The organism is Micromonospora sp. NPDC023814 (assembly GCF_040639595.1).
In the GTDB taxonomy this organism is placed as follows: Bacteria; Actinomycetota; Actinomycetes; order Mycobacteriales; family Micromonosporaceae; genus Micromonospora.
In genome coordinates this window covers 1-55,784 of the sequence record NZ_JBFAAF010000047.1, presented here as the reverse complement: position 1 = coordinate 55,784, position 55,784 = coordinate 1, and the positions used below count along the sequence as shown (strand labels likewise).

Genomic DNA, 55,784 nt, shown 5'->3' with positions numbered 1-55,784 from the left:
GGCCGGCACGGCGCGATTGACAGCATCCGATGGCTCGGCGTCGGGGAGGGTGGGAGCGTCGGTGGGGTAGAGGCCGGCGACGAAGCCGTACACCTGGTCGCCGGACCGGGGGATCTGGGCGAACCGGCGGGCGAGTTCCTGGACCTGCGCCCAGAAGTTGCGTACCTCCTCGACGGGAATGCGGGCGTGCACGAGAGTGCACCGCAGGTCGTCGGCCGCGTGGGCGGCAGCCGACTCGGCGGTCGCCTCCGCGAGCCCGTTGATGGCGGCCACGACCTGCTTGTCCTCGCTGCGGCTGAGCACGCCGACGTAGAACGTACGGGCGACCCGGCCGTAGTACCGCTCCTCGATCGCCCGAACGCGGCGGGTGCGGACCACGCGCAGGAGACCGACGTCGACGAGAAGGTTCACGTGGTAGGCGACGCTGCTCTTGGGGCGGTCGACCGCCTGGGCCATCTCGGTGACCGTGGCGGCCCGCTCGAGGAGCAGTTCCAGGAGAGTGGCGCGCAGCGGGTCGGCCAGCGCCCGCAGCTGCTCAGGCGCGGTGACCACGAGCATCTCGTCGAGGTCGTAGTCCGGGATCCGCTCATTGACCGACATTTCTCGACCGTTCTAAGATTATGGATCGTTTGATCCTCGCCGTCCGATGTCAGGAGTGTAGAGATGGCCGAAGTCGTGCTGTTCCACCACGTGCAGGGGCTCACCGACGGGATGCGCGCGTTCGCCGAGCAGTTGCGCGCCGGCGGACACACGGTGCACACGCCGGACCTGTTCGACGGCGAACGACCGGCGACCCTCGAGGACGGGCTCGCGCTGACCCGGCGTATCGGAGGTGAGGTGCTCGACGAGCGCGCCGACCGAGCCGTGGCCGACCTCCCCGGGGAGCTGGTCTATGCCGGCTTCTCCCTCGGTGCCGGCACGGCCCAGCGGATGGCCCAGACCCGGCCCGGCGCGCGCGGCGCGCTGCTCTACGAAGCCTGCCTTCCGATCACCGGCGAGTGGGCCGTCGGGCCGTGGCCCACCGGGGTCCCGGTGCAGATCCACGGCATGGACAAGGACCCGTTCTTCGCGCTGGAGGGCGACATCGACGCCGCACGGGAGCTGGTCGCGACGGTCGGAGCCGACCTGGGCGAGCTGTGCGTCTACCCGGGCGACCAGCACCTGTTCGCCGACAGCTCGCTGCCGTCGTACGACGCGGAGGCGACGGCGCTGGTGGTGCGGCGATCGCGGCAGTTCCTCGACCGGGTGGGCTGACCCGCGACGGGCTCAGCCCTGCCCGCCCCGGCACAGGGTCGACGGACCGTCGGGCGCGCTGTCCCGGTACGCCTCCGAGCCCAGGACCGGCGCGTAACCCAGGTCGCGCCGGGCCGCGTCGAGGTCGAAGACAGCCCGGGTGTTCGCCGAGGTGATGGTGTACGCCCCGAAGCGGACGTCGGCCCACAGCGCGCGGCGTACCGCCTGGCCCAGGTCCGCCGGGCCGAGCCAGGTGTCGAACCAGCCGCGCGTCGGCGGCACGGGACGGCAGCCGCCGAGGCGCAGACAGACCACGGAGAGGGCACCCGAGTCCGCGTACACCCGGGCGGCGGCCTCGCCGAAGACCTTGGTGGCGCCGTAGCGGCAGCACGGGTGGGGTGGCCACGAGTCGCGTATCGGACCGGACGCGGGCCGGGCGGCCGGTGGGCGGTAGCCGCCGAGGACGTGGACGGAGCTGGCGAGCACCACCCGGCGTACGCCCGCCTGCGCCGCCGCCGCCAGGACCCGGGTCGGCACCTCGACGTTGGGGCCGAGCAGCCGGTCCCAGCCCTCGTTCGGCCGCGGGTTCCCGGCCAGGTGCACGACCGCGTCCACCCCGGCGCAGAGCCGCTCGGCGAACCCCCGGTCGGCGAGGTCGCCGGGCACCACCTCCGCCGGCCCGACCGGCTGCGGGGCGCGCAGGTCGGTCAGCCGCAGCTCGTGTTCTCCGGCGAGTTGCGGCAGGAGCAGCCCGGCCACCCCGCCGGCCGCGCCGGTCACCAGTACCCGCATCCCGGTCACCAGTTCGTGAAGGAGCCGTCGCGGCGGTGGTAGACCGGCAGCGGGGCCGGACCGCCGGGGTCGAGCCGGCGGGCGGCGGCGAGGTCGAGCTCGATGCCGAGGCCGGGCCGCTCCGCCGGCCTGATCCGGCCGGGAGTCAGCACGGGACCGGCGGTCAGCACCGGCGAGGGCGGGAACTCGGGCCACGGCTGCTCCTGGACGGAGACGTTGGGCAGGACCAGGTTCAGGTGTGCGGAGGCGGCGGCGGTGACCGGGCCGAGCGGGTTGTGGGTGGCCAGGTTGATGTGGTGGACCTCGGCCATCGCCGCGATCTTGCGGGCCTCGGTGAGCCCCGTGTTGGCCACGTCGACGCGGGCGTGGTCGATCAGCTCACCCTCGATCAGCGGCCGGAACTCCCACTTCGTGCCGAGCTGTTCACCCGCCGCGAGCGGGACCGCGGTGCGCCGGCGCAGCATCCGGTAGCCGTCGAGGTGTTCGCTGCGCAGCGGGTCCTCGACGAAGTACGGCCGCAACGGCTCCAACTCCCGGCACAGCGTCACGGCCTGCGGGGGCTCCAACCGGGTGTGTACGTCGAGCAGCAGCTCGACGTCGTCGCCCAGCGCGGCGCGGAGCCGTTCCACGGTGGCGACGGTGTGCCGCAGGGCGCTCCGCTGGTCGTACTCGCCGTCGGCGTCCGGGCTGTTCGCCGGCACCCGCAGGTACCGCCATCCGGCCGCCACGAGCCGCTCGGCCTCGGCCACCGTCGCGGCCGGGTCCCTGGCGTCGCCGACGCGGACGTGCACATAGCATTCGACGTGGTCCCGGGAGGCGCCGCCGAGCAGTTGGTGCAGCGGCACGCCGAGCGTCTTGCCCCGCAGGTCCCACAGCGCCACGTCGATCGCGGCGAGCACGGCGGCGAGCACCCCGGTCGCCGGGAAGAACCCCGACCGGGAGAGAAACTGCCAGAGGTGTTCGATCCGGCTCGGGTCGGCGCCCTCCAGTTGCTCGGCGAAGTCCTCGACCGCGCCGCGGACGGCCCGCCAGCGGGAGCGCATGCCGACCTCGCCGACGCCGTACCCGCCGGAGTCGGTGTGCACGACCACCAGCAGCATGGCGCTCGTGTCCTGCGGCACGGTCAGCAGCTCCAGGTGAGTGATCTTCACGCCGCCCCCCAGGTGTGCGCCGGCGCCGCGTCGATCCCGACCTCGACGGCGAAGATCCGGCCGCTGTCCGGCGCCGCGCGCCGGGTCGCCTCGTCCAGCCCGATCCAGGCCGTCGTCACCACGAGGGTGCCGGCGACCAGGCAGACGGCGGTCGGCCGGGGCACCGGCAGCCGCACCCGGGCCAGCGGGGTGCCGTCCGGGGCGAAGCGGCGGACGCACCAGCCGTCCCACATCGCGACCCAGAGGCATCCCTCGGCGTCGACGCAGAGCCCGTCGGGGGTGGCGTCGTCGCAGTCGACGAGGACCCGCGGGTCGCCGGCCTCGCCGGCCGCCGGGTCGTAGCGGTAGCCGGTGAGTCGCCGGCGCCGGCTGTCCACGTGGTACATCGTCTCCCCCGCCGGATCGAACCCGAGCCCGTTCGCGCAGCCGATGCCGTCCAGCACCGTCGCCACCGAGCCGTCCGGCTCCAGCCGGTAGAGCGCGCCGGACCAGGGTTCCGCGCCGCCCAGGATCTGGCTTCCGGCGAGGAACCGGCCGTACGGGTCGCAGCCGCCGTCGTTCATCTGGGTACGCGGCGCGGCGACGTCACCACCGAGCGGACGTACCGTGCCGTCGGCCGAGACGTGCCGGAATCCCCGCCCGGCCGCCACGACCCAGCCCGCGCCGGCGGCGGCGAGCGGCGCCACGGCCCCGGCCGCAGCCCCGACGTCGTGCCCGGCCAGCACCTCGATCCGGTCGCCGCCGAACCACCCCCGCCACAGCCGACCGGCGCGGATGTCCACCCAGAGCAGTTCACCGGTACGCGGATCCAGCCGCGGCCCCTCGCCGAGTTCGTAGCGCTCGGCGGACACGGGGCGCGCGAGCAGGGTGTCAGGACTTGACGGCACCGGCGATCCCCTCCACGAACGTACGCTGCAGGAACAGGAAGATCGCGATGATCGGCAGCAGGCTGATCGTCGCCGCGGCGGCCAGTCCGCCCCAGTCGGTGGCCTCCTGGCCGAAGAAGCTGTACATGCCGACGCCGAGCGTGCGCAGCTCCGGCCGACCCAGGGTGAACACCAGCGGGATGAAGAAGGCGTTCCAGGCCGCCATGAAGTTGAACAGCGCCACGGTGCCGATCACCGGCTTGGCCAGCGGCAGCATGATCCGGAAGAAGATGCGCGGGTAGCCGGCGCCGTCGATCCGGGCCGCGTCCTCCAGTTCCTGCGGCATGCCGGCGAAGTACCCCATGAACAGCAGGATGGGTACGACGTGCGCCGGCCCGGCGGTGGCCAGCACCGCACCGAGCAGCCCGTTGCTCAGCCCGAGCCCGTCGACCAGCTTGAAGATCGGAATGATCGTGTAGCCGTGCGGGATGAACATGGTGGCGACGAGCAGCCCGACGATCACCTTCTTGCCGGGCAGGTCGCCCCGGCCGAGGGCGTACCCGGAGGTGGCGGAGACCAGCAGGACGATGGCCACGGTGGTGACGGAGAAGACGACCGTGTTGGACAGGTAGGTACCGAAGTGCGCCGTGTCCCAGGCCCGGGTGAAGTTGTCGAAACTCCACTCCTTCGGCAGCACCGAGAGCCCGCCGAGGAAGACCTCCCGCTCCGACTTGAAGGCCGTGGAGACCATCCAGACGAAGGGGTAGATCCAGACCAGGCAGAGCGGGACCAGCAGCAGGTGCCAGAGGTGCATCCGACGCATCAGCGGCTCCCCTTCAGGTACTGCCGGCGCAGCAGCGGTGCCTGCAGTGCCGTCATCACCAGCGTGATCACCCCGAAGACGACGCCGGCGGCGCAGGCGAAGCCGTAGCGGGGCGCGTTGAGGTCGGGGTTGAAGGCGTACCGGTAGATGTAGGTGGCGACCACGTCGGTGGCGTAGTTGGGGCCGGCCTGTGTCATCGCCTGCACCAGGTCGAACGGGTTCATGCTCTTCTGGAAGGTGAGCAGCAGGATCACCACGCCGATCGGGGCGATCACCGGGAGGGTGACATGCCGCAGCGTCTGGCGCCCGTTCGCGCCGTCGACCTTCGCCGCCTCGTACAGGTCCTCGGGGACGGTCTGCAGCGCGGCGAGCCAGTAGACGAGGGTGATGCCGAAGCCCTTCCACACGTCGACCGCCATGACCGTCGGCAGGGCCGACGACTCGGACAGGAAGCTCACCGGCGAGTCGACGATCCCGGCGGAGCGCAGCACCTCGTTGACGAACCCGCCGGCCGGGTCCAGCAGGACCGCGAAGACGATGCCGACCACCGCCGTGGTGGTCACCACCGGCAGGAACAGGAACAGCCGGTAGAGGTTGCGCCCGCGCAGCCGGCGGCTGTTGAGCAGGATCGCCACGAGCAGCGCCAGCGGCATCTCGACGCAGATCGCGGCCAGGGAGAAGAGGAACGAGTTGCGGAAGGCGTGCCAGAACCGCTCGTTGCCGAGCACCTCGGTGAAGTTGGCGAAGCCGACCCACTCGGTGGCCGGGCCCACCCCGTCCCAGTCGAAGAACGAGTACCACCAGCTCGCCACCATCGGCCAGAGCGTGAAGGCCACGAAGAGCAGCAGCATCGGGGCGAGGAAGACGTACTGCCAGGCGTGCCGGCGCAGCTTGCCGGGGCGGCGCCGCCGGGCGGTGGCGGGAGTGGGCCGGGGTGGCGCCGCCGCCGGTCCGGCGGCGCCCCCCGGGGCGACGGTGGGGGTGCTGGTCACTTCTGGCTCGGGGTGAACGGCTGCAGCGGGTCCCAACCCGGGAAGGTGAGGTCGGCGCGCGAGGCCTGCACCCCCTTGCCCGTCAGGCTCTTGATCTGCTCGTCGATGAAGGCGTCGAGCTTGCCGTTGAGGTTCGCGGCGGCCGGGGCGAAGGCCTGGTTGCGCAGGATGGCCGGCAGGGCGATCTCGGACCACTGGAGATCCTGCTTGCCGCGGATGGCCGCCATCAGCTGCGCGCCGCCCTTGGTGGCGAGGATCGGGTTGGGGATGAGCCGCACGGTCTGCGCGGCGACGTCCATGATCGCCTTTTGGTCCGCGTTGTTCGCCGCCTTGTCCTGCCAGGCGCTCTCCAGGGCGGTCAGGGTGCCGAACTTCTCGTAGTACGCCCGGTGGAACTCCTTGGAGGCGAGGAAGTCCATCACCTTCCACGCCTGCTCCGGGTGCTTGGACTGGGCCGACATGGACCACAGCGGGCTGAAGCTCGCCGTCTGTCCCGAGTAGCCGCCGCGCCCGGCCGCCGGCACGGGCACGGCCGCGATGGTCATGTCGAGCTGCGGGTTCAGCTTGCGGACCTCGTTGATCTGGAACGGAGCGGCGAGGAACATCGCCAGCTCGCCCTTGGCGAACGCGGTGTGCACCTTGCCCGCGTCCGTCCAGGTCTCCCAGCCCGGGGTCATGGTCTTCGCGGCGTGCATCCGCCTGAGCAGGTCGACCGCCGCGGCGAGCGACGGGTGGGTGATGGCCGCCCGGCCGGTGCGCAGGTCGATGCCGTTGTCGATCGAGGCCGGTCCGGCGGTGTGCTGGAGCATGCGGGCCAGGACGCTCTTGCTCCACGGGCCGGCGAAGCCGAACGTCCTGCCCCCGCCGGTGCGGGTGATCGCGGCGGCGGCCTGCTCCAACTCCTCCCACGTCTTCGGGGCGGCGGTGACCCCGCCCGTCTTCGCGGCGGTGTTGTTCACCAGGAGGAACCGCACCACGGACCACTTTCCCCAGACCAGCGGCAGCGTGTAGAGCTTGCCGTCGCGGTGCAGACCGGACGTGGCGGGGTCGAGGCTGCCCTCGGGGAACCGGGCCTTGAACTCGTCGGTGACGTACTGGTCGAGCGGCGCGATCCAGCCGCGCTCGAAGATGCGGTCGAAGCCCTGGTCCTGGGCGCGGAAGACGTCCGGCGCGTTGCCCTGCTGGAAGCTGAGCTCGATGGCGTTGATCTGCTGGTCGCTCGGGTTCTCGATGACCTGGACCTTGATGCCGGGGTTCTTCTCCTCGAACAGGTCGAACTGTTCGCGGTAGAACTGGGAGGCGCCGGAGGGGTCGGGCACCAGCATGACCTTGATCGTCACCGTGTCCCCACTGGACCCGTCGCCGCTGCCGACCAGGTTGCACGCGGTGGTCAGCCCGCCCGCCGCGGTCGCGGCCGCACCCACGCCCAGGATCCGCAGCAAGGACCGGCGGGTGAGCTCTGGTTGCTTCATGTCCTACTCCTGTTCGATCACCGGTTGGCGGAGCCGCTCGGCCAACGAGGGCGAGGCTTCGGTCTGTTTCGTCGCGGTGAAGAGCGTGTTGAGGACAGTAGCTTCACCTACCACCTCGTGCAATAGGCATCCGCTATGTGGGTCAGCTACGCACGGAGGCGGTGAGCTGCCCCGAGACCGCCGCCGCCGCGTCGCGCGGCTCGCAGGGCGCCAGGAACGCCGCCGCCAGGCATGCATGCCCCTTCCAGTACGCACCCTTGACACCGACATTGATTGCATTAACTATCCATTTCATGGATGTGAAGCCCACAGTATCGAGGCGGCATCGTTCTGTACTCACCCTCTTCCTCGCCCTCGCGGCGCTGGTGCTGCCCTCCGGGGCGGCCGTCGCGGCACCGACCACCCAGGACCAGGCTCCCTTCGCCACCCCGTTGCGCGAGACGGACAAGCCCGACCTGCGGATCCGGCAGGTGGCCACCATCGAGGGCGACCACCACCGGATGATCTTCCACCACGCCACCTGGCGCGGCGGGCAGACGTACCTGCGGGACATCCTGGTCCGCACCCCCGGCGGCTGGCTGCCCGTCACCGACGCCGAGCGACGCTTCGACGAGCAGTGGCTCGTGCTCAGCGGCGCGAACGGCACACCGACCGACTACTACAGCTCCATGAACCCCGGCTGGGTCGGCTTCACCGGACTCCGCGCCGTCGACAGTCGCACCGTCGAGCTGCGCACCGGGGCGCCCGGGGCGTACGAACTGACCGTCCGCTGGTCGGTCGCGGGCGACAACCCCGAGGCGTCGTGGACCCTGACCGCCCGCCGCGCCGACAACTTCGTCGTGGGCTACCAGTCCCTGGACGTCACCGCCTTCGGCGACGTCGACGAAGTGCTCTGCGGCAGCCGCCAGCACGCCCGCGTCGTCTACGGCGCGGAGGCGCTCAGCGCCTGGGAGCTGATGGCGCCGGTCTGCCTGATGGAACGGACCGTCGCGGGACAGCAGGTGACCAGCGGGGGTCTACGCACCCGCCGAGGTGATCCCGTTCGAACACCAGCGCGAGGTCGGCGCGGACGGGCAACCGTTCGGGATGAGCCTGCGCAACGAGAACGGCGGCATCCAGCCGATCGCCTTCGCGCCGCAGGTCGGCCGGCACTCGCCACTCGAGGCCGGACAGCAGCACCGGTTCACGTTCGGCGTCTACGCCCGGCCCGCGACCATGTACCAGGCGTACACGCAGTTGACGCGCGACGAGTACGACTACAGCGCATACCGGCAGAACATCTACGACACCTCGCTGACCGGGACGGTGCACAACCTGGTCGACCTGACCATGCGGGACACCGAGGCCGACGACAGCGAGACCTACCAGCGCTCCCTGTCGGGCTGGTGGGACCGGGCGAAGGGCTTCGTCGACACCGAGAACGACCGGGCGGTGCGCACCGCCACCAGCGGCGTCCTGCTGGGCGCCTACTACCTGACGGGGGACCGGGAGCTCTACGACAAGCGGGCGCGGCCGTCCCTGGAGTACCAGGTGTCCCGCAACAACATCGGTTGGACCCCGATCAAGCAGAACCCGGTCTACGGCGACACCAACGCCTGGCGCGTCGGCAGCGTGGCCGGGGACGCCTCCACCCTCGTGCCGCTCTACCAGCAGACCCGGGGCCAGGTGGCCGGCCTGCACGAACTGGCCCTGAAGTCGATCGAGGAGCGGGTCCGCAAGGACAGCCGGACACCGGTCAGCACCCCGCTCGCGGCGTGGCGGCTCACCGGCAACCCGGCGTACCTGGCGGAGGCGAAGGCCGAGGCCGACCGCTACGTCACCGCCCAGATCGACCCGCCGTACACGACGAACATCGCCGAGAACGGCTTCCAGTTCAACTACTCGAAGGGCTGGGTGGAGCTGCTGGAGCTGTACGAGGAGACCGGCGAGAAGCGTTACCTGGACGCCGCCTACACCGAGGCGAAGCGGTTCGTCACGCAGACGATGGTGCGCCCGGTGCCCGAGGGCGACATCACCGTCAACGCCGACGGCTGGATCGACGCGCAGGTGGACCGCTGGAACCCTCCCGTGACCTACGACTATCCGAAGAAGGACGTGCCGGCCGAGGAGGTACCGGCCTGGATGGTCTCCACCAACGGCATGACGTTCGAACAGCTCAGCACCTACAAGATCGCCGCAGGTCGGGAGAACCCCGGCGGCGGCCTCGTGATGAACCCGATCTGGGCGCCGTTCCTGCTGCGGCTCGCCGGCCACACCGGTGACGGGCTGCTCGCCGACGTGGCGCACAACCTCGTCGTCGGCCGGTTCACCAACTACCCCGGCTACTACTACCGCGAGTTCACCGCGGCCCAGATGCGCCCGGACTTCCCGCTGACCGGCCCGGCCGGACTCACCTCCATCTACTACCACCACATCCCGGCGCAGCTCGGGCTGGCCATGGACTACCTGATCTCCGAGCAGAGCTACCGCTCGCGCGGCAGGATCAGCTTCCCGGCCGTGTTCGAGACCAACTACGTCTACTTCAAGTACCACGTCTACGGCCATCAGCCCGGCACGTTCTACGGTGAGGACGGCGTCTGGCCGTACCTGCCGAAGGGCATCGTCGACGTCGCCGACCCGCAGCTCAACTGGGTCACCGGGCACGGCAACAAGAGCCTCTACCTCAGCCTGACCAACGAGGCGACGGGCACCTCCCGCAGCGTCGTGCGCTTCGACCCGAAGGTCAGCGGGGTACGGCCCGACCGGGCGTACCAGGTCGAGGTCATCCGCGACAACGGTTCCCGCAGCGTCACCACGATGCGCGGGGCGACCCTGCCGGTCACCGTCTCCGGCCGGGGAATCACCGCGCTGGTCGTCCGCGATGTGTCGGTGCCGAACGTCGGGCACCAGGTCGGCGGCGACCAGGCCGACGCCGGGCCGGACAGCTACCACTTCGACGACGCGAGCCCGATCGGGACCGCCCGGGGCATGCTGCTGACCCGGCCGGACCGCGGCGGCTACGACGCCTACGTGCAGGCGGCGACCGAGGCGCCCGCGACGCTGCACTGGTCGGCCGACGGCGGCACCACCTGGCACGAGCAGGCGGACCGGATCTACCCGAACGAGTGGACGATCCCCGTCGAGGGCCTCGACACGTCGTTCCGGTACCGGATCAGCACCGAGGCCGCCCGGACCGGCGACGCGACCCTGCGCCTGCCGCCGGCCGTCACCGGCCGCTGCCCACCCGGAACGACGGTCTGCGGTGCGGCCACCCCCGCCTCGCCCGACACCACGCCCGGCGACACCGTGGGACTCGCCGTGACCGTCCGCAACGACGGCTCCGCCACCCTCACCGACCCGGCGGTCACGCTGGACCTCCCGGCGGGCTGGTCGGCCCGGCCGGAGGGCACGCAGCCGTCCACCGTGCCGGCCGGGACCGCGGCCACCTGGCGCTACGAGCTGACCGTCGCGCCCGACACCGCCGCCGGCCGGGTGGCGCTCAACGGCACCGTGAGCTGGCGCGGTGGCGAGGCGGCGCTCGCGGCCGGACGGCTCACCGTCCGGCCCCCGACCCGGCTGAGCGCCCTCGTCGCGGCGCCGGCGGAACTCGCGGAGCCGGGCGACGCGACCACGGTCACCGCCAGCGTGCTCAACGTCGGCCCGGCCACCGCCCGGGGCACGCTGCGCCTGACGCCACCGGCCGGATGGACGATCACGCCGGCGAGCGTGCCGTACGAGGTCGGCGCCCGCGGGGAACACGCGTACACCTTCACCCTCACCTCCCCGTCCAGCGCGGAACGCGACCGGGCGTACCAGGTGACGGCGGCGCTCGACGGCGGCGCCGCGACCACGGCGCAGGTACGGATCGCCAGCGAGGATGTCGTCGTCACCACGCAGGACATCCGTCCCCGGTACACGGAGACCGGTGAGTGGCTCGCCAGCGGCCTCGCCGGGTACAACGGCACCCAGTCGCGCTTCAGCGCGGAGGGCAAGCTCGGCGGCACCGCCACCTGGCGGCCGGCCCTGACCGAGGCCGGGTGGTACGAGGTCGCCGTCTGGTACCCGTCCAACGCCGACACCACCAGGAAGGCCGACTACCTGGTGCGGCACCGCGACGGGGAGACGCCGGTCCGGGTCGACCAGCAGCAGGACGCGCGCAGCTGGCGGGTCCTCGGGACCTTCCCGTTCGCCGCCGGCGAGGACGGCTTCGTCCGGATCACCGTCGACGACCCGGCCTTCCACCGGGTCAGCGCCGTCCGGTTCCGACCGGTGGATCCGGCCATGGTGCAGCCCCGGATCACCGGGCTCTCCGCCGACGCGGTGGCGGCGCCGGGGGGCAGCACCACGGTCACGGCCACCATCACCGCGACCGCCCTGGCGGGCGCGAGCGGCTGCGCCGCTATCGGCCTGCCGGAGGGATGGAGCAGCACCCCTGCGTCCGTCCCGGTCGCGCTGGCACCGAACGCCGCACAGCAGGTGAGCTTCACGATCACGGCTCCGCCCGGCGCGAGCGTCGGCGCGCTGCACGAGGTGGCCCTGCACGTGGCCGGGGCGGTCGGGCGGACGGCGGTACCCGTCGGGACGCCGGACCCGGCGGCGGCGGTCGTCGTCGACGACGGCCAGGACGGCTACACCGAGACGGGCGGCTGGACCGCCAGCACGCTCAAGGGGTACGCCGACAGCACCACCCGCGTCGCCGGCGGCGGCACGGGCGCCGTCGCCACCTGGCGGCCCCCGCTGCCGGCCGGCGCCTACCGGGTCAGCGTGTGGTATCCGACGAACTCCACCACCACCAGCGCGGCCACCTACCGGGTGGCGCACACCGCCGGCACCGACACCCGGACGGTCGACCAGACCAAGGACGCCGGGCAGTGGCGGGTGCTGGGCGCGTGGCACCTCGACCCGGCGACCGCCACGGTGAGCCTGTCGGCGCAGCAGGTCGGCCATCACCGGGCCGACGCCGTCCGGTTCGAACCGGTCGTCCCGGCGCGGACGCCGGGCTGCTGACCAGGGTGCGGGCCGCCGGTCGTGACGGTCGGCGGCCCGCACCGCCACGCGATGTATGATCCGTAATCTGGATTACACTCCTACGCTTTGAGGGATGGGCAGAATGCCACGCTCCACCACCCGCGAGGTCGGCGGCGGCACGCAGAGTGTCGAGCGCGCGCTGTCGCTGCTGCGTGCGTTCACCGAGGAGCACCCGGAGCGGCGTGTCTCCGAGCTGGTCCAGCTCACCGGGCTGGGCCAGTCGACGGTCTCCCGTCTGGTCGGGACGCTGGAGGCGCTCGGCTTCGTCACCCACGACCAGCGCAGCGGCCTCTACCGGATCGGGCCGACGGTGGTGGGGCTGGCGGGCGTCGCGCTCAACCAGTCGGCGGTGCACCGCCAGTCCCGGCAGATCGCCCAGGACCTCGCCGGCGAGTTGGGCCTCGGCGCCAACATCGCCGAGCGCCACGGCACCGAGCTGTTCTACCTCTGCAACTTCGAAGGCCGGCTCGCCCCCCGCTCGTTCACCCTGGTCGGCCGCCGGGGCCCGCTGCACGCGACCGCCCTGGGCAAGGCGCTCCTGTCGGACCTGACCGCCGAGGAGATCGAGTCCCTGATCGGGACGCGCTATCCGGCGTACACCCCGAAGACCGTCGCCGACCTCGACGGGCTGCTCGCCGCGATCGGCGAGGGACGACGGCGCGGCTACGCCACCGAACTGGAGGAACTGGCCTTCGGCCGGGCCTGCCTGGCCGCGCCGATCCGGGACCGCTCGGGCAAGGCCGTGGCTGCCCTGTCGGTCTCCGGCCCGCTCTCGGCGATGGACCTACCGAGCCGCCAGGACGAACTGGCCATGAAGGTCATCGAACAGGCCGACCAGATCTCCACCGGACTCGGCTACCACGCCAGCGCCGCCCCGCTCTCCGCCGTCGTCTGACGGCGGGAGCCCGTCCACCCGTCGACGGCGGAACCGTCTCACCCGGGTTCGGCGCCGCCGACGGCCCGAGGCGGCAGCGAGGCGAAGCCTCGCGCGGCGACCAGGGCGACCAGCGCCGCCGGGGCGCTGGGCAGGAAGAAGGGGACGGCGACGGGTACGGCGACGAGCATCGCCAGGACCAGCAACGTCACCGTCGCACCCAGGCCGAGCGTCCACAGCGGAGTGCGCGCGGCCGTGAGCGCGGCGATCCGCCAGGCGGTGGTGGTCGGCACGTCGAAGTGGGCCAGCACCGGGGGCAGGTACGCCAGCACCGTCAGATACCCCAGCCCGAGCACGGCCACCGCGCCGGCGAGCGGAGTGCCCCGCGCGGCGAGCAGGTAGAACGCGAACACCCACACGGTCAGCAGCGGCAGGCCCAGCCGGACCTGCGAGCGCCCGAACTCCGCCCGCCAGTGCCGCCAGAAGTCGCGCCACGGCTGCGGATGCCCGCCCCGCTGGTAGTCCCGCAACAGCGCGAAGAGCGCCACGGTGGCCGGTGACACGCCGGCGACCACGCCGCCGGCGAGCACCCCGGCCAGCCACAGCAGGTTCAGCCCGGCCAGTCGCGGCGGCCAGTCGAGCAGCCGGTAGAGGCGGGCGTACCGGCCGCCGGTCGGCACCTGCGGGTTGGTCACGGGGCCAACTCGGCCAGACGCTGCCGCAGGTCGGCCCGGGCGTAGGCGGCGGGCGACGCGATCGACAGTCCGCCGTCGACCGGCAGCACCACCCCGGTGATGCCGCTGGCGGCGTCGGAGGCGAGGAAGTGCACCGCCGCGGCGACCTCCTCGGGGCGCAGCGTCCGCCCGATCGGGTAACCCCCGGCGGCGTCGGGCAGCCGCTCGGCACCGACGATGCCCGGGGCCACCGCGTTGACCCGGATCCCACGCGCGCCGTAGTCCAGCGCGACCTGGCGCACGAGGGCCTCCACCGCGCCCTTGGCCGCGGCGTAGGCGGCCACCCAGGGTGCGGCCAGGAACGCGTTCACCGAGGAGACGGCGACCACCGCCCCGCCGGCCGGCAGCAGCGGCAACGCCGCGCGCAGCGGGAAGAAGAGCGTGTCCAGGCAGCCCGTCAGGGCGGCCCGCCACTGCTCGTCGCTGGTGCGGTGGGCCGGCGCGATGGGCATCGCCCCGGCGGCGGCGACCAGCACGTCCAGCCCGCCCAACCGCTCCCGCGCCGCCTCGACGGCGGCGGCGGCCCCGGCGGCGGTGGAACAGTCGCCGGTGAGGTCGGCGACCAGGCTCGGTTCGCCCGCCGGTTCGAGGCCGTAGCCGACGACCCGGTCACCGGCGGCGGCGAAGCGGGCCGCGATGGCCCGGCCGATCGGGGTCGAGGCGCCGACCAGCAGTACGCGCCTCACTCCGCACCCCAAGTGCTGAACCGGGCGATTGCCTCGACATCCACCGAGACCCCCAGCCCGGGGCCGGTGGGCAACGGGATCGCGGTCGGCGTCGGCTCGATCGGCACGGTGAGGATGTCGTTGACCCGGTCGAAGAGGGTCGGGTGCCACTCGAAGGCGACCAGGTTCACGCAGGCGGCCGCGACGTGCAGACCCGCGGCGAGGGCCAGCCCGAGCCCGGCCGAGTGGTGCGGGGCCACCGGCAGGTGGTGGGTCTCGGCGTACTGGGCGATCGCCAGCCCCTCGGTGATCCCGGTCCGTCCGATGTCCGGTTGCAGCAGGCCCGCGGCCCGGGCCGTCACGAACGGCTGGAACTCCCAGCGGTGCCGCAGGCTCTCCCCCAGCGCCACCGGCACGTCGACGCGCGCGGCCAGGTCGGCGTGGCCGGCGACGTCCTCGAAGGCCAGTGGCATCTCCAGGAACCAGCCGTCCCGGTCGGCCAGGCCACGGCCGAGCCGGACCGCGTCGGCCAGGCCGTAGACGCCGTGCACGTCCACGGCTACCTGAAGGTCGGGGTGGACCTGGCGCAGCGCCGCCACGGTCGCCAGGTCGGCGTCCACGCCGTACCCGAGACCGAGCTTGACCCGCCGGACCCCCTGCCCGACCCAGTCCCGGGCCTGCGCGACCCGGTCGGCGTCGGTGCGGCCGGGCAGCCCGGAGACGTACGTCGGGACCGCGTCGTGGAACGCGCCGCCGAGCAGTTCGACGACCGGGCGGTCGGCCAGCTTGCCGGCGAGGTCCCACAACGCGATGTCCACGGCCGCGATCGCGTCGGCCTGGTGGCCGCCGAGGTGCCCCCGCTCGCGCATCAGCTCGCCGAGCCGGTGGCGCAGCGGGCGCACCCGGCGCGGATCCGCGCCGAGCAGCACCGGTGCCAGAAGCCTGCGGACGATTTCGCCGGGCACCTCGGGGGCGACCGGGGCGAGTGCCTCCCCCCAGCCGGTCGTGCCGTCGTCGGCGGTCAGCCGGACCACGAGGGTCTCCCGCTGGTTGCCGTAGACGCTGGGCCAGGGCGGCCGGGTGGCGTAGGCGCGGGGCGCGCCGTCCGGGCGGCCCAGCGCCAGGGGATAGACGTCCACCGAGACGATCTTCGTCATGGCGATCAGCCTCTCACGGCCGCCAGGCCGGCAGCCGGGCGTGGCGCAGTATCGCGTCGAGCGCGGCGCGGCTACCGGCGTCGAGCGGCACGGCGGGGTCGCGCACGAACGCGGACCCGATGATGCCCCGGTGCACCAGCACCTCCTTGTGCACCGCCCAGGCCAGGCGGGGTTGCAGGCCGAACCGGACCAGCGGGAGCAGCCGGTTGAACGCGACGTGGGCCGCCTCCTGCCGGCCGGCCCGCCAGTCCGCCAGGATCGGCGCGAGCAGGTCGGTGAACTCGCAGGCCGGCATCGTGCCGACGGCGCCGCGGGCGTACTCCTCGAGCACGAAGAAGGCGTTCTGGCCGCCGAGCACGTCGAACTCGCCGTCGGTCGCGGTCACCACCTCCCCCACCTTCGGCGCGGTGGGCTGGGTCTCCACCTTCACCGACTCGACGCCGGGCAGCTTGCTCAGCTCCACGATCAGGGCGACGGGCATCGTCACCCCGGTCGCCGCCGGCGCGTCCTGCACCATCACGTGCGACCCGCTCGCCTCGGCGACGCCGGCGTAGAACTCGACGAGTTGCCCGCCGGCGGGCTTGGCCAGGTACGGGGGCAGGACCATCAGGGCGTCCGCACCCCCGTCCCGCGCCGCCAGGGCCAGTTCGACGGCGGTGGCCGTGCTGGTGCCGTTGATCCCGGCGACCAGCGGCACGTCCGGGCCGGCGACCGCCCGGGTCTCGGTCAGGATCGTGGCCCGCTCGGCAGCGGTGAGCGCGAACCCCTCGCTGGCCATGCCGAAGACGGCGAGCCCGTCCGCGCCGGCCGCGAGTTGGAACTCCACCAGCCGGCGCAGGCTCGGCACGTCCAGTGCGCCGGCGTCGTCGAACGGGGTGGCGAGGATGGGGACCAGCCCGCGTACGCGGGCCCGGGGCTCGAGGGTGCTCAACTTTCCTCCGCGAGGGCGCTGACAGTGGGCAGGTCCACCTCGACGCCGAGGCCGGGTCCGGCCGGTACGGCGAACCCGTCCGGCCCGCCCGGCAGCGGTGCGGTGAGGATCCGCTGCCCGACGTCGGTGGTGGTGGGTTGGTACTCGAAACAGCTCAGGTTCTCCACGGCGGCGCTGACGTGCAGGCCGGCGGCGAGCGCGACACCGAGCCCCACCGAGTGGTGCGGCGCGGTCGACAAGTGGTGCGCTGCGGCCAGCTCGGCGATTGCCATCGCCTCGGTGATGCCGGTGCGGGCGACGTCCGGCTGGACCAGGCCGACGGCCCGCTCCCGCAGCCAGGGCAGGAACTCGTACCGGTGACGCATCGCCTCGCCGACGGCGACCGGCAGGTCCGTGCGGCGGGCGAGTTCGGCGTGGCCGGCCAGGTCCTCCGGCGCCAGCGGCGCCTCAAGGAAGTCGACCCCGCCGATGGCGGCCAGTCCGCGAGCCAACCGGATCGCGGCAGCCAGGTCGTACGTCCAGTGCGCGTCCACGGCGAACCGCACCTGCGGCGCGGCGGCCCGCACCGCCTTCACGGTGGCCAGATCGGCCGCCACCCCCTTCCCGAGGTGCAGCTTGATCCGCTCGACGCCCTTCGCCGCCCACTCAACAGCCAGCGCCGCTCGCCCCGGGTCGTCCCGCTTGGGCAGCCCGGAGACGTACGTCGGGACGTGCTCGCGGAACGCGCCGCCGAGCAGCTCGTGCACGGGCAGCCCGGCCAGCCGTCCCGTCAGGTCCCAGAGCGCGATGTCGACGGCGGCGAGCGCGTCGCCCTGGTGCCCGCCGAGGTGTCCCCGCTCCCGCATCAGGTCGCGCAACCGGGTGCTGAGCAACCGCACCCGGCGCGGGTCGGCCCCGATCAGCGTGGGCGTCAGGAGCCGGCGCACCACCTCCGCGGGGACCTCCGGCGCCACCGGTGCGAGGGCCTCGCCCCAGCCGCTGACGCCCGACTCGGTGGTGAGCCGGACCAGCAGCGTCTCGAAGCGGGGCGAGTAGATGCTGCGCCACGGGGGTCGCACCGCGTAGCCGGACGGGGCCGGGCCGGAGGACTTGTCGGGCGGTCCGAGGTACTGCTCGGGGTTCGGGAGTTTGAGGACGAAACAGTCCACCGCTGCGATCCGTGGCCGGGTCATCGCCACTCCATCCCTCACCAATGTCTGCCACATTACGGAAGTAGATTCCACACTACGGGTTGCATGTTCGTCAAACCCTCGTCCGCGCGCTCGGAATGGTCGGCGAGGTCCGACCCAGCGGCATCAGCCGCGAGCGCCCGGCGCAACAGTTCGGCAGCGGTCGCGCGGTCCGGGAGGCCGGCGGTGTCGCCGGCCCGGGCCACCACACCGGCGGCGAGGGCGCTGCCCAACCCGGCCGCGGCGGCCGGCGAGGCGCCGCGCAGCCGGCCGGCCAGATAGCCGCCGGCGAAGGCGTCGCCGGCCCCGACCGGATCCACCACCGTGGTCGCCGCACTCCGCAGGTGCACCGGGGCCCCGGTCGGACCGGCGTGGTGGCAGCCGTCCGCGCCGGCCTTGAGCACCGTCTCGCCGACGCCCGCGGCGGCCGCGGCGGCGAAGACCTCCGCCGCGTCGTCCGGGTCCCGTACGCCCAGGACGGGCCCGGCCTCGTCGGTGCCGAGCAGCAGGACATCCACGTACCGCAGCAGCGCCCGCACCGCACCGGCCTGCCGGCCGACGTCGCCGAGAGCGGGGCGCAGGTTGGGGTCGAGCGCCACCGCGACGCCCTGACCCCGGGCGGCGTGCAGCACGGCCTCGACCGCCGCCCGGGGGGCCGCGCCGAGGGCGAGGGTGATCCCCGAGACGGCGACGAGCCGCGGCCGGGCGGCGAGCAGCCTCGCCGCGTCGGACGCGTCGAGGTGCGCCGCCGCAGATCCGCCCCGGTAGTAGTAGACCCGTCGACGCCCGTCCGGCCGGGCGTCCTTGAGGAACAGGCCGGTCGGGTGCCCCGGGTCGACGGCCACCAGCGAGGTGTCCACGCCGGCGGCCGCTGCCACCGTGAGCACCCGGGTGCCGAGCGGGTCCGCGCCGACCCGGCTGCAGAAGGCCGCACGGACGCCGAGCCGTGCGGCGGCCGTGCAGAGGTTCAGTTCGGCCCCCGCGACGTGCACCTCGAGGGTCGCGGTGTCGGCGAGCAGTTGGCCGAGCGGCGGTTGGAGCAGGGCCATCGCCTCGCCCAACCCGACGATCTCCAGCCCGGACGTCGAGGCCGAAGGCCGGCCCCCGTCGGCCACCGGACCGCTGCTTTCCCAGGCCGCCCCAGCGGCACTATGGCTAGTGTCATGCATAATGCGGGATAGGTTGCCACATCCCGGGAGAGGCTTCCAGAGAGAAGAGGATCGGCATGGCATCAGGGCACGGGACTCGGGACGCCGTCCCTCTCGGCCGGGTGATCGCCATCATCCGGCTGTCCGAGCCGGACGCAGCGGTCCGCGCCGGCCGGGAACTGGCCGAGGCGGGACTGGACAGCGTCGAGGTCACGCTCACCACGCCCCGGGCGCTCGACGCCGTCGCGACGCTCCGGGGCGAGCTGGCCGGCTCGTGCCGAATCGGCGTCGGCAGCGTGCGCACCCCCGCCGAGGTGACCGCGGCCCGGGACGCCGGCGCGGAGTTCCTCGTCACGCCCACCACCCGGGTCGAGGTGCTCGCGCAGGCGAAGGCGGCCGGGCTGCCGGTGGTCTGCGGCGCGTTCACCCCCACCGAGGTCGACGTCGCCTGGTCGTCCGGCGCCGCCCTGGTCAAGCTCTTCCCGGCCGGCGTCGCCGGCCCGCCGTACCTCCGGGAACTGCTCGCCCCGCTGCCCGACGTGCCGCTTGCGCCGACTGGCGGCGTGCGGCCGGAGTCGGTGGCCGAGTGGGCGGCGGCCGGAGCGGTCGCCGTCGGTGCGGGCGGCGCCCTGGTCGACGCCGCGGAGGTCGCCGTCGGCGACTGGGCGGCGTTGCGGCGCCGTGCCCGGGCGTTCCTCGCCGCCGCCGCAGCCGCTCACTGGCCCGACAGGTAGGGCGTCGGCCCTCGAAGGTGATCAGGCGGCGGGCGGGGCGACCGCGGGATAGCCGTACAGGTCGAGCAGCCGGCACCGGGCCGCGTGCAGCCGGTCCACCACCACGCTCATGAAGCGGGTGGTGAGCTGCCGGCCGAGCGCGTCGTCGGACTCCATCAGCCGGCGCACCCCCGGGGCGGTGAACTCCACCGCCGTGCTGCGCTGCGCCGCCACCGCCCCGAACTGCCAGCGGTACGGCGGGAACAGCCACGACCACCCGAGCACCCCGCCCGGACCGATCGTCTCGATCTCCACGTCGCCCCGGCCGGGCACCGGGAAGTCGAGCGCCACCTGGCCGGCGCGGACCAGCCAGAAACGCTCCGCCGGTTGGTCGGCCCGGAACAGTCGGTGCCCGGGGTGCCACACCACCGGCCGGGCGTATCCGGCCAGCCGGGGCAGCCACGGCTCGGGCAGGCCGGCGAGGAACGGGTGCGCGCGGAGCACGTCGAGCGTCGTCATGCGGTGCCCCTTTCGTCGGGAGGACGCGGCGGTGGCGCCGGCCTGCGACGGTCGGTCGTCCTGCCTCCCAGTACACCGCGCCGTTTCCCTTGGCGACAGGGCCGTTGGTCCCGGGCCGCGCGGGCGAACTGCTCTGGTCGGCCCATCCGCGGCGGAGCGAGGGTGGGACCGGGACGATGCGCCGGGACGGCGCCGCGGCAGGGCGGAGAGTGATGTGGGAACGTCCGGGGAACGGCGAGGACGGGGGCCCAGCGGTGCCCGTTGACACCTCGACCAGGCCGGCGACCGGGCTCAGTTCGGCGGAGGCCGCCGCCCGCCTGCGGGCCGAGGGCCCGAACGCGGCGGTCGCCCCGCCCCGCCGGCACCTGGCCGCCCGGGTCCTGCACCAGCTCACCGACCCGCTGGTGGCGCTGCTGCTGGCCGCCGCCGTGGTCACCGCCGTGCTGCGGGACTACCCGGACACCGCCGTGATCGTGCTGGTCGTGCTGGTGAACACCGCCATCGGCGTGGTGCAGGAGGTCCGCGCCGACCGGGCGATCGCCGCGCTGGACCAGCTCGCGGCGCCCACCGCCCGGGTCGTCCGCGACGGGCGGGACCTGGTCCTGCCCGCCGCCGACCTGGTCCGGGACGACCTGGTGCGGGTCGAGGCCGGCGACGTGGTCCCCGCCGACCTGCTCCTGGCCGAGGCCGCCCGGCTGACCCTCGACGAGTCGGCGCTGACCGGCGAGTCGGTGCCGGTGGGCCGGACCGCCGGCGAGGAGGCCAGCGCGGGCACGGTGGTCACCACCGGGCGGGCCACCGGAACGGTGGTCCGCACCGGTGCGGCGAGCGCGCTCGGCCGGATCACGGCCCTGGTGGCGTCCACCCGGCCCGCCGCCACCCCGTTGCAGCGCCGTCTCGCCGGGCTCGGCCGGATCCTCGGCTTCGCCGCGGTGGTGCTCTCCGGGCTGGTGTTCGTCGTGGGCGTGGTCGGCGGGCGGCCGGTGGTCGACATGGCGGTCACCGCGGTGAGTCTCGTGGTGGCGGCCGTGCCCGAGTCGCTGCCGGCGGTCGTCACCCTCGCCCTGGCCCTCGGCGCCCGCCGGATGGCCGGGGCGCGGGCGATCCCCCGACGGCTGCACGCGGTGGAGACGCTCGGCTCCGTCACCGTGATCGCCTCCGACAAGACCGGCACCCTCACCGAGGGCAGGATGGCGGTGCAGCACGCCGTCACGGCCGACGGCTCCCGCTACGGCGTCACCGGCACCGGCTACGCGCCGCAGGGGGCCGTGCACCACGGGGGCGAGCCGGTGGCCGTACCGGACGAGCTGCGCCGCCTGGCACGGGCCGGGCTGCTCTGCAACGACGCCACGCTGGCGCCGCCCACCGACGAGCGGCCGGAGTGGGCCGCGGTGGGCGACCCGCTGGAGGCGGCGCTGGTCGCGTTCGCCGCCCGCTGCGGGCTGGAGCCGGAGACCACCCGCGCCGCCTGGCCCCGGGTCGCCGAGCACCCCTTCGACCAGGAGCTGCGCCGGATGACCACGGTGCACCGCTCCTGCGACCGCCGGTACCTGGTGGTGTGCAAGGGCGCGCCGGAGAACGTGCTGGTCGCGCCGCTGGTCGACGCCTCCGCCGAGGAGATCGCCGAGCTGTCGGCCGCCGCGCACCGGCTGGCCGCCGAGGGGCTGCGGGTGCTCGCGGTCGCGTCCGCCGTGGCCGACGCGCCGCCGGCCGACCCCGCCCGGCCGACCGGGCTGCGGCCGGTGGGCCTGGTCGCCGTCGGCGACCCGCTGCGCGCCGGGGCGGCCGACATCGCGGGCAGCTTCGACGACGCCGGGGTCCGGCTGGTGCTGATCACCGGCGACCACCCCGCGACCGCCGCGGCCATCGGCGGCCAGCTCGGGCTGTGGCGCGAGGGCGACCCGCTGGTACGCGGGGACGACGGCAACCCGGCGCGGGCGCACCCGCAGGCGCGGGTGTTCGCGCGTACGCAGCCGGACCAGAAGCTCGACATCATCGCCGGCTTGCAGTCCCGGGGCCACGTGGTGGCGATGACCGGCGACGGGGTGAACGACGCTCCGGCACTGCGCCGCGCCGACATCGGCGTGGCGATGGGCGGCGGCACGGAGGTCGCCCGGCAGGCCGCCGACCTGGTGCTCGTCGACGACGACCTGTCCACCGTGGCCGCGGCGATCGGCGAGGGACGCCGCATCTACGACAACATCCGGCGGTTCCTGCGCTACGCCCTCTCCGGGGGCGTCGCCGAGATCGCGGTGATGCTGCTCGGGCCGCTGTTCGGGCTGGCCGTGCCGCTGCTGCCGGCCCAGATTCTCTGGGTGAACCTGCTCACCCACGGCGTGCCGGGCGTGGCACTGGGCGCGGAGCCGGCGGAGCCGGGCACGCTGCGCCGGGCGCCCCGCTCCCCCTCGGAGTCGGTGCTCGGGGCCGGCCTGGGCCGGGACGTGCTGGTCACCGGCGCCCTGATCGCCGCCGTGGTGCTCGGCGCCGGCGTGGCCGCCGCGCACGCGGACCGGCCGTGGCAGTCGGTGGTCTTCGTGGTCCTCGGCCTGGCCCAGCTCGGGGTGGCGCTCGCGGTCCGGGCACCCCGGGCGGGCGGCGCCCGGCGCGGCAACCGCGCGCTGCCGGTCGCGGTGGCGGTCTCGGCGCTGCTCCAGATCGCCGGGGTGCTGCTGCCCCCGCTGCGGGAGCTGCTCGGCACGGAGCCGCTCGGCGCGGTGGAGCTGCTGGCCTGCGCCGCTGTCAGCGTGCTGCCCGGGCTGGTGCTGCGGCTGGCCCGCCGACCGGTCGACCCCGCCACCGGGTCGTCGGGCACCGAGCCGCACGACGCGGTCACACCAACCGTGGTCGGCGGGCCCGGCCAGGACACGCGGGCGGCGGGCGACCCGGCTGTGACCGTCGGAGCGGCGGATCGGGACCAAGGTCCCGACGGCCGGGACGGGCGCCTCTGACCGGTAGCGTTCGGGCAGAGCAGGATGAAGGTGAACAAGGAGGAACCATGACCAGCAACACCCGTGCCCCCGTCGTGGTGGGTGTGGACGGTTCGGCCGCCGCACTGGACGCGGTCCGGGTGGCGGCGCGGGAGGCGGCGCAGCGGCAGTGCCCGCTGCGGGTGGTGCACGCCTTCATCTGGCCGTTGACCCGCGTCCCGGTCGACCCGGTGCCGGGCGCGCCGGCCGGCGCCGGCCTGCGCAACCAGGCCGAGCGGTACGTCGCCGAGGCGGTCGCCGAGGCCGGCAAGGCCGCCCCCGAGGTGGCGGTCACCGGCGCGGTGGTCGACGGCGCGGCGACCCCCGTCCTGCTCGACGAGTCCCGGGACGCCGCGCTGGTGGTGCTCGGGCACCGCGGTCTGGGTGGCTTCGCCGGGCTGCTGATCGGCTCGGTGACCGTGCAGGTCTCCGCCCACGCGCTGTGCCCGGTCCTCGTGGTGCGCGGCGAGCCGCGCGCCGACGGTCCGGTGGTGGTGGGCGTCGACGGCTCCGCGAACTCCACCGAGGCCGTCGCGTTCGCCTTCGAGGAGGCGTCCCACCGGGGCGCCCCGCTGCTCGCGGTGCAGGCCTGGCTCTTCCCCTCGCCGGTCGGTCCGGGCGACATCCTGCCCCTGGTGTACGACCTGGACGCCTACGCCGCGGAGGAGGAGCGCGCGCTCGCCGAGTCCGTCGCCGGCTTCGCCGAGCGCTACCCGGACGTGCCGGTGCGGCACCGGCTGGTCCGGGGCTCCCCGGCCCGGGTGCTGGTCGACGAGTCGAAGGCGGCCCAGCTGGTGGTCGTCGGGGCGCGCGGGCGGGGCCCACTGAGCGGGCTGCTCCTCGGCTCCGTCAGCCACGCCGTGCTGCACCACGCGCACTCCCCGCTGGCGATCGTGCGGCACCCGAAGCGGGCCGACGCGTCCTGACCTTCCCGGCCACCACCCTTCCCGGCGCGTCGGCCGCTCCCCGAGCCGGCGCGACGGGACCCGTGGAAGGCCGGTGCGCCGGCGCAGCGGGGACAGCCGACGCGCCGGGCCGCGCCGGGTGGCCGGCGGGCGCGGTGACAGGTCCGGTTCGGCGGGTGGCGCGTCGGGGAAATCCGGGTGCGCCGGTGGAGCCGCGTCGACAATGACCTGATCGACCTCTGGGAGAGCTGATGAATCGACCCGTCGTGGTGGGTGTGGACGGATCGCCGTCGAGCCTGGTGGCGGCGGAGCACGCCGCCCGGGCCGCCGTGCTGCGGTCCCGTCCCCTGCACCTGGTGCACGGCTACCTGCATCCGCTCGGCTACGGCGTGCCGGTCAACCCGTACGACCTGGGGTTGCCGGCGCCGACCGAGCAGGGGCAGAAGATGCTGGAGCAGACGGCCGCCGACCTCGTGGAACGCTGGCCGGGGCTGACCGTGGAGGTGCGCCAGGTCGCCGGCGGGCCGGGCGCGACGCTCGTCGAGGAGTCCCGGCGGGCGGAGCTGGTGGTGGTGGGCAGCCGCGGCCTGGGCGGTTTCGCGGGGCTGCTGCTCGGCTCGGTCGGCACGCAGGTGGCCGCGCACGCGCACTGCCCGGTGCTGGTGGTCCGCCCGGCCGAGGAACCGATCCCGGTCGACGGGCCGGTGCTGGTCGGGGTGGACGGCTCGGAGCCCGCCGAACTGGCCGTCGGGTACGCCGCCGACGAGGCGACCCGGCGCGGGGTCGGGCTGGTGCTGGCGCACGTCCGGCCGCCGGACGGGGAGCACCGGGTGCCGGACGAGGTGGCCGAGACGCAGGCCGCCACGCACGCGGATTCCGCCGAGCTGCTGGCCACCGCCGGGGCGGCGGTGCGCGGCAGCCACCCCGGGCTGGCCGTCGAGGAGCGGGTGCTCCGGGCGGAGAAGCCGGAGCAGGCGCTGATCGAGGCGAGCGGCGGGGCGGCGCTGGTGGTGGTCGGCTCCCGGGGCCGGGGCGGGTTCGCCGGGATGCTGCTCGGCTCGGTCAGCCAGGCCCTGGTGCAGCACGCGCGCTGCCCGGTGCTGGTCGCCCACCCGTACGGCCACGCCCGCTGAGCCGGCGCGGACCCGCCGGCCCACGACGGGCCGGCGGGTCGGCGGCGGTCAGTGGTCCCGGCCCCCGAGCAGCTCCTCGAAGCTGGTGGTGAGGGCGAACGGGTCGGCGGGGCCGGCGGCCGGCGGGCGCCGGTGGATCTGGTCGGCCAGCTCGCCCCCGGCGCGGGCGATCCGCGCGCGCAGCGCACCGTCGGCGCCGCCGTCGGACCAGTCCTCGGGCGCGGCGAAGACCGCCGTGGGCACCACGACCGACCGCAGGTAGGCGAACATCGGCCGCAGGGCGTGCTCCAGGGCGAGCGAGTGCCGGGCGGTGCCGCCGGTGGCGCCGACCAGCACCGGCCGGTCCGCCAGCGCGCCCGAGTCGACCAGGTCGAAGAAGGACTTGAACAGCCCGTTGTACGACGCGTTGAAGATCGGCGTGACGGCGATCAGACCGTCCGCGCCGGTGACCGTGTCGAGCACCTCCCGCAGGGCGGGCGGCGGGAAGCCGGTGAGCAGGTGGTTGACGATGTCGTGGGCGTGCTCGCGCAGCTCGACGGGGCGCACGTCCACGTCGTCGCCCCGCCGGGCCAGCTCGTCGCGGGTGGCCGCGGCGAGCTGGTCGGCGAGCAGTCGCGTCGACGAGGGCTGACCGAGCCCGGCCGACACCACGGCGAGGGTGCGGCGGGTCATCGGCCGGCCTCCGCGCCCGCCCCGGCCTGCTCGGCGGCGGCCCGCAGCGACGCGTGCGTCGGCGCCTCGGGCACGTGCGCCGGGCGCAGCGAGTCGAACTCCTTGCGCAGCACCGGGACGACCTCCTCGCCGAGCAGGTCGAGCTGCTCCAGCACGGTCTTCAGCGGCAGGCCGGCGTGGTCCATGAGGAACAGCTGGCGCTGGTAGTCGCCGACGTAGTCGCGGAAGCCCAGCGTACGGTCGATGACCTGCTGCGGGCTGCCCACGGTCAGCGGGGTCTGCGCGCTGAACTCCTCCAGCGACGGGCCGTGCCCGTAGACGGGGGCGTTGTCGAAGTACGGCCGGAACTCCCGCACGGCGTCCTGCGAGTTGCGCCGCATGAACACCTGCCCGCCCAGCCCGACGATGGCCTGGTCGGCCGAGCCGTGGCCGTAGTGCGCGAACCGCTCCCGGTAGAGCCCGACCATCCGCTGGGTGTGCTCCTTCGGCCAGAAGATGTGGTTGGCGAAGAAGCCGTCGCCGTAGTAGGCCGCCTGCTCGGCGATCTCGGGGCTGCGGATCGAGCCGTGCCAGACGAACGGCGGCACGCCGTCGAGCGGGCGCGGCGTCGAGGTGAACGACTGCAGCGGGGTGCGGAAGCGGCCCTTCCAGTCGACCACGTCCTCGCGCCAGAGCCGGCGCAGCAGGTCGTAGTTCTCGATGGCGAGCGGGATGCCGTTGCGGATGTCCTGGCCGAACCACGGGTAGACGGGCCCGGTGTTGCCGCGCCCCATCATCAGGTCGACCCGGCCGTCGGCGAGATGCTGGAGCATCGCGTAGTCCTCGGCGATCTTCACCGGGTCGTTGGTGGTGATCAGCGTGGTCGAGGTGGACAGCAGCAGGCGCTCGGTGCGGGCCGCGACGTATCCCAGCATGGTGGTGGGCGACGACGGCACGAACGGCGGGTTGTGGTGCTCGCCGGTGGCGAAGACGTCCAGGCCGACCTCCTCGGCCTTCAGCGCGATGGTGACCATCGCCTTGATCCGCTCATGCTCGGTCGGCTCGCGACCGTTGGTCGGGTCGACCGTGACGTCGCCGACGGTGAAGACTCCGAACTGCATGACCAGCTCCTCGCGTTGTCCGGCCGGGGCCGGTGCGGTTCCCGTATCGCACCGCACAACATATTTGACGAGTCAACTATTCCACGCGCGAGGCGACCGTGGTGGGCGCCGTCACGCCGGCCAGCGAGGCGAGCGGAGGCTCAGCGGCTGCGCGGGACGTGCCGGCGGTAGGCGCTCACCGTGGGGTCGCCGGCGATCCAGAACCGCCAGGGAACGTCGTGCGCCCCCGTCACGCCCACCCTCGGGCCGGCGGCCACCGAGTCCGCCGGCACCGGCCGGTCGGCCGGACGCAGCCGGACGGGGCCGTCGCCGAGCAGGTAGCGGCCGTAGACGCCCTTGTCGATGCCCAGCGCCGCGCAGAGCCGGGCGGGCCCCCGCGCGAGGTCGACGTCCCGGCGTACGGCGGTGCGCCGGGCCCGGGCGACGTCGAGCCCGTCGACCACCTCGCCGGCGCGCAGCAGCACGGCCGACGCCTCCCCGTCCGGCCCGGTGACCACGTTCACGCACCAGTGCATGCCGTAGGTGAAGTAGACGTAGGCGTGCCCGGCCGGCCCGAACATCACCGCGTTGCGCGGGGTGCGGCCCCGGTGGGCGTGCGACGCGGGGTCGCCGGCCGTACCGGCGTACGCCTCGACCTCGGTGATCCGGACGGTGACGCCGCCGGCGGCGAGCCGGCAGCCGAGCAGGCCGCGCGCGGCCGGCACCACGGGCCCGGAGAGCAGGTCGGCCAGCCCCGCGAGGTCGGCGGGACGGCGGTCGGAGGACGCCACCACGGACCCGACCCTATCCGGCCGCGGCGCCGCCTCGTTCCGGCGCTCAGATGCATCAACGACTCGTTGACAACTCGTCGTTGATGTGATGGGGTCCGGGGCATGACCGATTCCTTCACCACGCCCGATGCCGGCCGGGCCCGGGCGCACCGCACGTACGACGCGCTGCACCGGATCACCGAGCGGCACGCCGGCACCGAGACGCGCCGCCGCCACACCAACCCCTACGTCCCGGACACCTACGAGGCGGTCGCGCTGGTCACGGCGCTCGCCGCCGGCGGGGCCGAGGTGGAGCCCGGGGAGGAGCGGGTCGACGAGGCGGACCTCGTCGCGGCCCTCACCCTCGTGCCGCACCTGCGCGCCGAGGTCGACGCCATGGAGGCGGGGCTGCTGACGCTGGCCCGCGGTCGCGGGCTGACCTGGCAGCAGATCGCGTACGGGCTCGGGCTGGGCAGCGCGCAGGCCGCCAAGCAGCGCTTCGAGCGCCTCTCCGCCCGCACCGCCGCCACCGACTGACGCCCCCGATGAGCCAGACTGGGCGCGGGATCGGTGTCGAGGAGGACGCGATGACGCGCGAGGAGATGCTGGCGTACTGCCTGGGCAAGCCGGGCGCCTGGCTGGACCAGCCGTGGGAGGGCGACGAGGTGGTGAAGGTCGGCAGCCGGATCTTCGCCTTCCTCGGCTCCGCCGGCGGCGACGACCCGACGGTCGGGGTGAAGTGCGGCCCGAGCCGGGAGATCGCCGACGAGTGGCTGCACCGGCACCCGGGCGACGCGCGAGCCTCGCCGTACATCGGGCGCTCCGGCTGGAACACGCTGCGCCTGGCCGGCGGGATCGACGACGAGGAGCTGACCGAGGCGGTCGACGCGTCGTACGACGCGGTGGTGGCGAAGCTGCCGAAGCGGGAGCGGCCGACGGCCTGAGCCCCGCGCGGCGCCGGTCGCGCCGCGCGGGGTCACGCACTCAGCGCGGCACAACCCGCTCGGCGGCCCACTCCCGCCAGCCGGCCAGCTTGTCCGCGGCGGCGGCGAGCTGGTCGGCGACCGGGCCGGGGCCGGTCGAGCCGGGGGTGGTCCGGGCGGCGAGCGCCGACCGGACCGAGAGCACGTCCCGCACGGACGGGTCGAGGTGCTCGCTGACCGCCGCGAGGTCGGCGTCGGAGACCTCGTCGAGGGCGCAGTCCCGGGCCACGCAGAGCGCGACCAGCTTCCCGGTGATCTCGTGCGCGTCGCGGAACGGCACGCCCCGGCGGACGAGCCAGTCGGCCACCTCGGTGGCCAGCGAGAAGCCCACCGGCGCGGCGGCGACGAGGCGGTCCACCCGGACCGTCATCGTGGAGATCATCCCGGCCAGGGCCGGCAGCAGCAGCTCCAGGGTGTCGACCGCGTCGAAGGCCGGCTCCTTGTCCTCCTGCATGTCCCGGTCGTAGGTCATCGGCAGGCCCTTGAGCATGGTGAGCACGCTCATCAGCCCGCCGACGAGGCGGCCGGACTTGCCCCGGGCCAGCTCGGCGATGTCCGCGTTCTTCTTCTGCGGCATGATCGACGAGCCGGTGGCGAAGGCGTCGTCCAGCTCCACCCAGCCGAACTCCTGCGACGTCCAGAGCACCACCTCCTCGCCGAGGCGGGACAGGTGCACCCCGACCATCGCGGTGACGAAGAGGAACTCGGCGACGAAGTCCCGGTCGGCCACGGCGTCCATGGAGTTGGCGAAGGACGTGCGGAAGCCCAGCTCCTTGGAGACGGCCACCGGGTCCAGCGGCAGGCCGGAGCCGGCCAGCGCGCCCGCGCCGAGCGGGCTGATCGCCGTGCGGTGGTCCCAGTCGCGCAGCCGCTCCAGGTCGCGCAGCAGCGGCTGCACGTGGGCGAGCAGCCAGTGCCCGAAGGTGACCGGCTGGGCGTGCTGGAGGTGGGTCATCCCCGGCGCGGCGGTGTCCACGTGCCGCCCGGCCTGCTCGACCAGCGCCTCGGCCAGCTCGACCAGCCGCGACGCCACGCCCCGCGCGTGGTCGCGCAGGTAGAGCCGCAGGTCGGTGGCGACCTGGTCGTTGCGGGACCGGCCGGCGCGCAGCTTGCCGCCGAGGCTGCCGAGGCGCTCCAGCAGCCCGCGCTCCAGCGCGGTGTGCACGTCCTCGTCGTCGACGGTGGGGCGGAACTGCCCGGAGGCGCAGGCGGCCTCCAGGTCGTCCAGGGCGGCGAGGATGCGGCCCAGCTCCTCCGGGTCGAGCAGGCCCGCGCCCGCGAGGACCCGGGCGTGCGCCCGGGAACCCGCGATGTCGTACGGGGCGAGGCGCCAGTCGAACTGCACGCTCACCGACAGCCGTGCCAGGGCTTCGGCGGGGCCGCCGGCGAACCGGCCGCCCCAGAGGCTGGTGCGGTTGGTGGCAGCGCTGTTCTCGGTCAGGCTCTTGTCGTCCACGCCGCCCATTGTGGTGCCCACGATCTTCAGCCGCCCAGCCGGGCGTCCCGCGCGGCGGCCATCTTGCTCGGCAGGCCCCAGAGCTGGACGAAACCCTTGGCCAGGGACTGGTCGAACGTGTCGCCGGTGTCGTAGGTGGCCATGCCGAAGTCGTAGAGGCTGGCCTCGGAGCGCCGGCCGGTGACGGTGGCCCGGCCGCCGTGCAGGACGAGCCGCACCTCGCCGCTGACGTGCCGCTGCGCGTCGTCGATGAACGCGTCCAGGCTGTTCTTCAGCGGGGAGAACCAGAGGCCGTCGTAGACCAGCTCGCCCCAGCGCTGGTCGACGCCGCGCTTGAACCGGGCCAGGTCCCGCTCCACGGTCACCGCCTCCAGCTCCTGGTGGGCGGTGATCAGCGCGATCGCGCCGGGCGCCTCGTACACCTCGCGGCTCTTGATACCGACGAGGCGGTCCTCGACCATGTCGAGCCGGCCGACGCCCTGGGCGCCGGCGCGCCGGTTGAGCTCCAGGATCGCCTGGTACGGGGTGACGGTCTCGCCGTCGATCGCCACCGGGACACCGGCGTCGAAGGTGATCACGACCTCGTCGGCGTCGCGCTCCTGCGCCGGGTCGGCGGTGTACGAGTACAGGTCCTCGATCGGGCTGTTCCAGATGTCCTCCAGGAAGCCCGTCTCGACGGCGCGCCCGAACAGGTTCTGGTCGATGGAGTACGGCGACTTCGCCGACACGTCGATCGGCAGCCCCTTCTCCTCGGCGAAGGCGATCGCCTTGTCCCGCGTCCAGGCGAAGTCCCGCGCCGGCGCGATGATCTTCAGGTCGGGCGCGAGCGCGCCCAGGCCGACCTCGAAGCGGACCTGGTCGTTGCCCTTGCCGGTGCAGCCGTGCGACACGATGGTGCCGCCGTGCTTGCGGGCCGCGGCCACCAGGTGCTTGACGATCAGCGGCCGGGACAGCGCGGAGACCAGCGGGTAGCGGTCCATGTAGAGCGCGTTGGCGCGGATGGCCGGCAGGCAGTACTCGGCGGCGAACTCGTCGCGCGCGTCGACCACCTCGGACTCGACCGCGCCGCAGTCCAGGGCGCGCTGCCGGATGGCGCCGAGGTCCTCGCCGCCCTGACCGACGTCGACCGCGACCGCGATCACCTCGGCGCCGGTCTGCTCGGCGAGGTACGGGATGGCGACGGAGGTGTCGAGCCCTCCGGAGTAGGCAAGAACGACCCGCTCGGTCATGGTGTGGTGCTCCCTTCAACGTTCTCTTCCCCGCGGGCCCAGCCGGCGAGCTTGTCGCCGAGCGCGGCCCCGCCGACGGCCTCGCGGGCCACGACGAGGATGGTGTCGTCGCCGGCGATGGTGCCGACGACCTCGGGCAGGCCCGCTCGGTCCAGCGCGCTGGCCAGGTAGTGGGCTGCGCCCGGCGGGGTGCGCAGCACGGCGATGTTGCCGCTGGAGTCGACCCCGTTGAGCAGCTCCCGCAGCAGCCGGACCAGCCGGGCCGGCGCCGCCTCGGCGTCGCGCAGCGGCCGGTGGCCGTCCTCGGGGATCAGGTAGACGGCCCGCCCGTCGCCGCCGCGTACGGTCACCGCGCCCAACTCCTTGAGGTCGCGGGACAGGGTGGCCTGGGTGACCTGTATGCCGTCGCCGGCGAGCAGGTCGGCCAGCTCGGTCTGCGAGTGGATCGCCTTGTCGCGGATCAGCTCGACGAGGCGGGCGTGGCGGGCGGCGCGGGTCAGCGGGGCGGTCATGGAGTCTCCCTGGTCGCGGCGGCGCCCGGCGCCGCCGCGTCCGGGGCGGCGGGCGCGGCCCCGAGGAGGAACGTCAGCAGCGCCTTCTGGGCGTGCAGCCGATTCTCCGCCTGGTCGAACACGGCGCTGTGCGGGCCGTCGAGCACCTCGTCGGTGATCTCCTCGCCCCGGTGCGCGGGCAGGCAGTGCAGCACGATCGCATCGGGTGCGGCGTGGCCCAGCAGCGCGGCGTTGACCTGGTACGGCAGGAACGGGGTGATCCGGTCCAGGCCGTCCGACTCCTGACCCATCGAGGTCCAGGTGTCCGTGGCGACCACGTCGGCCCCGGCCACCGCCGCGACGGGGTCGGTCAGCGCCTGCACGGAGCCGCCGGTGCCGGCGGCGATCTTCTCGGCCCGGGCGAGCACCTCCGGGTCGGGGCCGAAGCCGGCCGGCCCGGCGACGCGGACGTGCATCCCGGCGGTCGCCCCGGCCAGCAGGTACGAGTGGGACAGGTTGTTGGCGGCGTCGCCGACGTAGGCCAGCGTCCGGCCGGCGGTGCCGCCGCAGTGCTCGCGGACCGTGAGCAGGTCGGCCAGGAGCTGGCAGGGGTGGAACCCGTCGGTGAGCGCGTTGACGACCGGCACGGTCGCGGCGTCGGCGACCTCGGCGATCCGGTCGTCGCCGTGCGTGCGCAGCACGATCGCCGCGACGTAGCGGGAGAGGACCCGCCCGGCGTCGCCGAGGGTCTCGCCCCGCCCGAAGTGGGTGACCTGGGTGTCCACCACCAGGGGGTGCCCGCCGAGTTCGGCGATGCCGACGTCGAACGAGAACCGGGTGCGCAGGCTCTGCTTGTCGAACAGCACCGCCACGGACCGGGGGCCCGCCAGCGGCCGGTGGCCGAACCGGTCGGCCTTCATCCGCGCCGCGAGGTCGAGCACGGCCGACTGCTCGGCGGGGGTCAGGTCGTCGTCCCGCAGGAAGTGCCGGATCATGCGCTCGTCTCCGTCGTGGTCGCGGTGGTCGCGGCGGCCGGGCTCTCGCCGGCGGCGGCCGGGGTGGTGCCGGCGGCGGCCGGGGAGGCCGCGTCGAGGGCCGCGGGAAGGGCGGCCAGGAAGGCGTCGACCTGGGCGGCGGTCAGGATCAGCGGCGGGGCGAGCCGTACCACGCCGGGCTGCACCGGGTTGACCAGGAAGCCGGTCTCCCGCAGCGCCTCGGCGAGCACCTTCGCCACGGGTGCGGCGAGCACCACGCCGAGCAGCAGGCCCGCGCCGCGTACGCCGTCGACCAGCGGGTGGCCGAGCGCCTCGATGCCCCGACGCAGCCGCTCGCCGATCCGCTTGACGTGGTCGAGCAGCCCCTCGTGCGCGATGGTGCCCACCACCGCCAGGGCGGCGGCGCAGCTGACCGGGTTGCCGCCGAACGTGGTGCCGTGCATGCCGGGACCGAGCAGGTCGGCGGCCCGGCCGAAGGCCAGGCAGGCGCCGAGGGGCAGCCCGCCGCCGAGCCCCTTGGCCAGGGTCACCACGTCGGGCTCGACGCCCTCGGCCTGGTGGGCGAACCAGTGCCCGGTGCGGCCGATGCCGGTCTGCACCTCGTCGAGCACCAGCAGCGCGCCGTGCCGGGCGGTGATCCGCCGGGCGGCGGCCAGGTAGCCGGCCGGCGGGACCACGACGCCGTTCTCGCCCTGCACCGGCTCCAGGATCACCATGGCCGTGGCGTCGGTGACGGCCGCCTCCAGCGCGGCGACGTCGCCGTAGTCGACGTGGCTGACGTCGCCGGGCAGCGGGCGGAACGGGTCGGCCTTGGCCGGCTGGCCGGTCAGCGCCAGCGCGCCCATGGTCCGCCCGTGGAAGCCGCCCCGGGTGGCGACCACGTGGGTGCGACCGGTGAGCCGGGACAGCTTGAACGCCGCCTCGTTGGCCTCCGCGCCGGAGTTGGCGAAGAAGACCCGGCCGGACCGGCCGGCCAGGGCCAGCAACAGCTCGGCCAGGGCCACCGGCGGCTCGGCGACGTAGAGGTTGGAGACGTGCCCGAGGGTGGCGACCTGCTTCGACACGGCGGCCACCACGGCCGGGTGGGCGTGGCCGAGGGCGTTGACCGCGATCCCGCCGACCAGGTCGACGTACTCCCGGCCGGCCTCGTCGACCACGACGGCGCCGGAGCCGGAGACGAGGGCCAGCGGCGGCGTGCCGTAGTTGTCCATCATCGACTGCGACCAGCGCTCGACGAGCGTGCTCATGACGGGACCGAACCTTCCTTGTTCGCGACTGCGGGGCTCGCAAGCTCACTCCTCGCGCTCACGACCATGGTTCCGAACCCTTCCGAGGTGAAGACCTCCAGCAACGTGGAGTGGGCGACCCGGCCGTCGACCACGTGCGCGGCGGGCACGCCCTGCCGCACGGCCCGCAGGCAGGCCTCCATCTTTGGCACCATGCCGCTGGACAACGACGGCAGCAGCTTCGCCAGCTCGTCGGCGGTGATCTCGCTGATCGAGCTGCCGGTGTCCGGCCAGTCGGCGTAGAGGCCGGGCACGTCGGTGAGGACGACCAGCTTGCGGGCGTCGAGGGCGACGGCGAGCGCGGCGGCGGCGGTGTCGGCGTTCAGGTTGTGCAGCACGCCGTCGGCGTCCGGCGCGACGGTGGAGATCACCGGGATCCGCCCGGCCGCGATCAGGTCGGTGACCGCCGAGACGTCGACCGACTCGACGTCGCCGACCTGCCCGACGTCGACCGGCTCCCCGTCCACGTACGCGGGCCGCCGCACGGCGGTGAACAGGCCCGCGTCCTCGCCGGAGAGGCCGACCGCGAACGGGCCGTGCGCGTTGATCAGCCCGACCAGCTCCCGGCCCACCTGGCCGACGAGCACCATCCGGACCACGTCCATCGCCTCCGGGGTGGTGACCCGCAGGCCGCCCCGGAACTCGCTGGCGATGCCGAGCCGGCCGAGCATGGCGGAGATCTGCGGGCCGCCGCCGTGCACCACGACCGGCTTCAGGCCGGCGTAACGCAGGAAGACCATGTCGGCGGCGAAGGCCCGTTGCAGTTCGGGGTCGACCATGGCGTTGCCGCCGTACTTGACCACGACGGTCGAGCCGGAGAAGCGGGCCAGCCAGGGCAGGGCCTCGATCAGCGTGGCGGCCTTGGTCTGGGCGCGGGTGAGGTCGGTGGTGAGGCTCATGTCGAGTAGGCCGAGTTCTCGTGCACGTACGCGTGGGAAAGGTCGTTGGTCCAGATCGTGGCCTCGGCGTCGCCGGCGTGCAGGTCGATCCGGATGGTGACGTCCCGCCCGGTCAGGTCGACCTTCGACCGGTCCTCGGCGGCGGCGCCGGAGCGGCACACCCAGACGCCGTTGACCGCGACGTCGACCGCGTCCGGCTCGAAGGCGGCGGTGGTGGTGCCGACGGCGGCGAGGATCCGGCCCCAGTTCGGGTCATTGCCGAACAGCGCGGTCTTGACCAGGTTGTTGCGGGCCACCGACCGCCCCACCTCGACCGCGTCGTCCTCGCTCGCCGCGCCGACCACGTCGACGGCGATCTGCTTGGTGGCGCCCTCGGCGTCGGCGACGAGCTGCTGGGCCAGGTCGTGCGCGGCGGCGGTGACCGCGGCGGTCAGCTCGGCCGGCGTCGGCGCGATGCCGCTCGCGCCGCTGGCCAGCAGCAGCACCGTGTCGTTGGTCGACATGCAGCCGTCGGAGTCGATCCGGTCGAAGGTGACCCGGCACGCCTCGCGCAGCGCGGCGTCGAGGGCCTCCGGCCCGGCCACCGCGTCGGTGGTCAGCACGCAGAGCATGGTGGCCAGCGCCGGGGCGAGCATGCCGGCGCCCTTGGCCATGCCGCCGACGGTCCAGCCGCTGCCCCGCGCCACCGTGGTCTTGGGGCGGGTGTCCGTGGTCATGATGGCCTCGGCCGCCGCCGGGCCGCCGTCGCGGGACAGGCCGCGGATCGCGGCGCGTACGCCGGGGAGCAGCTTCTGCATCGGCAGCCGCTCGCCGATCAGGCCGGTCGAGCAGACCGCCACGTCGCCCGCCCCGAGCATCAGCCGGGGGCTGGCCGCGGTGAGCGCGGCGGCGGCGTGCTCGGCGGTGGCGTGGGTGTCCTGGAAGCCGGCCGGGCCGGTGCACGCGTTGGCCCCGCCCGAGTTGAGCACCACGGCGCGGACGACGCCGCCGCGGACCACCTGCTGGGTCCAGAGCACCGGCGCGGCCTTGACCCGGTTGGCGGTGAACACGGCGGCGACCCCGGCGTCCGGGCCGTCGTTGACGACCAGCGCGACGTCGCTCGCGCCGCTGGCCTTGAGCCCGGCGGCCACCCCGGACGCCCGGAACCCCCGCGGAGTCGTGACACTCATGGTGCGATCCCCCAGACGGACAGGCCCGTCGTCTCCGGCAGGCCGAACATGAGGTTGGCGTTCTGCACGGCCTGGCCGGCGGCGCCCTTGCCGAGGTTGTCCAGCGCGCTGAGCACGATGGTCCGGCGGGTGTCGACGTCGACGGTGGCCTGCAGGTGGCAGGAGTTGGAGCCGAGGGTGGCGGCGGTGTGCGGCCAGGTCCCCTCGGGCAGCACGTGCACGAAGGGCGCGTCCGCGTACGCCTCGGCGAGCACCGCCCGCGGGTCCACGCCCCGGGCCGGCACGGCGGTCACGGTGGCCAGGATGCCCCGGGGCATCGGCGCGAGCACCGGGGTGAGCGACAGGCCGGTCGCCCCGGTGGCCTGCTTGATCTCCGGGACGTGCTGGTGGGTGCCGACGCGGTAGGGCGACAGGTCCCCCATCACCTCGCTGCCGAGCAGGTGCGGCTTGGCCGCCTTGCCCGCGCCGGAGGTGCCGGAGGCCGCGACGACCACCACGTCGGCCGGAGCGGCGGCGCCGGCGGCGATCAGCGGGGCGAGCGCGAGGGTGATGGCGGCGGCGTAGCAGCCGGTGTTGGCGACCCGGGTGGCGCCGGCGATCAGCTCCCGCTGGCCGGGCAGCTCGGGCAGGCCGTAGGTCCACTGCCCGGCGTGCGGGCCGCCGTAGTAGTTGGCCCAGGCGTAGGGGTCGGCGAGCCGGTGGTCGGCGCCGAGGTCGACGACGCGGACCTCGGGCGGGAGCTGGGCCGCCAGGGCCGCCGACTGGCCGTGCGGCAGGGCCAGGAAGACCAGGTCCGCGTCGGCCAGCGCCGTCGCGTCCGTCTCGCCGAGGACCAGGTCCAGGCCGGCGAGCTGCGGGTGTACGACGTCGAGCCGGTGCCCGGCCTGGCTGTGCGCGGTGGCGGCGACCAGGTCGAACTCCGGGTGCCCGGCGACCAGGCGGATCAGCTCGCCCCCGGCGTAGCCGCTCGCCCCCGCTACCGCGACTCGGATACTCATACTCACCTCCGCATGACTATGCAGCGAAGGTTAGCAGCGATGATCGGCCACTGCAAGTTCATACAGACTTCTGTATGTGCATGATGACCGCCGCATGTGGGCGCGGGAGGCCGGGACGGAGCCGGACACGGAAACGGCCCCCGCCCGGCGAAACCGGACGGGGGCCGTCGACGTCCAGGCGTCAGGCGCCGCGCAGGGTGGCGCCGCAGCGTTCCGCGGCCCGGGCGACCGCCGCGTCCCGCGCGGCCACCGCCTCCTCCACGGTCAGCGTCCGGTCGGGGGCCCGGAAGGTGAGCTTGTACGCCAACGACTTCCGGCCCGCCCCGAGCTGCTCGGAGGCGTACACGTCGAACAGGCGCACCCCCTCCAGCAGCTCGCCGGCACCCTCGACCAGGGCACGCTGCACCTGCGCCGCCGGGACCGACTCGTCGACCACCAGCGCCACGTCGATCAGCGCCGGCGGGAAGCCCGAGACGACCGGCCCGGACGCCACCGGGGCGGCCGGCAGCGCGTCCAGGTCCAGCTCCAGGGCGCTGGTCCGCCGGGGCAGCTCCAGCGCCGCCACGACCGCCGGGTGCAGCTCGCCGGCGTGCCCGACCACCGTGCCGTCGACCAGCAGCTCCGCGCAGCGGCCGGGGTGCCACGGCGCGTACTCGGCAGCCCGGACCTCGACCCGGTCCCCCGGGATGTCGGCGGCGGCGAGCACGTCCCGGCCGGCCTCCACGGCGTCCGCCCAGCCGGCCGCCCGGCCCGCGCCCCACCAGCCGGCCGGCTCGATGTCGCCGGTCAGCACGACGGCGACGTGCCGGGGCTGGTCGGGCACCACGGCGTCGGCGGCGGCGAACTCCTCGTCGCTGGGTCGCCGGTCCACGCCCATCGCCGGCGGGCGGCCGGCGCCGGGACGCGGGTGGAAGACCGCGCCGATCTCGTACAGGGCGAGGTCGCGCTGGCCCCGGCCGAGGTTGCGCTTCACGATGCCGAGCAGCGGGCCGAGCAGCGTCGTGCGCAGCAGCGGCTCCTCCTCCGACAGCGGGTTGGCCAGCCGTACCGCCTGCCGGCGCGGGTCGCCCTCGGGCAGGCCGAGCTGGTCGGCCAGTTCCGGGGCGACGAACGGGTGCGCCAGCACCTCCACGTACCCGCGCTCGGCGAGCGACCGGGCCACGGCCCGGCGGCGGCGCTGCTGCCAGGTCAGGCCGCGGCCGGGCGGCGCCGTCGGCAGCACCGACGGCACCCGGTCGTACCCGTCGAGGCGGACCACCTCCTCGACCAGGTCCGCCGGGTCGGTCAGGTCGGGCCGCCAGGTCGGCGGAGTGACGGTGAGCGCCGCGCCGTCGCCGGCGGCGACGCCGACCTCGCCCGGGTCCTCGCCGAGCCGGTCGGCGCCGTGGGCGACGGTGCAGCCGACCTGCTCCAGCAGGGCCACCACCCGCGCCGGCGGGTAGGTCACGCCGATCCGCCGGGCCGGCAGGTCGGCCGGCAGGACCACCGGGGTACGCGGCCGGACGTGGTCGATGTCGAGGATCTCGTCCCCGGCCGTGCCGCCGGCGTGCTCGGTGAGCAGCCGGACCGCCCGCGCGATGGCGACCAGCGGCAGGGCCGGGTCGACGCCCCGCTCCCACCGCTTCGCCGCCTCGCTGAACAGCCGGTGCCGGCGGGCGGTGCGCCCCACCATCACCGGGTCCCAGTGGGCGGCCTCGAAGAGCACGTTCGTGGTCCCCGCGACGACCTCGCTGGTCTCGCCGCCCATCACGGCGGCGAGCGAGATCGGGCCGGTGTCGTCGCAGATCACCATGTCCTCAGGCGCGAGCGCGCGGGTCACCCCGTCCAGCGTGGTGAGCTTCTCCCCCGCCTCGGCGCGGCGGACCACCAGCGGCCCGGCGATCCGGTCGGCGTCGAAGGCGTGCATCGGCTGGCCCAGTTCCAGCATCACGTAGTTGGTGATGTCGACCGGCAGCGAGATGCTGCGGATGCCGGCGACGGTGAGCCGCCGCTGCATCCAGCCGGGGGTGGCCGCCGTCGGGTCGACGCCGCGCACGAGGCGGGCGGCGAACCGGTCGCAACCGACCGTGTCCCGCACCTCGACCGGGTACGCCGGGGCCTCCGTGCCGCCGGGAGCGGGCGCCAGGCCCGGGTCGCGGAACGGCACGCCGAGGGTGTGCGACAGCTCGCGGGCCAGGCCGCGCAGGCTCATCGCGTACCCCCGGTCGGGGGTGATCTCCAGCTCGACCACGACGTCGTCGAGCCCGACGACCGGCCGCGCGTCGTCGCCCGGCTTGGCCGGGGTGTCCTCGGGCAGCACGATGATGCCCGAGTGGTCGTCGCCGAGGCCCAGCTCCTTGGCGGAGCAGATCATGCCGTTGGAGTTGCGCCCGTAGGTCTTGCGCGCGCCGATGGCGAAGCCGCCGGGCAGCACGCCGCCGGGCAGGATGACCACGACCCGGTCGCCCGGGGCGAAGTTGCGCGCCCCGCAGACGATCTCCTGCGGCTCGCCGGTGCCGTTGGCGTCGCCGACGTCGACCCGGCAGAACCGGATCGGCTTCTTGAAGCCGGTCAGCTCCTCGATCTCCCGGACCTCACCGACCACCAGCTGACCGGTGACGGTCTGCCGCAGGTCCACGACGGACTCGACCTCGATGCCGAGGTCGACCAGGGCCTGCTCCAGGTCGCCGGCGGGCAGGTCGGCGGGGAGGTCGACGTACTCCCGCAGCCAACTGACAGAAACTCGCATGACTCAGACCACCGTCTCCGTAACTCGTACCCGCATCGCCTACGCCCCGGCCCCGAACGCGCGGGTGAACCGCACGTCGCCCTCGGCCATGTCCCGCATGTCGCTGACCCCGTGCCGGAACATCACGGTCCGGTCGATGCCCATGCCGAACGCGAATCCCGAGTAGACCTCGGGGTCGATGCCGCAGGCGCGCAGCACCCGCGGGTTGACCATGCCGCAGCCGCCCCACTCGACCCAGCGCGGGCCGTCGCGGTGCTCCGGGAACCAGACGTCGAACTCCGCCGACGGCTCCGTAAACGGGAAGTAGTGCGGCCGGAAGCGGGTCTTCGCGCTCTCGCCGAACATCGCCCGGGCGAAGTGGTCCAGGGTGCCGCGCAGGTGCGCCATGGTGATGCCCTTGTCCACCACCAGGCCCTCCACCTGGTGGAAGACCGGGGCGTGGGTGGCGTCCAGCTCGTCGGTGCGGTAGACCCGCCCCGGCACGATCACGTAGATCGGCGGCCGTCGGGTCAGCATGGTGCGCGCCTGCACCGGCGAGGTGTGGGTGCGCAGGACGAGGCCGGAACCCGCCGGCTCGCCGGCCGTCCCGGCGGAGCCGTCGGCGGGTGCGATGTGGAAGGTGTCCATCAGGCCGCGGGCCGGGTGGTCGGCCGGGATGTTGAGCGCGTCGAAGTTGGTCCACTCCAGCTCGACCTCGGGCCCCTCGGCCACCTCGTAGCCCATCCCGACGAACAGGTCGCTGATCTGCTCCATCAGGGTGCTGATCGGGTGCCGGGCACCCCGGGGCCGCCGGTCGTGGGGCAGCGTCACGTCGACGCGCTCCTCCACCAGCACCCGTTCCGCCTGCTCCCGCTCCAGGACCTCCTGGCGGGCGGCGTAGGCGGCCTCGACGGCGCGGCGGGCCTCGTTGACCCGCTTGCCGGCGTCGGACTTCGCGGCCGGCGGCAGCGCGCCGATCTCCCGGCGGGCCAGCGACACCGGGGACCGGTCGCCGAGGTGCGCCGGGCGCAGCGCGGTCAGCGCGTCCGGGTCACCGGCCTCGGCGAACGCCTTCTCGGCGGCGGCGACGGCCTCGGCCAGGGCGGCCGGGTCGAGCAGGGCGACCTGCTTCGGGTCGTACGGATCGTTGCGGTAGCTCATGGCGTACGGGCACTCCCTCACGGCGGCGCCAGCCCTCACGGGGGCGGCGAAGCGAGTCTACGGACGCGCGGCTGTGCCGCAGCCCGCCGGTGGGAGTTGCGCGGAAAGCAGGTCAGGCCCGCCGCCCGCCGACACCGGCGGGCTGGCTAAACGAACGCCGTGGCGCGTTCATGGGCGGACGCTCTCCTCTGTTGGGTGCCTCGCGGGACCGGTGCGCGGTCACCGCTGTGCTCTCGCTGAAGCGTACAGGCAGACGGCGGCGGCCGCAGCCAGGTTCAGGCTCTCGGCGCGCCCGTGCAGCGGCACCCGGACGCGGGCGTCGGCGGCGGCGGTGAGCGCCTCCGGCAGACCGTGCGCCTCCGAGCCGAACAGCCAGGCGGTGGGGGCGGCGAGCCGGCCGGCGTCGGCGAGGTCGTCGAGGTCGTCCTCGCCGTAGCCGGTGGTGGCGAGCACGGTGAGGCCGGCGGCGCGCAGCGCGGCGACCACGTCGAGCGGGTCGGGCGCGCGGACCACGTCGACGTGGAAGAGGCTGCCGGCCGAGGCCCGGACGCACTTGCCGTTGTACGGGTCGACGGCGTCGCCGGCGAAGACGACCGCGCCGGCCCCGGCGGCGTCGGCGGTGCGCAGCACGGTGCCGGCGTTGCCCGGGTCGCGGATCTCGGCGAGCACCGCGACGAGGCGGGGCCCGCCGGCCAGGGCCCGCTCCAGGGACACGTCGAGGTGCCGGCAGACGGCGACCAGGCCCTGCGGGGCGACGGTCTCGGCGAGGGCGGCGAGGGCCTCGTCGGTCACCTCGGAGACCGGCACGTCGGCGCGGGCGGCGCCGGCGGCCAGGTCGGCGTGCCGGTCCAGGGCGGCGGGCGTACCGAAGAGTTCGGTGACCACCCCCGGGCGGGCCAGGGCCTCGCGGACCGCCTGCGGCCCCTCGGCGAGGAACCGGCCGGTGGCCTCGCGGTCCCGGCGGCGCTGGAGCCGGCGGGCGGCGACCACCCTGGGGGTACGCGGGGTGAAGGGGCCGGAGACAGCGTCGAGGCGTCTCCCGCGCGATGGTGACTGCATGGGAGACGCCTCGATCTGCTGATGCGGGTGGATCAGGCGGCCTGGGCCGCCGCGCCGCCGGTGCCCTCGGCCGTGACCGCGGCCCGGGCCAGCTCGACGATCGCCGCGAACGCGGCGGCGTCGTTGACGGCCAGGTCGGCCAGGATCTTGCGGTCGACCTCGATGCCGGCCAGGCGCAGGCCCTGGATCAGGCGGTTGTAGGTCATCCCGTTGGCGCGGGCGCCCGCGTTGATCCGCTGGATCCACAGCTGCCGGAAGTCGCCCTTGCGGTCGCGACGGTCCCGGTAGGCGTACTGCATCGAGTGCAGCACCTGCTCCTTGGCCTTGCGGTAGAGGCGGGAGCGCTGACCGCGGTAGCCGCTCGCGGTCTCCAGCAGGGTACGGCGCTTCTTCTGGGCGTTCACAGCCCGCTTGACGCGTGCCATCTCAACTCCTTCTTACGTCAGGTGGCGCGCGTCAGCGGCCGAGCAGCTTCTTGATGCGCTTGACATCGGCCTTGGCCAGCACGACGGTGCCGGTCAGCCGACGGGTCTGGGTGGAGGGCTTCTTCTCCAGGTTGTGCCGGAGGCCGGCCTGCTGGGCAACGATCTTGCCCTTGCCGGTCACCTTGACCCGCTTGCCCATCCCCGTGTGGCTCTTCATCTTCGGCATGTGGAACGTCTCTCCCCTGTTACTCGCCGCTGGTTTCGGCGACTGTGCCGGTGTCACCGGCCGCTGCGGTCTCGCCGGCCGGGGCGGCGCCCTCGGCTTCCCGCTCCCGCGGCCCGCCCCGGGCGGCCGTCGCGGCGACCGCGGCGGCCTTCGTGGCGCGGTGCGGCGCAAGCACCATGATCATGTTTCGGCCGTCCTGCTTCGGCGCGGCCTCGACGTACCCCAGCTCCGAGATCTCCGACTCGAGCCGGCGCAGGAGCCGGTAACCCAGCTCCGGGCGGCTCTGCTCGCGACCGCGGAACATGATCGTCACCTTGACCTTGTCGCCGGCCTTGAGGAACCGCACCACGTGACCCTTCTTGGTCTCGTAGTCGTGCGGGTCGATCTTCGGCCGGAGCTTCATCTCCTTGATGACGGTCTGCTGCTGGTTACGCCGCGCTTCGCGCGCCTTCAGTGCGCTCTCGTACTTGAACTTGCCGAAGTCCATGAGCTTGCACACCGGAGGGCGCGCCATCGGCGCAACCTCGACCAGGTCCAGGTCTACGTCCGCGGCCAGCTGAAGGGCGCGCTCCAGCGGGACGATGCCCACCTGCTCACCCTCGGGGCCGACCAGTCGGACCTCACGTGCCCGGATCTGCTCGTTCACGCGTGGTTCGACGCTGATGGGGCCTCCTCGAGTCAAAGTCTCCTGCGTGGCCGACCCCGCGGCTCCCGGGTGGGAGCCGACTCGGAAAGCAGAAGGCCCCGGCGCATGCCAGGGCCCGCTCGACCGGTCGGCACGATCACATGATCGCGCATCCGGCGCCGGGACGTGCCCGGAACCGGTGACCGGACCCGGCCACCGTGGCGGCGACTCGGGTGGGAGCAGGCGCTCCTCTTTCATGGCTGTCTGGTCACGGGCGACTTGCTCGCACGCGGAGACAGCCTGGTCGACTCGACAACACTACACCCTCGCCCGAGCGCCCCCAAACCGGGCACCCCGGGCGGCCGGGCCGGGCCAGCGGCTCAGCGGCCGGTCGCGCCCTCGGCGAGACGGGCCTGGTGCGCCTGGTGCAGCCGGCGCAGCGCGCGGACCCCCTCGACGGCCAGCTCCTTGTCGGCGGCCTGCAGGGCGACCATGGGCAGCAGGTCGTCGTCGTGCAGCTCCAGGCTCGCCCAGGGCGCGCCCCGGTCGAAGCGGACCCCGCGGACGACCTCCCACGGCAGCTCGTACGAGCCGAGGACGTTGCGCACGCGCACACCGCGCCCGTCCGCCTCCACCCGGGGCCGGGTGAAGAGCAGGAAGCCGAGGGCGCCGAACACGCCGAGACCGACCATCGCGATCTGGTCGCCCCGCTGGAAGCTGCCGTAGCCGTTGCCGGTCGCACCGGTCAGCGAGGTGGCCACCAGACTGAACACCACGAGGAGCACGGCCGCCGAGGTCCAGCAGACCACCCGGATGCGGCGCGGGCGGAGGCGGATCGTCTCGGTTTCACTCACCCCACCAGTCTGCCACCCGCACCGGGCCGCTCGTCCGCCGCCACACGGGCGGACGGCACCGCGGCGCGGGTACGCCGGGCGGAGCCCCGACCGGCGATCAGCGCGGCCAGCAGGGTCAGCAGCGCGCCGGCGAGCACCGGCAGCCGGACGCCCGGCCCGCCCGGCACCAGCGCGTCCAACAGCAGGGCGCCGCCCAGTTGCCCGGCGACCAACGCCAGGCCGGTACGCAGCACCCCGATCGCGGGCACCCCGACCACCAGGCTCGCCACGATGACCACGCCGAGCAGGCCGCCGGTGTAGAGGTACCAGGCGTCCGGCCAGGTCGGGGCCGGGTCGGCCAGGGCGCCGGCCAGCGCCGCGACGAGCAGCACCACCGGCGTGGCGGTGGCGAAGTTGACCGCGACCCCGGCGGCGGCCGAGCCGGCGGCGGAGACCCGCGCGTTCAGCGCGGACTGGAGCGCGACGGCCACCCCGCCGGCCACGGCCAGCAGCACCAGCCCGAGGGCGAGGTCGCCGACGGGCCGGCCGAGCTGGGCCAGTGCCACGGCGGCCACGCCCAGCAGGGCGCCGGCCACCCGCGCGGGGGTGAGCGCCAGCCGCCCGACCGGCGCCAGCCCCGCCCGGTCCACGGCCAGCCCGCCGAGGCTGCCGCCGGCCACCTGCGCGATGGTGAAGACCGCCACCCCGAGCACCGGGACGACGTACGCGCCGAGCAGCACGATGGCCGCCCCGCCGAGCCCGCCCAGGTACGCCCACCAGGGCAGCCGGGCCCGGCGCAACGCGACCAGGCCGGCGCGTGCCGAGGGCAGGGCCAGCACCCCGACGCCGATCAGCAACGTCCCGCCGAGGTTGTTGACCACCGCGCCCAGGGTGGCGTTGCCGGCCCGCTCGCCCAGCTCGGCGTTGGCCACGCCCTGCGCCGCCGAGGCGAACCCGGCGAGGGTGACCACCACCATGGCCGCCCACGGCGGCAGGACGCGCGGCACCGGCCGGGCCGGGATGCCCGCCGCCGCGGGCGAGCCGCTCACAGCCGGCAGGCGTGGATGTTGGTGACGAGGATCGCGCGGGCACCGAGCTCGTAGAGCTCGTCCATGATCCGGTGCACGTCGTCGCTGAGCACCATCGCCTGCACCGCCACCCAGCCCTCGCGGTGCAGCGGGGAGACGGTCGGCGACTCGATGCCCGGGGTCAGCGAGCTGGCCCGGTCCAGCAGGCCGGCCGGCACGTCGTACGCGAGCATCACGTAGCGGCGGGCCACCAGGACGCCGTGCAGGCGGCGCAGCAGCTGCTCCGACTGCGGGTGCGCCGGCGCGCCGGTACGGCGGACGAGCACCGCGGAGGAGCGCAGCAGCGGTTCGCCGAAGACCACCAGGCCGGCCTGGCGCAGCGTGGTGCCGGTCTCCACCACGTCGGCGACCACGTCGGCGACGCCGAGCCGGATGGCGTTCTCCACGGCCCCGTCCAGGCGGATCACGTCGGCCTTCACGCCCAGCTCGGCCAGGTGCCGCTCGACCAGCCCCGGGTACGCGGTGGCGATCCGGTGCCCGCCCAGCTCCCGTACGTCGTCGACGTCCTCGGGGCGGGCGGCGAAGCGGAAGGTGGCCCGGCCGAAGTCGAGGTCCACCACCTCCTCGGCCGGCGCGCCGGAGTCGATCAGCAGGTCGCGGCCGGTGATCCCGACGTCGAGGTCCCCGGAGCCGACGTAGGTGGCGATGTCCTTGGGCCGCAGGTAGAAGAACTCGATGTCGTTGGGCTCGTCCCGGCAGACGAGGTCCTTGGGGTCGGTGCGCTGGCGGTAGCCCGCCTCGCGCAGCATCTGGGCGGCCTTCTCGGCCAGGGCGCCCTTGTTGGGTACGGCGACACGCAGCATGACGGAGTGCTCCTTCGATCGGATCTGATCAACGGCGGGGCGCACTCACAAATGTCGGTAGACGTCCTTCAGGTCGAGGCCGCTGGCGAGCATCAGCACCTGGACCTGGTAGAGCAGCTGGGAGATCTCCTCGGCGGTCCGCTCCGGCCCCTCGTGCTCGGCGGCCATCCACGACTCGGCCGCCTCCTCGACGACCTTCTTGCCGATGAAGTGCACGCCCTTCTCGAGCGCGGCGACCGTGCCCGAGCCAGGGGTGCCGGCGGCGGCCTTGGCCTGCAGCTCGGCGAACAACTCCTCGAACGTCTTCACGCCGCGATTCTTCCAGCCACCCGCCGAGGTCGCGTGCTCCGGGTCCGGCCGCGTCGTCTTCCCCACCGCACCCTCCCGAGGGGTGGGACGGCCCACGTCGGTCGATCGACCCGGCCGCCCCACCGCCGGCCCCGGCGCTCAGCCGCCGAAGCCGACCCGGTGGCCGCTGGTGGCGATGCCCCGGATGGCGAGGGCGGCGTCGAGCGCGGCGACCGTGGCCGCCCAGCCCTTGTCCTCCGCCGAGCCGGGCAGCCCCGCCCGGTCCCGGGCCTGCTCGATCGTGTCCACGGTGAGGACGCCGTGCGCCACCGGCCTGCCCTCGTCCAGCGCGACCCGGGTCAGCCCGTCGGTCACCGAGCGGCAGACGTAGTCGAAGTGGGCGGTGGCGCCCCGGACCACCACGCCGAGCGCGACCACCACGTCGCAGCGGCGCGCGAGGGCCTGGGCCACCACGGGCAGCTCGACCGAGCCGGCCACCCGGGCGGTCACCGCGCGGGCCCCGCACGCCTCGGCGGCGGCGACCGCCCGGTCGAGCATGTGGTCGGTCAGCTCGCCGTGCCACCGCGCGGCCACCACGCCGACCGTCATCCCGGCGGCGTCCACCGCCGTCACGCCCGGCTCCCCGAAACCCGCCATGTCTACGCTCCGATCTCGTCGCCGGGGACGGGCCGGCCCATCGGGGCCTCGGTGACCTCGTCCAGCTCGTCCATCAGGTGCCCCATCCGGTCCCGCTTGGTGCGCAGGTAGCGCACGTTCTCCGGGTGCGGCCGCACCGGCAGCCCCTCGCGGCCGGTGACGGTCAGCCCGTAGCCCTCCAGGCCGGCCCGCTTGGCCGGGTTGTTGGTGAGCAGCCGCATCGAGCGCACCCCGATGTCGTAGAGGACCTGCGCGCCGGTGCCGTAGTCCCGGGCGTCGGCCGGCAGACCCAGGTCGAGGTTGGCGTCCACGGTGTCCCGGCCCTGGTCCTGGAGCTGGTACGCCTGGAGCTTGTGCAGCAGGCCGATGCCGCGCCCCTCGTGGCCGCGCACGTAGAGCACCACGCCGCGCCCCTCCCCGGCGACCCGGTCCAGGGCCGCGTCGAGCTGGGGGCCGCAGTCGCAGCGCACCGAGCCGAAGACGTCGCCGGTGAGGCACTCGGAGTGCACCCGCACCAGCACGTCCCGCCCGTCGCCGATCTCGCCCATGACCAGGGCGACGTGCTCGGCCGAGTCGTGCTCACTGCGGTAGCCCAGCGCCCGGAACACCCCGTGCCGGGTCGGCATCCGGGCCTCGGCGACCAGCTCGACCTGCTTCTCGGTGCGCCGCCGGTACGCGACCAGGTCGGCGATGGTGACCAGGGTCAGCGCGTGCTCCGCGCAGAACTTCTCCAGGTCCGGCAGCCGCATCATGGTGCCGTCGTCGTTGACCAGTTCGCAGAGCACGCCGGCGGGGCGCAGCCCGGCCAGCCGGGTCAGGTCGACGGCGGCCTCGGTGTGCCCGGGCCGGCGCAGTACGCCGCCCTCCCGGGCGCGCAGCGGCACCACGTGCCCGGGGCGGGCCAGGTCGGTCGGGCCGGTGCCGGGGTCGGCGAGCAGCCGGATGGTGTGCGACCGGTCGGCGGCGGAGATGCCGGTGCTGACCCCCTCCCGGGCGTCCACCGTCACCGTGTAGGCGGTGCCCCGCCGGTCCTGGTTGGTGTGGTGCATCGGCGGAAGGTCCAGCCGGTCGCACTCGCTCTCGGTCAGCGGCACGCAGATGTAGCCGGACGTCCACCGCACCATGAACGCGAGCAGCTCCGGCGTCGCCAACTCGGCGGCGAAGATCAGGTCGCCCTCGTTCTCCCGGTCGGCGTCGTCGACCACGACGACGGGCCGGCCGGCGGCGATGTCCGCCACCGCCTGCTCGATACTCCCAAAGGTGGTCATGCCGGCACTCCGCTCTGCTCCGCGCCGCCATGACGCATCACACTGAGCCTGATGATTCGCTCGCTCCGCTCGCTCATGCCACGGCCTCCGAGTAGGTCTGCGGGATCGGGGCGGGCGCCGGGCGGGCGACCCGCGAGGTGCGCCACCAGGCGACGACGCCCCAGGCACAGAAGGCGCCGTAGACGAGGTACATGGCCGCCGAGGGGTAGAACCCGCCGCGCAGCAGCAGCGGCACGCCGACGGCGTCGACGGCGATCCAGACCAGCCAGAAGTCCACCCAGCCGCGGGCCATGCCGTAGGTGGCCAGCAGGCTGCCGGTGAGGATCCAGGCGTCGGGCAGCGGACCCCAGGAGCCCAGCGCGGCGAGCACCGGGTAGAACGCGGCGGTGCCGAGGACGGCGGCGGCCAGCAGGCCCAGCCGCTCCCGGCCGGTGGCCCAGCGGGGCGCCACGGCGGCCTGGTCGTCGTCCCCGTGGCGGCGGTTGCGCGACCAGCGCCACCAGCCGTAGAGGCTGACCGCGAAGAAGAAGACCTGCCGGCCGGCCTGCCCGTAGAGGTCGTGCGCCTGCGGCGTGGCGAAGACCCCGCCCAGGAACACGGTGAACAGCAGCGCGTTGCCGATCATGCCGACGGGCCAGGCCCAGACCACCCGGCGCAGACCGAACAGGGCCGAGGCCAGCCCGAAGCCGTTGCCGACGATCTCCCGGACCAGCACCGGCGAGCCCCCGATGCTCAGCTGCGCGTCGAGCAGCCACCCGAGCGGGCCCATCAGGCCGCCCCTCCCGTCGCAGCGGCGTCCGGCAGGCCGGCGACCGGGGCGTCCGTGCCCGGGAGCCCGCCGGGCGGGCCGGCCTCGGGGCGGCCGGGGTCGGCCAGCCGGGCGCCGAGCAGCCGCTCGACGTACTTGGCGAGGACGTCCACCTCGAGGTTGACCGGGTCGCCGACGCCCCGCGCGCCGAGGGTGGTCAGCTTCAGCGTGGTCGGGATCAGCCCGACGGCGAACCAGTCCGGGCCGACGTCGGCCACGGTCAGCGAGACGCCGTCGACGGTGATCGAGCCCTTCTCCACCACGTACCGGGCCAGGGCGGCGGGCAGGCGGAACCGGACGGTCTCCCACTGCGCGGCCGGCTCCCGGGCGAGCACCTCGCCGACGCCGTCGACGTGGCCCTGCACCAGGTGCCCGCCGAGGCGGCTGCCGAGCGCGGCGGCCCGCTCCAGGTTGACCGGGTCGCCGGCCCGCAGCGCGCCCAGCGCGGAGCGGCGCAGCGTCTCCCCCATCACGTCCGCCGTGAAGACCCCGTCGGCGGCGTCCACCACGGTCAGGCAGACGCCGTTGACCGCGATCGAGTCGCCGTGCCGGGCGTCGGAGGTGACCAGCGGGCCGCGGACCGCGACCAGCGCCGAGTCACCCGCCGTCGGAGTGATCCGGACGACCTCACCCAACTCCTCGACGATGCCGGTGAACATGTCAGCCCTCCCTCTTCCGGGGCAGCGCGGTGATCCGCAGGTCCGGTCCGACCTGCGTGACGTCGACGTACTCCAGGTCGATGGCCTCGGCGATGGTGGTCACACCGGCGTCCACCAGGGCGGTCGGGCCGGCGCCGAGCAGCCGGGGCGCGACGTAGCCGACGATCTTGTCGACCAGGCCGGCGGCGAGGAAGGCGCCGGCCAGCGTGGGACCCCCCTCCAGCAGCGCCGCCCGGACCCCGCGCCCGTGCAGCGCGGCGAGCAGCGCCGGCAGGTCGACCCGACCGTCGGGCCCGACGCCGACCTCCGCGGCGGTGGCGACCCACGTCCGGGCCGCGCCGTCGCGGACCCGGGCGTCGACCGGCGTACGCCCCGCCGAGTCCACCACCACGCGCAGCGGCTGCCGGATGCTGAGGGTGCCGTCGCGCAGGTTGCGGGCGGTGAGCCGGGGATCGTCGGTGAGCACCGTGCCCACCCCGGCGATCACCGCGTCGACGGTGCCGCGCAGCGCGTGCACGTCCATCCGGGCCGCCTCGGAGGTGATCCACATGCTGGTGCCGTCGGCCGCCGCCGACCGGCCGTCCAGCGTGGCGGCGAACTTCCAGATCACGTACGGCCAGCCGCGGCGCATCGAGGTGAGCCAGGCGATGTTGCCGGCCTCGGCCTCCGCCTCGCGTACCCCCAGGTCCACCTGGACCCCGGCGGCGCGCAGCGTGGCGGCCCCGCCGGAGGCGACCGGATTGGGGTCGGGCACGGCGATGACCACCCGGGCGACGCCGGCCTGGACCAGCGCGGTGCTGCAGGGACCGGTGCGGCCGGTGTGGTCGCAGGGTTCGAGGGTGACCACGGCGGTGCCGCCGCGGGCGCGCTCCCCCGCCTGGGCGAGCGCGACGATCTCGGCGTGCGGCCCGCCGGCGTAGGCGTGGAACCCCTCGCCGACGACCTGGCCGTCGACGTCCAGCAGCACGCAGCCGACCACGGGGTTGGGGCTGGTCGTGCCGAGACCGCGCGCGGCGAGTTCGACCGCGCGACGCATCGCCTCGTCGACGGAGACGCCCCCCATTGCCCTGCCCTCTCACTCGCCGGTCGGCGCGCGGGCGGGTCACGGGAGGCAACGGCACGGGCCGCGGGCGTGCGGCGGCGGAGGTCCGGGTACGGCGGAGCCGACCCGGGGGGCGCGCACGGCACGCTGAGGTCAGCGGCCGGACAGGGCCCGTCCGTCCCGCGCGCTGTCTCCCATCCGGACTGTCTGGGCGCGGTTTCCCGCCCCCAACCGTCGGCCCCGGATTCTCACCAGGTCCACCGGGCGGCACGAGGCCGACCGGGTCGCGGGCTTACCACGGTCACGCCGTGGATCACCGCCGGTTCGGAATTACACCGAGTCCCGCCAGCGCGTGGTGGGTACACCGGCAGTCTTACACGCCCGACGGGGGGTGGCGCCACCGAGGCGAGCTACTTCACAGCGGGAATACGCGGTCACGTCACCCCGCGTCGCCGGTCCACGGCCACGTACGAGCCGGGCTGGCTCTTGGCCACCGTCTTCATCTCGGAGGCGACCGCGATCGCCTCGAGGGGGTCGGTGAACCGCTTGTTGGCGTCGGAGATGGAGACGCCGATGGAGAGGGTGACCAGGGCGGCGCGTCGGATGTTGCCCCGCCGGTCCTTCAGCTCCACGTAGCCGCGGGCGGCGTCGGCGGGGTCGTAGAGCGAGTCGGCGGCCTTCTCGAAGTCGGCGGACACCCGCGAGGTGAGCGGACGCACCTGCTCCGGCGTGCAGACGATGACGAAGTCGTCGCCGCCGACGTGGCCGAGGAAGGCCGGCGGCAGCCCCACCGAGACCACCGCCCGGTGCAGGCTGCGCGCCAGGGCCGAGATGAAGTCGTCGCCGCGCACGAAGCCGTACCGGTCGTTGACGCTCTTGAACCGGTCGATGTCGATGTAGCCGACGGCGTAGTCGACGCCGCTGCGGACCCGGTCGGAGATCTCTCGGCGGATCCGGCTGTTGCCGGGCAGCCCGGTCAGCGGGGAGACCTCGCGGAACTCCTTGTTGCGCCGCAGCGTCGAGCTGACCCGGGCCACCAGCTCCGCCGTGTCGAAGGGCTTGACCAGGTAGTCGTCGGCGCCGGCGCTGAGCCCGTGCACCTTGTCCACCGTCATGCCCTTGGCGGTCAGCATGATCACCGGCAGCGCCGAGGTCATCGGGTCGGCCCGCAGCCGCCGGGTCAGCTCCAGCCCGTCGATGCGCGGCATCATCAGGTCGACCACGGCCAGGTCGGGACGCTGGCGCTCGATCACCTCGAGCGCCTCCTGCCCGTCGCCGGCGTGGATCACCTCGAAGCCGTGCAGCCGCAGGTTGAACTCGACGAAGCGCGCGATGTCCTCGTCGTCGTCGACGACGAGGATGATGTCCTTGCGGTCGCCGCCGGGCTCCACCTCAGGCCCCGGGGGCGGCGCGTTCCGCGAGTGCGCGCAGCTTCCGGACGGCCTCGGCGGGATCGTCGGCGCCGTAGACGGCGGTGCCGGCGACGAAGGCGTCCGCACCGGCCTCGGCCGCCTGCGCGATGGTGTCGGCGGCGATCCCCCCGTCGACCTCGATGCGCAGTTCGAGGTGGCCGCTGTCGACGTGCCGGCGGGCGGCGCGAACCTTGTCCAGCAGTTGCGGGATGAAGCGCTGCCCGCCGAAGCCCGCCTTGATCGTCATGATCAGCAGCGTGTCGAAGCTCGGCAGCAGCTCCAGGTACGGCTCGATCGGCGTGTCCCGGTCGATCGCCAGCCCGGCCTTCGCGCCGGCCGAGCGGAGGTCCTTGGCCAGCGCCACCGGGTCGTCGCACGCCTCGGCGTGGAATGTGACGTTGTACGCCCCGGCGTCGGCGTAGCCGGGGGCCCACCGGCGCGGGTCCTCGATCATCAGGTGCACGTCGAAGGGCAGCTCGGTGGCGGCCCGCAGGCTCTGCACCACGGGCAGCCCGATGGTCAGGTTGGGCACGAAGTGGTTGTCCATGACGTCCACGTGCAACCAGTCCGCGGCGTTCTCGACGGCACGGACCTCTTCGGCGAGGCGGGCGAAATCGGCGGCGAGGATGCTGGGCGCGACGATCGGCGGCGGTACGGTCACGGGGCCAGTGTACGAACGCGGTGACCGGCCGCCCGCAGCGCGCCACCACCGGGACACCCGGTGACCCGGCGGTGACCGGTCGTGCGGAACTGGCGGACTCGATTTCTGTCCCCGTCCCAGCGGGAGCGGAAGGACGGCGGCCACGGGGTGCGGTGTCTCCTGTGGAGCGACGACCGGAAGCTGACCCGCTCGATGCGGGGCGCCGGCCCGCAGGGACTCCCCCGCGATCCGGGCTCGGTGCCGTATGCTGCCGCACCGTGACGTGTCCGGCCGCCTCGCGCCGGCCGGACCACGATCGGCGGGAGGTCGGGGCGATGCGACGGTGGTGGACGGCGGCCGCGGCCGGCGCGGTGGCGGCCCTGGCGCTGGCCGGCTGCGGCGCCCCGGCCGGCACCGACCGGGACCTGACCGACGACTGGCCGGCGCCCGCCGCGCCGCAGGCGTTCGTCCCCGCCACCGGGGCCTGCCACCGCGAGATTCAGGACGTCGGCTACCTCACCGCCTACAACCCGGTCGACTGCGCCGAGTCGCACCGCGCGGAGACCGTGCACGTCGGCACGTTCACCGGGGCGGCGGCCGAGCGCACCACGCCTCCGCCGGCCGGCTCGGCCGGCATGCGCGCCGCCCGGACCGAGTGCGACACGAAGGTCAACGAGGTGGTCGGCGGGGACTGGCGCTCCGGCCGGCTCGGGCTGAGCGTGGTGCTGCCGTCGCCGCAGGCGTGGGGCGGCGGCGCCCGCTGGTTCCGCTGCGACCTGAGCGAGCAGGCCAGCCTCGACGAGGCGAGCGCGAAGTTCCGGACGGGAAGCCTGAAGGGCGCCCTGGCCGGCGCCGCCCCGCTCGCCCACCGCTGCTTCAACCCCAAGCTGAGCGACGACGAGGTGCGGGAGATGGTGGAGGTGGCCTGCACCAGCAGGCACCACGCCGAGTTCGTCGGCGTCTGGCGGGCCCCGGACACCAGCTACGACGCCTTCACCCGGGACAGCCAGAAGGTGCACCGGGCCTGCCGCGCGCTGATCGCGACGTACGTCAAGGTGCCGAACAACGGCGACCTGAAGTACCGGGCGGGCTCGATCTTCTACCACCCCCTCGAGCAGGAGTGGCGCAACGGCAACCGGGGCGTGCAGTGCTTCCTCTGGGTCAGCGACCGCAACCTGACCCGCTCGGTGAAGGGCGCCGGCACGAAGGGCCTGCCGGTCACCTGAGCGCCCGGACCGGCACCGGACCGACCCGGCACGGGGCGGCCACCCGAGGGTGACCGCCCCGTCGGGCGTCCGTTGTCAGGTGCGGCGCAGCACCGCGAGGAACATCGCGTCGGTGCCGTGCCGGTGCGGCCACAGCTGCACCGTCGGCCCGTCGCCGAGGCCGGGCATCCCCGCCGGCAGCAGCGGCCGGGCGTCGACGAAGTCGACCGGCACTCCCGAACGGCGGGCCGCCTCGGTCACCGTCACGTGCGTCTCCACGGTGTGCGGGGAGCACGTCACGTAGGCGACCACGCCACCCGGACGGACGGCCCGCAGCGCCGCGGCGAGCAACTCCCGCTGCAACCGGGTCAGCGGCGGCAGGTCCGACGGCTCGCGCCGCCAGCGGGACTCCGGCCGGCGGCGCAGCGACCCCAGCCCGGTGCACGGAGCGTCGACCAGCACCCGGTCGAAGTGCGCCTCCGGCAGTTTCGGGTCGGCGCCGACCGTGCGGCCGTCGGTGTGCAGCACGGTCACCGGCAGGCCCCGGGTGGCCTGGGCGACCAGCCGCGCCCGGTGCTCGGAGACCTCGACGGCGGTCAGCCGCGCGTCCCGCTGCGCGGCGAGGGCGCCGAGCAGGCCGGACTTGCCGCCTGGGCCGGCGCACAGGTCGAGCCAGCGCCCGTCCGGGCCGTCCAGCGGGGCCACCGCCAGGGCGTTGGCCACCAGTTGGGAGCCCTCGTCCTGCACGTGGGCCCGCCCCTCGGCCAGCGCCGGCAGGTCGCCGGGCGCCCCGCCCGAGAGATAGACGGCGTACGGGGAGAAGGCCCCCGGGGCCGCGCCGACCTCGTCGGCCAGCGCGACCGGGTCGGCCAGCCCGGGCCGGGCGCACAGGTGCACCGGCGGGCGCTCGTTGTCCTCGATGAGCAGCCGGGCGGTCTCGCCGAGGTCGCCGCCGAGGGCCTCGGCGAAGGCCCGCACGATCCACTGCGGATGGCTGTACGCCAGCGCGAGGTGCCCGATCGGGTCGGTCTCCATCGGCGGGGCGAGCTTGGCCACCCAGGCGTCCGCGTCCCGGCCGGCGACCTCGCGCAGCACCGCGTTGGCGAAGCCCGTCGCGCCGGGGCCGACCGCGCGGACCAGGTCGACGGTCGAGGAGACCGCGGCGTGCGCCGGCACCCGGGTGTGCAGGAGTTGGTACGCCCCGAGCCGCAGCGCGTCGCGTACCGGCGGGTCGATGCGCTGCACGTCCCGCCCGGCCGCGTCGGTGAGGATCGCGTCGAGGGTGCCGAGGTGGCGCAGCGTGCCGTAGGTCAGCTCGGTGGCGAAGGCCGCGTCCCGGCCGGTCAGCCCGGTGTCACGCAGCAGCGACGGGAGCACCAGGTTGGCGTACGCGTCGTCCCGGTGCACCGCCGCGACGGCCTCGTACGCGACCTGCCGCGGCAGGTCCACCGCCGGGCGGGCCGGGCGACGGCCGCCGTCGCGCCGGTCGCCGCCGGGGCGGGCACCCGTCCCGGACGAGCCGCCGGAGTTCCCCACGTGCTACGCCGTGCCCGGTCCGGACGGGCTGCACCGGGCCCAGCGCTTCGCCGCGTACGCCGTGG

The 55,784-nt window shown here is 74.5% G+C and carries 52 protein-coding genes and 1 pseudogene (1 of these 53 running past the window's edge); 10 read left to right on the top strand and 43 right to left on the bottom strand.

Translation table 11 applies throughout. From position 1 onward, the window contains the following. Positions 1-600 carry the 5' portion of a helix-turn-helix domain-containing protein gene (locus AB0G14_RS23420; RefSeq protein WP_357700685.1) on the bottom strand. Its footprint begins 21 nt before the window's first position, so the window shows 600 of its 621 coding nt (coding positions 1-600); the start codon lies at positions 598-600; its stop codon lies off the left edge, out of view. 63 nt (positions 601-663) lie between these two features. Here AB0G14_RS23420 and AB0G14_RS23415 point away from each other — a divergent pair, with 63 nt between their 5' ends. Continuing rightward, positions 664-1,254: a dienelactone hydrolase family protein gene (locus AB0G14_RS23415; protein WP_357700683.1), complete on the top strand. Its 591-nt coding sequence runs from the start codon at positions 664-666 to the stop codon at positions 1,252-1,254. A 12-nt stretch (positions 1,255-1,266) separates the two neighbouring features. Here the strand turns inward: AB0G14_RS23415 and AB0G14_RS23410 are convergent, their stop codons facing one another. From AB0G14_RS23410 to AB0G14_RS23385, 6 genes are read right to left on the bottom strand one after another with little or no spacing between them, the layout of a single operon-like run. Further along, positions 1,267-2,025, bottom strand: coding sequence for an NAD(P)-dependent oxidoreductase (locus AB0G14_RS23410; protein ID WP_357700681.1), 759 nt, complete (start codon positions 2,023-2,025; stop codon positions 1,267-1,269). 5 nt (positions 2,026-2,030) lie between these two features. After that, positions 2,031-3,176 (bottom strand): mandelate racemase/muconate lactonizing enzyme family protein, encoded by a 1,146-nt coding sequence (locus tag AB0G14_RS23405; protein WP_357700679.1) that lies wholly within the window; start codon positions 3,174-3,176, stop codon positions 2,031-2,033. Further along, positions 3,173-4,063, bottom strand: a complete 891-nt coding sequence (locus AB0G14_RS23400) for an SMP-30/gluconolactonase/LRE family protein (protein ID WP_357700677.1) — start codon at positions 4,061-4,063, stop codon at positions 3,173-3,175. Before AB0G14_RS23400 ends, AB0G14_RS23405 begins: the two co-directional genes overlap by 4 nt. Continuing rightward, the gene (locus AB0G14_RS23395) at positions 4,047-4,865 is read right to left on the bottom strand and encodes a carbohydrate ABC transporter permease (RefSeq protein ID WP_357700675.1); all 819 of its coding nucleotides are present in this window, start codon (positions 4,863-4,865) and stop codon (positions 4,047-4,049) included. The genes AB0G14_RS23400 and AB0G14_RS23395 overlap by 17 nt, the downstream gene beginning before the upstream one ends. Next, positions 4,865-5,857, bottom strand: coding sequence for a sugar ABC transporter permease (locus AB0G14_RS23390; protein ID WP_357700673.1), 993 nt, complete (start codon positions 5,855-5,857; stop codon positions 4,865-4,867). Before AB0G14_RS23390 ends, AB0G14_RS23395 begins: the two co-directional genes overlap by 1 nt. Next, complete coding sequence (locus tag AB0G14_RS23385) at positions 5,854-7,329, bottom strand: extracellular solute-binding protein (RefSeq protein WP_357700671.1); 1,476 nt, start codon at positions 7,327-7,329, stop codon at positions 5,854-5,856. The genes AB0G14_RS23390 and AB0G14_RS23385 overlap by 4 nt, the downstream gene beginning before the upstream one ends. 1,032 nt (positions 7,330-8,361) lie before the next feature. On the opposite strand from AB0G14_RS23385, the gene AB0G14_RS23380 reads away from it, so the two are divergent. Together AB0G14_RS23380 and AB0G14_RS23375 are read left to right on the top strand one after the other, a co-directional pair. Next, on the top strand, positions 8,362-12,315 hold the full coding sequence (locus AB0G14_RS23380) for an NEW3 domain-containing protein (RefSeq protein WP_357700669.1): 3,954 nt from the start codon (positions 8,362-8,364) through the stop codon (positions 12,313-12,315). Between the two features lie 94 nt (positions 12,316-12,409). After that, positions 12,410-13,231, top strand: coding sequence for an IclR family transcriptional regulator (locus AB0G14_RS23375; RefSeq protein WP_357700667.1), 822 nt, complete (start codon positions 12,410-12,412; stop codon positions 13,229-13,231). A 38-nt stretch (positions 13,232-13,269) separates the two neighbouring features. Here the strand turns inward: AB0G14_RS23375 and AB0G14_RS23370 are convergent, their stop codons facing one another. Genes AB0G14_RS23370 through AB0G14_RS23345 form a run of 6 tightly spaced genes read right to left on the bottom strand, consistent with a single transcriptional unit; the run spans position 13,270 to position 18,981 of the window. Further along, positions 13,270-13,905 carry a DUF624 domain-containing protein gene (locus tag AB0G14_RS23370; protein ID WP_357700665.1) on the bottom strand — a complete coding sequence of 212 codons (636 nt, stop codon included), beginning with the start codon at positions 13,903-13,905 and terminating at the stop codon, positions 13,270-13,272. Next, the gene (locus tag AB0G14_RS23365; RefSeq protein WP_357700663.1) at positions 13,902-14,630 is read right to left on the bottom strand and encodes an SDR family oxidoreductase; all 729 of its coding nucleotides are present in this window, start codon (positions 14,628-14,630) and stop codon (positions 13,902-13,904) included. The genes AB0G14_RS23370 and AB0G14_RS23365 overlap by 4 nt, the downstream gene beginning before the upstream one ends. Beyond that, positions 14,627-15,766 carry a mandelate racemase/muconate lactonizing enzyme family protein gene (locus AB0G14_RS23360; protein WP_357700661.1) on the bottom strand — a complete coding sequence of 380 codons (1,140 nt, stop codon included), beginning with the start codon at positions 15,764-15,766 and terminating at the stop codon, positions 14,627-14,629. The genes AB0G14_RS23365 and AB0G14_RS23360 overlap by 4 nt, the downstream gene beginning before the upstream one ends. 13 nt (positions 15,767-15,779) lie before the next feature. Next, positions 15,780-16,697 carry a dihydrodipicolinate synthase family protein gene (locus AB0G14_RS23355; protein ID WP_357700659.1) on the bottom strand — a complete coding sequence of 306 codons (918 nt, stop codon included), beginning with the start codon at positions 16,695-16,697 and terminating at the stop codon, positions 15,780-15,782. Beyond that, positions 16,694-17,869 (bottom strand): mandelate racemase/muconate lactonizing enzyme family protein, encoded by a 1,176-nt coding sequence (locus AB0G14_RS23350; RefSeq protein ID WP_357700658.1) that lies wholly within the window; start codon positions 17,867-17,869, stop codon positions 16,694-16,696. Before AB0G14_RS23350 ends, AB0G14_RS23355 begins: the two co-directional genes overlap by 4 nt. A gap of 32 nt (positions 17,870-17,901) precedes the next feature. After that, complete coding sequence (locus AB0G14_RS23345) at positions 17,902-18,981, bottom strand: sugar kinase (RefSeq protein WP_357700656.1); 1,080 nt, start codon at positions 18,979-18,981, stop codon at positions 17,902-17,904. Between the two features lie 155 nt (positions 18,982-19,136). Here AB0G14_RS23345 and AB0G14_RS23340 point away from each other — a divergent pair, with 155 nt between their 5' ends. Beyond that, positions 19,137-19,748: a bifunctional 4-hydroxy-2-oxoglutarate aldolase/2-dehydro-3-deoxy-phosphogluconate aldolase gene (locus AB0G14_RS23340; RefSeq protein WP_357700654.1), complete on the top strand. Its 612-nt coding sequence runs from the start codon at positions 19,137-19,139 to the stop codon at positions 19,746-19,748. 21 nt (positions 19,749-19,769) lie between these two features. Here AB0G14_RS23340 and AB0G14_RS23335 read toward each other — a convergent pair whose 3' ends face one another. Further along, positions 19,770-20,246 carry a cyclic nucleotide-binding domain-containing protein gene (locus AB0G14_RS23335; RefSeq protein WP_357700652.1) on the bottom strand — a complete coding sequence of 159 codons (477 nt, stop codon included), beginning with the start codon at positions 20,244-20,246 and terminating at the stop codon, positions 19,770-19,772. Between the two features lie 254 nt (positions 20,247-20,500). On the opposite strand from AB0G14_RS23335, the gene AB0G14_RS23330 reads away from it, so the two are divergent. The 3 genes from AB0G14_RS23330 to AB0G14_RS23320 all read left to right on the top strand — a co-directional run bounded on the left by AB0G14_RS23330 (position 20,501) and on the right by AB0G14_RS23320 (position 25,250). Then, on the top strand, positions 20,501-23,194 hold the full coding sequence (locus AB0G14_RS23330; RefSeq protein WP_357700650.1) for a cation-transporting P-type ATPase: 2,694 nt from the start codon (positions 20,501-20,503) through the stop codon (positions 23,192-23,194). A gap of 47 nt (positions 23,195-23,241) precedes the next feature. Further along, positions 23,242-24,138 carry a universal stress protein gene (locus tag AB0G14_RS23325; protein WP_357700649.1) on the top strand — a complete coding sequence of 299 codons (897 nt, stop codon included), beginning with the start codon at positions 23,242-23,244 and terminating at the stop codon, positions 24,136-24,138. 230 nt (positions 24,139-24,368) lie between these two features. Next, positions 24,369-25,250, top strand: coding sequence for a universal stress protein (locus AB0G14_RS23320; protein WP_357700647.1), 882 nt, complete (start codon positions 24,369-24,371; stop codon positions 25,248-25,250). A 48-nt stretch (positions 25,251-25,298) separates the two neighbouring features. On the opposite strand, the gene AB0G14_RS23315 is transcribed toward AB0G14_RS23320, so the two are convergent. The 3 genes from AB0G14_RS23315 to AB0G14_RS23305 form a co-directional block, all read right to left on the bottom strand. Continuing rightward, complete coding sequence (locus AB0G14_RS23315) at positions 25,299-25,922, bottom strand: FMN reductase (RefSeq protein WP_350686777.1); 624 nt, start codon at positions 25,920-25,922, stop codon at positions 25,299-25,301. Next, positions 25,919-27,022, bottom strand: coding sequence for an LLM class flavin-dependent oxidoreductase (locus AB0G14_RS23310; RefSeq protein ID WP_357700644.1), 1,104 nt, complete (start codon positions 27,020-27,022; stop codon positions 25,919-25,921). The genes AB0G14_RS23315 and AB0G14_RS23310 overlap by 4 nt, the downstream gene beginning before the upstream one ends. A gap of 140 nt (positions 27,023-27,162) precedes the next feature. After that, positions 27,163-27,792, bottom strand: coding sequence for a DNA-3-methyladenine glycosylase (locus AB0G14_RS23305; protein WP_357700695.1), 630 nt, complete (start codon positions 27,790-27,792; stop codon positions 27,163-27,165). A 102-nt stretch (positions 27,793-27,894) separates the two neighbouring features. On the opposite strand from AB0G14_RS23305, the gene AB0G14_RS23300 reads away from it, so the two are divergent. Continuing rightward, the gene (locus AB0G14_RS23300) at positions 27,895-28,308 is read left to right on the top strand and encodes a DNA-binding protein (RefSeq protein ID WP_357700642.1); all 414 of its coding nucleotides are present in this window, start codon (positions 27,895-27,897) and stop codon (positions 28,306-28,308) included. A 50-nt stretch (positions 28,309-28,358) separates the two neighbouring features. After that, the gene (locus AB0G14_RS23295; protein WP_357700640.1) at positions 28,359-28,715 is read left to right on the top strand and encodes an MmcQ/YjbR family DNA-binding protein; all 357 of its coding nucleotides are present in this window, start codon (positions 28,359-28,361) and stop codon (positions 28,713-28,715) included. Positions 28,716-28,755: 40 nt separating this feature from the next. Here the strand turns inward: AB0G14_RS23295 and argH are convergent, their stop codons facing one another. The 25 genes from argH to rpe all read right to left on the bottom strand — a co-directional run bounded on the left by argH (position 28,756) and on the right by rpe (position 52,999). After that, positions 28,756-30,219 (bottom strand): argininosuccinate lyase, encoded by a 1,464-nt coding sequence (argH, locus tag AB0G14_RS23290; RefSeq protein ID WP_350709060.1) that lies wholly within the window; start codon positions 30,217-30,219, stop codon positions 28,756-28,758. 17 nt (positions 30,220-30,236) lie between these two features. After that, complete coding sequence (locus tag AB0G14_RS23285) at positions 30,237-31,439, bottom strand: argininosuccinate synthase (RefSeq protein WP_357700638.1); 1,203 nt, start codon at positions 31,437-31,439, stop codon at positions 30,237-30,239. Then, a complete protein-coding gene (locus AB0G14_RS23280; protein ID WP_357700636.1) occupies positions 31,436-31,951 on the bottom strand; it encodes an arginine repressor in 516 nt (171 codons plus the stop codon). Before AB0G14_RS23280 ends, AB0G14_RS23285 begins: the two co-directional genes overlap by 4 nt. Then, on the bottom strand, positions 31,948-32,925 hold the full coding sequence (argF, locus tag AB0G14_RS23275) for an ornithine carbamoyltransferase (RefSeq protein ID WP_357700634.1): 978 nt from the start codon (positions 32,923-32,925) through the stop codon (positions 31,948-31,950). The genes AB0G14_RS23280 and argF overlap by 4 nt, the downstream gene beginning before the upstream one ends. Beyond that, positions 32,922-34,172 carry an acetylornithine transaminase gene (locus AB0G14_RS23270; RefSeq protein ID WP_357700632.1) on the bottom strand — a complete coding sequence of 417 codons (1,251 nt, stop codon included), beginning with the start codon at positions 34,170-34,172 and terminating at the stop codon, positions 32,922-32,924. The genes argF and AB0G14_RS23270 overlap by 4 nt, the downstream gene beginning before the upstream one ends. After that, a complete protein-coding gene (gene argB / locus AB0G14_RS23265; protein ID WP_357700630.1) occupies positions 34,169-35,110 on the bottom strand; it encodes an acetylglutamate kinase in 942 nt (313 codons plus the stop codon). The genes AB0G14_RS23270 and argB overlap by 4 nt, the downstream gene beginning before the upstream one ends. After that, entirely contained in the window at positions 35,107-36,279 is a 1,173-nt protein-coding gene (argJ, locus tag AB0G14_RS23260; protein WP_357700628.1) for a bifunctional glutamate N-acetyltransferase/amino-acid acetyltransferase ArgJ, read from the bottom strand. The genes argB and argJ overlap by 4 nt, the downstream gene beginning before the upstream one ends. Next, positions 36,276-37,277 carry an N-acetyl-gamma-glutamyl-phosphate reductase gene (gene argC, locus AB0G14_RS23255; RefSeq protein ID WP_357700626.1) on the bottom strand — a complete coding sequence of 334 codons (1,002 nt, stop codon included), beginning with the start codon at positions 37,275-37,277 and terminating at the stop codon, positions 36,276-36,278. Before argC ends, argJ begins: the two co-directional genes overlap by 4 nt. Before the next feature lie 181 nt (positions 37,278-37,458). Then, a complete protein-coding gene (pheT, locus tag AB0G14_RS23250) occupies positions 37,459-40,005 on the bottom strand; it encodes a phenylalanine--tRNA ligase subunit beta (RefSeq protein ID WP_357700624.1) in 2,547 nt (848 codons plus the stop codon). Positions 40,006-40,044: 39 nt separating this feature from the next. Next, positions 40,045-41,145 carry a phenylalanine--tRNA ligase subunit alpha gene (gene pheS, locus AB0G14_RS23245; protein WP_357700622.1) on the bottom strand — a complete coding sequence of 367 codons (1,101 nt, stop codon included), beginning with the start codon at positions 41,143-41,145 and terminating at the stop codon, positions 40,045-40,047. Positions 41,146-41,364: 219 nt separating this feature from the next. After that, positions 41,365-42,204: an RNA methyltransferase gene (locus AB0G14_RS23240; RefSeq protein WP_357700620.1), complete on the bottom strand. Its 840-nt coding sequence runs from the start codon at positions 42,202-42,204 to the stop codon at positions 41,365-41,367. Positions 42,205-42,236: 32 nt separating this feature from the next. Further along, positions 42,237-42,629, bottom strand: a complete 393-nt coding sequence (rplT, locus tag AB0G14_RS23235; protein WP_184184750.1) for a 50S ribosomal protein L20 — start codon at positions 42,627-42,629, stop codon at positions 42,237-42,239. Between the two features lie 31 nt (positions 42,630-42,660). Next, positions 42,661-42,855: a 50S ribosomal protein L35 gene (rpmI, locus tag AB0G14_RS23230; RefSeq protein WP_007458415.1), complete on the bottom strand. Its 195-nt coding sequence runs from the start codon at positions 42,853-42,855 to the stop codon at positions 42,661-42,663. 19 nt (positions 42,856-42,874) lie between these two features. Beyond that, positions 42,875-43,501, bottom strand: a complete 627-nt coding sequence (gene infC / locus AB0G14_RS23225) for a translation initiation factor IF-3 (protein ID WP_357457708.1) — start codon at positions 43,499-43,501, stop codon at positions 42,875-42,877. A gap of 359 nt (positions 43,502-43,860) precedes the next feature. Then, positions 43,861-44,334: a PH domain-containing protein gene (locus AB0G14_RS23220; RefSeq protein WP_357700617.1), complete on the bottom strand. Its 474-nt coding sequence runs from the start codon at positions 44,332-44,334 to the stop codon at positions 43,861-43,863. Next, positions 44,331-45,362, bottom strand: a complete 1,032-nt coding sequence (locus AB0G14_RS23215; RefSeq protein ID WP_357700615.1) for a DMT family transporter — start codon at positions 45,360-45,362, stop codon at positions 44,331-44,333. The genes AB0G14_RS23220 and AB0G14_RS23215 overlap by 4 nt, the downstream gene beginning before the upstream one ends. Then, the gene (gene hisG / locus AB0G14_RS23210) at positions 45,359-46,204 is read right to left on the bottom strand and encodes an ATP phosphoribosyltransferase (RefSeq protein WP_357700613.1); all 846 of its coding nucleotides are present in this window, start codon (positions 46,202-46,204) and stop codon (positions 45,359-45,361) included. Before hisG ends, AB0G14_RS23215 begins: the two co-directional genes overlap by 4 nt. 45 nt (positions 46,205-46,249) lie before the next feature. Then, positions 46,250-46,513, bottom strand: coding sequence for a phosphoribosyl-ATP diphosphatase (locus tag AB0G14_RS23205; protein WP_088947482.1), 264 nt, complete (start codon positions 46,511-46,513; stop codon positions 46,250-46,252). 138 nt (positions 46,514-46,651) lie between these two features. After that, on the bottom strand, positions 46,652-47,149 hold the full coding sequence (gene ribH, locus AB0G14_RS23200) for a 6,7-dimethyl-8-ribityllumazine synthase (RefSeq protein WP_357700611.1): 498 nt from the start codon (positions 47,147-47,149) through the stop codon (positions 46,652-46,654). A gap of 2 nt (positions 47,150-47,151) precedes the next feature. Next, positions 47,152-48,417 (bottom strand): bifunctional 3,4-dihydroxy-2-butanone-4-phosphate synthase/GTP cyclohydrolase II, encoded by a 1,266-nt coding sequence (locus AB0G14_RS23195; RefSeq protein ID WP_357700609.1) that lies wholly within the window; start codon positions 48,415-48,417, stop codon positions 47,152-47,154. A gap of 73 nt (positions 48,418-48,490) precedes the next feature. Continuing rightward, entirely contained in the window at positions 48,491-49,186 is a 696-nt protein-coding gene (pnuC, locus tag AB0G14_RS23190; protein ID WP_357700607.1) for a nicotinamide riboside transporter PnuC, read from the bottom strand. Next, on the bottom strand, positions 49,186-49,884 hold the full coding sequence (locus AB0G14_RS23185) for a riboflavin synthase (protein ID WP_357700605.1): 699 nt from the start codon (positions 49,882-49,884) through the stop codon (positions 49,186-49,188). The genes pnuC and AB0G14_RS23185 overlap by 1 nt, the downstream gene beginning before the upstream one ends. A gap of 1 nt (position 49,885) precedes the next feature. Continuing rightward, entirely contained in the window at positions 49,886-50,947 is a 1,062-nt protein-coding gene (gene ribD, locus AB0G14_RS23180; RefSeq protein ID WP_357700603.1) for a bifunctional diaminohydroxyphosphoribosylaminopyrimidine deaminase/5-amino-6-(5-phosphoribosylamino)uracil reductase RibD, read from the bottom strand. A gap of 413 nt (positions 50,948-51,360) precedes the next feature. Continuing rightward, positions 51,361-52,317 (bottom strand): response regulator, encoded by a 957-nt coding sequence (locus AB0G14_RS23175; protein ID WP_357700601.1) that lies wholly within the window; start codon positions 52,315-52,317, stop codon positions 51,361-51,363. 1 nt (position 52,318) lies between these two features. After that, positions 52,319-52,999 carry a ribulose-phosphate 3-epimerase gene (gene rpe / locus AB0G14_RS23170; RefSeq protein WP_350708927.1) on the bottom strand — a complete coding sequence of 227 codons (681 nt, stop codon included), beginning with the start codon at positions 52,997-52,999 and terminating at the stop codon, positions 52,319-52,321. 314 nt (positions 53,000-53,313) lie between these two features. On the opposite strand from rpe, the gene AB0G14_RS23165 reads away from it, so the two are divergent. Then, on the top strand, positions 53,314-54,204 hold the full coding sequence (locus AB0G14_RS23165; protein ID WP_357700598.1) for a septum formation family protein: 891 nt from the start codon (positions 53,314-53,316) through the stop codon (positions 54,202-54,204). A 75-nt stretch (positions 54,205-54,279) separates the two neighbouring features. Here AB0G14_RS23165 and AB0G14_RS23160 read toward each other — a convergent pair. Beyond that, a pseudogene (locus AB0G14_RS23160) lies at positions 54,280-55,656 on the bottom strand (transcription antitermination factor NusB); the annotation flags it as partial. Between the last annotated feature and the right edge of the window lie 128 nt (positions 55,657-55,784).

What these genes read in the sequence shown, in the direction of transcription:
- AB0G14_RS23415 (WP_357700683.1), top strand. Translation starts at nt 664, where the DNA reads ATGGCCGAAGTCGTGCTGTTCCACCACGTGCAGGGGCTCACCGACGGG.
- AB0G14_RS23410 (WP_357700681.1), bottom strand. Translation starts at nt 2,025, where the DNA reads ATGCGGGTACTGGTGACCGGCGCGGCCGGCGGGGTGGCCGGGCTGCTC.
- AB0G14_RS23395 (WP_357700675.1), bottom strand. Translation starts at nt 4,865, where the DNA reads ATGCGTCGGATGCACCTCTGGCACCTGCTGCTGGTCCCGCTCTGCCTG.
- AB0G14_RS23385 (WP_357700671.1), bottom strand. Translation starts at nt 7,329, where the DNA reads ATGAAGCAACCAGAGCTCACCCGCCGGTCCTTGCTGCGGATCCTGGGC.
- AB0G14_RS23375 (WP_357700667.1), top strand. Translation starts at nt 12,410, where the DNA reads ATGGGCAGAATGCCACGCTCCACCACCCGCGAGGTCGGCGGCGGCACG.
- AB0G14_RS23360 (WP_357700661.1), bottom strand. Translation starts at nt 15,766, where the DNA reads ATGACGAAGATCGTCTCGGTGGACGTCTATCCCCTGGCGCTGGGCCGC.
- AB0G14_RS23350 (WP_357700658.1), bottom strand. Translation starts at nt 17,869, where the DNA reads ATGACCCGGCCACGGATCGCAGCGGTGGACTGTTTCGTCCTCAAACTC.
- AB0G14_RS23335 (WP_357700652.1), bottom strand. Translation starts at nt 20,246, where the DNA reads ATGACGACGCTCGACGTGCTCCGCGCGCACCCGTTCCTCGCCGGCCTG.
- AB0G14_RS23325 (WP_357700649.1), top strand. Translation starts at nt 23,242, where the DNA reads ATGACCAGCAACACCCGTGCCCCCGTCGTGGTGGGTGTGGACGGTTCG.
- AB0G14_RS23320 (WP_357700647.1), top strand. Translation starts at nt 24,369, where the DNA reads ATGAATCGACCCGTCGTGGTGGGTGTGGACGGATCGCCGTCGAGCCTG.
- AB0G14_RS23315 (WP_350686777.1), bottom strand. Translation starts at nt 25,922, where the DNA reads ATGACCCGCCGCACCCTCGCCGTGGTGTCGGCCGGGCTCGGTCAGCCC.
- AB0G14_RS23310 (WP_357700644.1), bottom strand. Translation starts at nt 27,022, where the DNA reads ATGCAGTTCGGAGTCTTCACCGTCGGCGACGTCACGGTCGACCCGACC.
- AB0G14_RS23300 (WP_357700642.1), top strand. Translation starts at nt 27,895, where the DNA reads ATGACCGATTCCTTCACCACGCCCGATGCCGGCCGGGCCCGGGCGCAC.
- AB0G14_RS23295 (WP_357700640.1), top strand. Translation starts at nt 28,359, where the DNA reads ATGACGCGCGAGGAGATGCTGGCGTACTGCCTGGGCAAGCCGGGCGCC.
- argH (WP_350709060.1), bottom strand. Translation starts at nt 30,219, where the DNA reads ATGGGCGGCGTGGACGACAAGAGCCTGACCGAGAACAGCGCTGCCACC.
- AB0G14_RS23285 (WP_357700638.1), bottom strand. Translation starts at nt 31,439, where the DNA reads ATGACCGAGCGGGTCGTTCTTGCCTACTCCGGAGGGCTCGACACCTCC.
- AB0G14_RS23280 (WP_357700636.1), bottom strand. Translation starts at nt 31,951, where the DNA reads ATGACCGCCCCGCTGACCCGCGCCGCCCGCCACGCCCGCCTCGTCGAG.
- argF (WP_357700634.1), bottom strand. Translation starts at nt 32,925, where the DNA reads ATGATCCGGCACTTCCTGCGGGACGACGACCTGACCCCCGCCGAGCAG.
- AB0G14_RS23270 (WP_357700632.1), bottom strand. Translation starts at nt 34,172, where the DNA reads ATGAGCACGCTCGTCGAGCGCTGGTCGCAGTCGATGATGGACAACTAC.
- argB (WP_357700630.1), bottom strand. Translation starts at nt 35,110, where the DNA reads ATGAGCCTCACCACCGACCTCACCCGCGCCCAGACCAAGGCCGCCACG.
- argJ (WP_357700628.1), bottom strand. Translation starts at nt 36,279, where the DNA reads ATGAGTGTCACGACTCCGCGGGGGTTCCGGGCGTCCGGGGTGGCCGCC.
- argC (WP_357700626.1), bottom strand. Translation starts at nt 37,277, where the DNA reads ATGAGTATCCGAGTCGCGGTAGCGGGGGCGAGCGGCTACGCCGGGGGC.
- pheT (WP_357700624.1), bottom strand. Translation starts at nt 40,005, where the DNA reads ATGCGAGTTTCTGTCAGTTGGCTGCGGGAGTACGTCGACCTCCCCGCC.
- pheS (WP_357700622.1), bottom strand. Translation starts at nt 41,145, where the DNA reads ATGAGCTACCGCAACGATCCGTACGACCCGAAGCAGGTCGCCCTGCTC.
- AB0G14_RS23240 (WP_357700620.1), bottom strand. Translation starts at nt 42,204, where the DNA reads ATGCAGTCACCATCGCGCGGGAGACGCCTCGACGCTGTCTCCGGCCCC.
- rplT (WP_184184750.1), bottom strand. Translation starts at nt 42,629, where the DNA reads ATGGCACGCGTCAAGCGGGCTGTGAACGCCCAGAAGAAGCGCCGTACC.
- rpmI (WP_007458415.1), bottom strand. Translation starts at nt 42,855, where the DNA reads ATGCCGAAGATGAAGAGCCACACGGGGATGGGCAAGCGGGTCAAGGTG.
- hisG (WP_357700613.1), bottom strand. Translation starts at nt 46,204, where the DNA reads ATGCTGCGTGTCGCCGTACCCAACAAGGGCGCCCTGGCCGAGAAGGCC.
- ribH (WP_357700611.1), bottom strand. Translation starts at nt 47,149, where the DNA reads ATGGCGGGTTTCGGGGAGCCGGGCGTGACGGCGGTGGACGCCGCCGGG.
- AB0G14_RS23195 (WP_357700609.1), bottom strand. Translation starts at nt 48,417, where the DNA reads ATGACCACCTTTGGGAGTATCGAGCAGGCGGTGGCGGACATCGCCGCC.
- pnuC (WP_357700607.1), bottom strand. Translation starts at nt 49,186, where the DNA reads ATGGGCCCGCTCGGGTGGCTGCTCGACGCGCAGCTGAGCATCGGGGGC.
- AB0G14_RS23185 (WP_357700605.1), bottom strand. Translation starts at nt 49,884, where the DNA reads ATGTTCACCGGCATCGTCGAGGAGTTGGGTGAGGTCGTCCGGATCACT.
- ribD (WP_357700603.1), bottom strand. Translation starts at nt 50,947, where the DNA reads ATGGGGGGCGTCTCCGTCGACGAGGCGATGCGTCGCGCGGTCGAACTC.
- AB0G14_RS23165 (WP_357700598.1), top strand. Translation starts at nt 53,314, where the DNA reads ATGCGACGGTGGTGGACGGCGGCCGCGGCCGGCGCGGTGGCGGCCCTG.